Here is a 57,671-nt window from a genome sequence, read left to right as displayed (position 1 = left end):
ATCGACAAGCTGCCACTTACCTGCTTCCTGATTGGGATAACACAGCAGATAGGCAAACAGCTCCTCAGTCTTACGAGTGGGCCAACGCACCAAATCCCCCATGGAATTGCGAACCTCAAAACCGCCAAAACAGCGGATAGCTGTTCTCTGGGAGGATAGAACCATGTTCGTCGAAGCTGGCCTCCCAGATTCCTTCAGTAGACGATCCGTAATACGCTGGACACTGGCGGGCGTAATTGGCTTCAGAATGTAATCAAAAGCGAATACATTGAAAGCCTCCAAAGCATATTCCTTGTGGGCCGTAGTGAAAACAATTCGTGTGTGTTCGCAGCAATCAATCATTCTGCCCGCCAGCTCCAGCCCGGATAGTTTAGGCATCTCTACATCCAAAAAGGCAATATCCGGTTTAAGGGACGGCAGAGCCTCCAGAGCCTCTAACGGATTACTGAAAGCACCTACCACTTGGCAATCGGGGTTTCTTCCAACAACCACCTTCATTAGCTCCAGGATCGGTTTTTCATCCTCCACAACAACTACTGTGAACAATAATCTCTTCCTCCTTTACCCTTCCTTGTAATGCTCGAGCGGCAGGGCGATCATCACTTTGGTCCCATAGCCCAGTTTCGAGCTCACAGTTAAGACCGCACCGGGTATCGACTCCAGTCTGCGCCGGATATTAAAAATACCGATCCCCCCCGTTCCTTCCCGTGGCCGTTCACCACTGGAAATGCGGTACAGTACGTCGTCAGAGATACCAGAACCGTTATCCTCTATCGTTATGAGCAGACTATGTTCCTCTTCTGCAACCGTGAGAGTAACCACTCCTTGTCCGTCCTTGTCAAACAGTCCGTGACGAATAGCATTTTCTACGAGCGGCTGGATAATCAGGGAAGGGATTTGAAAGTTCTTCAAGCCTTCGTTCACATCACTAACAAATTCAAAACGGTCATCAAAACGGGCCAGATCAATCTCTACGTATGCATCGATCAACTCCAGCTCTCTGCCCAAAGGAACAAATATCTCTTTATGGTCCATATCCAGAATATAGCGCAGATACTGGCTAAGACTGGTCAGCAGGTAAGCCGCCTTCTCTCCATCCGTATAGCAGAAGGAGATTACGCTGCTCAGGGCATTGTAGAGGAAATGTGGCTTGATCTGAGCCTGATAAAAGGCCAGTTCATTCTGAATGGCCTGATGAATGGAGGTCTTCATGACCAGCAATGTCTGAATTCTGGCAATCAGAGTCTCCCCGTCAAACGGTTTGCTCAAATAATCATTGGCTCCTGCCGCAAAGCCCAGTGCAATATCCTGTGACCGGTCCTTGGCGGTAGCAAACAGTATTGGTAAATCCAGAATGGTATACTTTTCACGCAGCTTGCGGCATAGCTCGATTCCCGACATTTCCGGCATCATCACATCAAGAATGACAAGATCAATCCGGGGGTACCGGCTGACTTTGTCCAGCGCTTCCCTGCCCGACATTGCAGTCAGCACATTATACGGATGTCTCCGCAAAATAGTTAGAAGAGCGTGAATATTGGAGGCCTCATCGTCTACAATCAGAATTGTATATTCATATTGCTCTGTAATCTCCAGAGAACCGGACTTGCGTGGATTTCGAAACCGGGGCAGATCCGCTTCGTTACCAGCTGCAGACCTGCGTTCTTTGGCACTTGGAATGGTAAAGGCCATCCGGGTCCCCTTCCCCGCCTCGGTCCAGTCCAAGCGGATTTGTCCGCCCATTCCCTCTACCAGCTTGCGGCTGATATACAACCCGACCCCCATGCCCGAGTACCTGCCTTCAGGCCCGCTTGCGCCAAAGGGATCATCCCGTACGAGCAAGTCAGATTGTTTGTCCGGAGCTATACCTTCGCCCGTATCCTGAACAAACAAATGAACCATGTTATCCGAAATCGTCCCATTGACAGAGATCATTCCTCTATCCGTATGTTTGATTGCGTTATGTACAAGGTTATATAGAATTTGTCTAAAGCGGTTTTCATCCGCATGAACCCACAATTTCGGAGACACCTGATTCACAAGAGCCACATCTTTATCGGCCAGCTCGAATTGCAGCACATCCAGTACAATCTGTACTGCCGCCCGCACGTTCACAACCGAAAACTGCATTTGCAGATCCCCATGCTTGAGCCGTGTAACATCAATCAAATCCTGCATTAGCATGGACAGCTTCACTGCCGTATCTTTTACTAGCCACAGACTTTCGAGTTGTCCGGCTGACAGAGTGCCCTCCGAATTATCCAGAAGTGATGATGAAATATTCATAATTCCATGCAGCGGGGTTCTAAGCTCGTGAGAGGTATGAATGAGAAATTCATCTTTGATCTGATTGGATACCATAAGCTCATGAGTCAGGGCTTGGGTTTTCTCGAAGGTGCGGGAGAAGCGGATTGCCAGCAACGTATTCATCAGCATGACAAAACCCAAAGCAGCCAGCTTGCTGACAATATCAGACGCCAGAATATTTTCCGTTGACAGGAGATCCCCTACCAGATAGATCATCATTGACACAATTGCCAGTATAAACAGGATCAATTCTTTACTCTCATGTGTCCCCTTCTTGGAAATGATCCATAGAAAAACTAACCTCGCAATAATGTAAATATCCACAAGAACCAGATAGAGCAGATACTCCGGTTTAACTTCGTTGTAGATCCTATAGGGTAAGATGAGTATGGCTGCTGCATAAGCGGTAAAAGGGCCAATCAGCAGGATCTGCAGCTTTCTGGACATCAACCGGCTGTTGAGTGAAGAAAAAAGTAAAATGCCCAGCACAGGGACCATAAAAAAAATACTGAGATCCATGAGCTTGTAGGTCACATTAAACGACATATCTGGCAGCAGACGCTGGAAGAGTTTCTCGTCCTGAAGCATCTGACTCACTGAAAAACATAACAGGAATATTCCACAGTACAGATTGCTTCTGTCCCTGCGCTCAGGGAAGTACATGATTAGCTGGTGGGCACCGAACATAATAAAGATCAGAATGCAGGCCAAATCCGCACCAATGCCAAAGGCTCCTAACCAGAGGATTTCTTTCTGTGCTCCAAACTGAATGGGACGGATCACGCCTCCATTAATAAATTCGTAGTTGGCTACCTGAATAACAATATCAATCGTTTCATCACTGGAATGAAAAAATACTGTATACGGCGTATTACCCGGGTGACTTTGCTCTTTAGCCTCCACCGGAACACCACTCTCTCCTTCCAGCTTCCCGTTAATGTATAACTTGTGCGACATGCGGATATTGTTAATTTTGATCCCGTAGACCGAATCATCGTTCGGAACCAGCAGCTTCAGATGATAGGTGCCATACCCTTTTCGGTACATTCCCTCGTTCTTATGCTTCCCTTCCCACGCTCCAGGCACATTCAAATAAAGCTGTCCCTTTACCGTTTCTTGGTCCAGATCAGCCGGCGTTAGCAGCCTTCCTTCATAGAAATCCCATTCGCCGTTCAAATTCACCAAGCCTTGATCCGGAAGACGGGTTTCCCTTAAGTCCAGCACTCCATGCTTAGCAAGCGGCATCACCGCACTCTTGAGCGATTCCATATATAAAAACAGCAGCCCAAACGCGAGCAACGCCACCACTACAATCAAAAATTTGCCCCAACTCTTCATAAGTAACCCCATTCTGCACATACTCGACGAATATATCATACGATATCAATCTCTCAAGAAACTCACAAGCAATAATTATTCGATTTGTTTGCGATGTTGCTTGATTAGTTAGCATACAAAAAATCCAAAAGGATCAGATCCCTCTGGATTTATCATAAATCACATTTGTCACTCTATTGTCCTAAATCACATCATCGGTCCCGGAGCAGCCTGCTGGGCCAGCACGCCATCCTGCAAATGATACACCCGGTCGCACCATTCCAGCATACGCTCGTCATGGGTTACCATGACCGCGGCTTTGCCTTCGTTCTTCACCTCGTCTGCGATCATCCGCACCACCTCGCGGCCGCGGCTGAAATCGAGGCTGGCTGTCGGCTCATCCGCGAACAGAATCGCCGGCTTGTTCATCCAGGCTCTGGCAATCGCCACACGCTGCTTCTCGCCGCCGGAAAGCTTCTCCGGATAATGATTCCGGCGCTCCCAAATCTCCAGCCGCTTCAATAGATAGGCCGAACGCTCCTTAGCTTCCCTGGTACTGAGCTTCGCCAGTTTAGCCACATACAGCAGTTGTTCCTCTACTTTCAGATAGGGCAGCAGCTGTGCACTTTGGAACATAAAACCGACCTTTTGCAAACGCAGCTCGGTCAGCTCACTTTTATCCTTGTTCCTCAGCGATTCTCCATCAATGAAAATTTCGCCGCTGGTCGGAGTTAACAGCGCACCGGCTGCGGAGAGGAAAGTACTTTTGCCCGAGCCGGAAGGTCCCAGCACTGCTACAAATTCACCCTCGTTCACCGTAAGGTCAAGGTGATTCAGAACGGTCATGGCACCGTCACCGTCACCGTAGGTTTGCGTCACTTGCTTCATCATTAACTTGGCACTACTCATGCTCCAGTCCTCCCTATCGCTTCCAAAGCATCTACTCTTGCCACTCTGGCTACTGAGATCAGCGAGCCCAGCAGTGACATCCCGACGAACAGCACACAGGTCAAAAGGATCGTTTTGCCTTCGAGCTGGAACGGCATGGTATCGGGCAGACCCATATTCATGCCAAAGGTCAGCAGCAGACTGACCGCAAGGCTGGCTACCGAGAGAATCATTACCTGACCGACCACGCTCCAGGCCAAGTAGGACATCTTGGTGCCCATTGCCTTCAGAATGCCGAACTGGCTGGTCTTCTGGATCGTGATGACATAGAAGAAAACAGCAAGAACAAATGCAGCAATGACGAACAGGAACACGATCATCATCAGTAGTGAGTTTTGTTCGGCAGAGTAGCCGGGAATGCTGGCAATCGCCTGTTTTTGCGTAATGACTTCCACAGAGTCCAGCTTGTTCATGATCTCGGAAGCCTGACTGGAGGTTGCTTTGAGTGCCACGACATTATAAAGAAGGGACGGTGCCTTGCTGCTCTGACCGGCTCCCTGCCTCATGGCCTGCCAATCCAAATTATTGATATAGACAACAGGCGTATGGCTGTAGGAGCTGTTTTTCACAAAACCTGCCACCTTAAATTTCAACCCTGTTGCCTGATCCTTAATGGAACTCCCGATTGTTACCCCCGAATCCTCAAGCTTCGAATCTGCAAGGACACTGCCTTGAGTTTCATTGGTGATGCTGCTCCCTTGGGTCACTTTAGGCGCCAGCATGCCATTCATATCTATGGCAAAAAAGGTAATGTCCGCTTTGATATCTGCCTTATCTGCGGTAATTGTGCTCATCTGCACCGCCAGCGGTGTTGCATTTTTTTCCCCGGCAATCGAACGTGCGGCAGCAAGCTCGGTTTCGCTTAATTGGGAACGTCTGAAGGTATGGTCAGCGTCCTTTTGAACAACAAAATAGTTCGCAGGCATATTCTCCACAGCGGATATATTGGCATAAGCCAGCCCCCGCGCCAACCCGGTTACGAACAGGACCAGAAACGAAACCAGCAGCATAATGACCATAATGAGGCTGTAGCGTGCTTTGGAGTGCCTCATCTCCCTTATAGCCAAAAACATGTAACCACTCCTTCTAATCTGTATAACCACAGTTTAGAAGATGAAAATGAACGGAGTATGAATAGAAAATTACAGAAACGGCAGTGTTACCGTAAAAGTCGTCCCTTTCCCTGGTTGGCTCTCTGCCTCGATGGTTCCGCCGTGCACTTCGATGATTTTACGCACAATGGATAATCCAAGTCCGGTACTGTTGCTGTCACGGGTACGCGCACGGTCCACTTTATAGAAGCGGTCAAATATCATCGGAAGCTGATCCTCCGGGATGCCTTCGCCATTATCCGTAAAGCTTACGACACAGCTGTGATCAGAGACTTCCGCAGAAATCGAGATCGCCCCGCCGGCTTGGGTGTATTTTACCGCATTAGATAACAGATTCATCCATACCTGATAGAGTAGATTAGAATCGCCATGAAGAGTAATATCTGGCACATGAAGCCGTACGGCAAGCTCCTTCTCGGTCAGCCGCCACTCCATAATCTGCACAACCTGACGCAGCTGCGCCCGGAGATCTATGCTCTTCTTGTCCAACGCATTCCCGTCATAATCGAGCGATGACAAGGTAAGCAGCTGCTTGCTTAGCATCGACAGCCTACGGCTCTCCTCATCAATGATGGACAAGTACTCTATCCGCTGCTCATCCGGGAGTGTAGCATCCTTAAGAGCATGGGCGAACCCCTGGATTGAGGTTAGTGGCGATTCGATCTCATGCGAAACGTTGGCGACAAATTCCTGCCGTGACCGGTTCGTCCGCTCCAGTTCCCGGCTCATGACCATGAAGTGGGATGCCAGCTGGCCGATTTCATCGCGCCGTGCCGTATAGAGCTTGATATCGTATCTCCCTTTGGAGATTTTTTTCGTAGCTTCGGTCAACCGGGTGATCGGCCTAACCACATGAAAGACAGTAATCAGAACAAACCAGAGGCTGAACAGAATCGTAACCGCAATAAGCACGGCAAAAAAGATCCGAAGCTCGCCAAACTGCACTTCGGCATCCGGACGCATAAACAGCGCATAGGTCTGTCCGTGAATATGTATAGGAACGCCAATCGAATTACTGAGCTGATTATCAAAAAAGCCTGTTATGAACATTTGACTGGGAAAGTCAGCCACACCATGGTAGATGCCTCCGGCCAGCACTTTTTGCAGCTCGCCTTCCTTCAGATCATTTTTACGGAAAGGCAGACCATAAAACCGTTCATCGCCTTGATCGTTCGATAGATACATCTTGTATCCCAAGGAAGCTGTGCTTAGCAGATATTCCTCTACAGCATCCGGGTGATCTTCGATAAAGGACTGCAGGCCAATGGCCATTTTGGTCAGCTTGGCGTCATTCTGCGGTTTGATTTTGACCTGATAATAAGCGTTGGATATGAGAAATCCCAGCACGCTGCTGATCACAATCACCGAGCAGAACAATATACTCATTCTTACATACAGGGATTTCATAGATTCACCATTTCCACTTTGTAGCCGATGCCGCGGACCGTGCGGATGGTGAAGTCATTCTTGTATCCGCTGAACCGGTCGCGCAGGCGTTTGATATGCACATCTACCGTCCGCTCATCCCCCTCGTAATCCGCGCCCCATACCAGCTCAATCAGCTCGCTGCGCGAGAACAGCCGACCGGGATACTGCGCAAGCTGGGCCAGCAGCTCGAACTCCTTCACCGGCAGTAAAAGCACATCATTCCCGTCGCTGATCTCATAATTCTTGCGGTCAATCACCAGAGAGTTCAGGCGGATCTTGTCGCTTGCAGCCACGGAGTAGCGGCGGAACAGCGCTTTGATGCGGAACAGAAGCTCTTCCGGTTCAAACGGCTTCGTCACATAGTCATCTGTCCCATGAAAATACCCCTGCTCCTTGTCGCTGAGCTGCTGGCGCGCGGTAAGCAGAATAACCGGAATATCATAGGTCTCCCGGATGTACTCACACAGCTCAAGCCCGTCCATATAGGGCATCATCACATCAACCACTGCCAGATCTACTGTACTCTTTTTCATCAGTACCATCGCTTCGCGGCCGTCGGCAGCTTCCAGCACCTGATACCCTTCCCTCGTCAGTACATGCCGCAATAGGGTGCGGATATTCATATCATCGTCAGCCACTATTATTTTCTTCATCTCTATCACTCCCTGGGTATTCCCTTATGCTGTCATCATAGTAGCAACATTAAGGAGTTTAGACAACTTTGGCGGCGGGAGGGCTATATTTTACAGATCTCTCGAATTTAAAAATGGCATAATGCTCTCCTTTAGAGATGCGGCAGGCTGGCCCATGAGGTACTCCAGATCCTCAGAGGTAGATGTGGTGTCGATACTGCTTAGAAAATGGTAAATCCAGTGCTGTACAGACATATCCTCTGCATGAGTTACAGGCTTGCCGGCAAGCTCAGTTAGCACCTCTGCGAGATTGTCAAAAGACCAGGTCTGCGAAGCAGCCAGTTCATATATCCAATGCTCATGTCCGGTTCCGGTAAGAACATTTGCCGTTGCCCGTGCTAGGTCCCCTCGTGTTACAGCATTGAACCGCCAATCTCCGGGCCGGGTCCGCAGCACACCGGTGCGAATCGCTTCATTCAATCCGAGTACTCCTACGAAATCAATGTACAGCCCGTTACGTATAATGGTATATTCCATCCCCGACTCCAGTATCGCTTGTTCAGTAAGCGCATGAACATTGCCTGGATGTATATTACCTGCCTGCGGAAAAGCGAAGCTGGTGTAGAGAATATGCGCAACTCCGGCTGTCTTGGCCGCATCGATTACATTCTTGTGCCCTGTTAGTCTCACAGCATCATCCGTATGTGAGCTGGAGATCAACAACAGCTTGGACACTCCGGCCAAAGCATTCTGCAGTGTTTCCGGCCGATCGTAATCAAGGCACCGGACTTCCACCCCACGACCGGTTAATGGTGCGGCCGCATCCAAATTCCGGACCCCCGCAACGAAGTTACTGGCTGAGTGACGAGTTAGCAGGTTCTCTATAATCTGGCTGCCTAGTTGTCCTGTAGCTCCGGTAATCAGAATGGTCATTTTCATTCATCCTCCTCAAATGGGCCTAATGTATTTCGAAACAATAGTTAAGCTATTAACTATATAGGCGAAGCAGGGGACGTATGGACATCCCGAGAATGTACCGATTCAGCCTACAGCTTGCCACAAATTCTGTTTCACCGTTCATGCAGCTTAGTGTATTATTGACTACATGCTGTCATGGCCGGTTCAGTTTTTGCAGCAGCTTTGTTAGCTGGCGCAGTTCCTCTCCGTTCAGACGGCTCATCCTTCCAGCAACGGTCTCGCGGTTACCGGGAAGCTGTTCTGCTAATAGAATACGGCCGGCATCCGTAAGTGAAATTACTGACTTGCGTCCATCCTGGGCGTGCTCAGTCCTGGTGATGTAGCCATCCCGTTCCAGCGGGGTCAACAAAAGGCTGATATTGGCCTTGGTTACACCGATTTTCCCGGCAAGCACCGAAGGGAGCACCGTTCCGCCTTGCTTGGTAATCTCCACGAGTACCCGGATTCTTGCACCATTTAATCCCTTGGACTGCCAGTACTTCTCAGACACAGCCACCAGACCTGCTGTCGCCTCAACCAATGTAAAAAAAGCTTCATTCGGCAGCGGGAGGTTCAGCACATATTCCTGTAGATCATCTTGCTGAAGCTTCATCTGCTGTAGCTCATCTTGCGGTAAATTCCCCTCTTGCAGATCGTCCATACTTTCTGTTCAGCTCCATATTAGTTAATAGCTTAACTATTTCTGTTATAACATAACGGATACTGCTGTAAATGTCAAAACAAAATAAGCCCCCGTACCTCATAATACGAGGGGCAGGGGCTTATCTTTTATTATATCAGAACAGGATTTCCGTGAACCGGTTCTTCACTGTAGCGCTTGCTGCCCTCCAGTCTAACCTCAAGCTTGATCAGCTCGGAACGGCTGGCCAAACGGATGGGCGGTCCCCAGGTTCCGTAACCGGAGGAGACAATTACATGCATCTTATCTTTACGCAGATAGCCCCAGTCCAGTTCAAATAACCGTTTGGTAATCCAGTGGTTCGGAGCAATTTGCCCCCGGTGCGTATGTCCTGAAAGCAATACGTCCACTCCCGCTTTGGCGGCGATATCGAATCCGGTGGGCTGATGATCCATCATAATTACCGGCCGGGACAGATCAAGTCCTTCCAGCAAGGATTCTACGCTTTTGCGGCCACTGGCCTCCATAGACTCGGCGGTTTTATCTTTACGCCCCACAATATACAGGCCAGCAGTATCTACTACATCATCCTGCAGGACTTTGATCCCGATACTGTCCATCAGCTCTGTGTATTGTTTAATGGAACCTCCATAATACTCGTGATTGCCGAGTACAGCGTAAACCCCGTGGCGCGCTTTGAGCTTTCGGATCTCTTCACTCATCCCGTTGCGGATAAACGGCTCAATACTATCATCAAGGACATCCCCTGCGAGCAGAATCAGGTCCGGCTTCATCCGGTTAATCTCTGCTACCATGCGGCGCAGATGACGGTTACCGACAATGTTACCCAGATGGAGATCGGATGCGACCGCAATGGTCAGCGGTGCACTAGTTCCATTTGACTTGTCAATTGGAATCAGGTGATTTCGCACAACTGTACTCCATGCATTGCGAGAACCCCAGATGAGGAAGATAGCCAGCAGGAGCACTAGTGTAGTACCTGCCTCCGCAGTAAACGCTGCACGCTCAACCCCTATCAGACCAAGCACCCAGTAGAGCAAATCCGTAAGCGGGAGCACTATAATGGCAAATTCCATGCAGGCGAGATAATAGGAACCAATCACCTTGAACAGCCTGGCAGCAGGCTTTACCGCTTTAGGCCAAGGAACCATTCCAATCATATAAGCAAAAGCAATGAGCAGAAACAGCGGCCAAAATACCCCTGCGTGAATCCCCGGCAGCCATTTTTCCAGCAGAACCCATAGATGCAGTCCAATGTAGAAATTTACAAGACCCAGCACAAGCAGCATGACCAGACCCGAAGCAAGCATACGCAATATTTTCATCATTCCACTCCCTTGCCTTACAGTTTATCTGAATCTCTAATTCAAATGATAACACAAAGCATTCGAGTAGTATAAACTCTGCTCCGGCAATGAAAATAAAGGCCAAGTGGAAACGGCTTCGCCGTCCTTATAAGGGCGGCATCTGTTTCAGCGAGAAAGAGAAGGATAATTTATAGCGTGAAACATATAAATTCTTATCTTTCAAAAAAAAGAAAATGCCCTGCGGCATCTTCATCTTCAATATGTAATATATACACTATAATCTATATTGCTTGATTCCCTTTGCTGGCCATGCATTGACCAATCAGTTTATCGCATTTGTTAATGTGATTGAGCAGCCAGTCGGTTAATGTTCGATTCAGTTTAATGGTCGAAAGTACAGAAATACCCTTAGTCTTAATGCTCTCTTCAAGATCCAGCACAGTCTGGACAAACTCGGCATGGGTCTTGCGGTGCTCGGTCAATTCCGGGAAATCAATATCCTGCATTAATTTCTCTTCATCACCGAAATGCTCAAGCGTATAGTCCTTGAGAAATTTTAGGGTTTCTTCAATCTTCTCTTTGCCCTGCTGGTTCGTACAGGCATCAAAAAATTCATTCAGCTTCACAAGCAGCTGTCGGTGCTGGCAGTCAATCTTCTCCACTCCGATGTCATATGAATCTTTCCAGTTAATCATTGACTCACCCTACCCATTACCATATTTTACATAATGAAAAGCTTATTTTATTTTCTACTTTTCGGCATAAAAGTTCTGTTAATAACATCACACGACACAATGTAACAAATATCGAATAAATCCCAGGATCAGAAAAGAGATAAAATCGCCCTGCAGCATATACAGTACTTACATTCATGCCTACGAAGGAGTAAACTGGTAAAAGCATTGACAGATGCCAATGCTTAAGTTGAAAGAAGGGTTATTATGTTGGGTAAGTGGTCAGGAAAGAAACCGGATCGTCCTTTGTTTATCCGCAAAAGCTCAGGTATTGGCTGGGGTCTCAATCCCTATCATCCAGCCGCCTGGATCATATTGCTCGGTTTATTAATCATTATAGTATTCACTTTATTTACACATTGAAGGTTGTCTGGAAAGCGCCAAGCACACCGTGATTCGGAGAATGATCCAACACAGCAAATACGATCTGGTCAAACAGGCTTTGATAGCCTTCATCCATCAACACCTGTCTGAACCATTCCGCCACTTCACTCGGATTATTCCGGAAAACTCCGCAGCCAAAGGCTCCGAGCACGATAGTCTTATGCCCATTATTAGCGGCTACAGTCAGAATATAGCGGATGCGCTCCAGCATAACGGTTGGGATCATTCCAATCTCCTGAGCCTCCCGCTCACGGACGACTCCCGCGTTCACCGCAGGCGCAGTAATGAACGACACCAGATACGGTTCGTCCAGCAGCTGATCCTGACTGTCACGGATAACAGGTACCTGAGGTGAATGAATCATGTAGTGGGAGTACAGGCAGGTTTTACGTCCGCGGTTGTATCGATACATTTCATTTTGGGGGGCGATGGACGGATATAGTGCAGAAGCACGGGCTATACTTTCCTCTTGCGCCTGACTCCCTCCCAGGAAGCCGCCTCCCGGGTTCTTGGCTGAAGCAAAGTTCAGGCATACTGTCTGGTCATGGCCCTCTTTTACAACTAATCGATAGGCCGCAGCTAAAGTGGATTCACTGGTGACAGCCAGTTTCGCGGTCTGCCCGGCACCTTCCCTAAGGTGTTCCGCCATTGTCTCATTAAGCTGCGTCACCTCCTCCGGTGTATATAAACGGGTATTTGAGATGGTTGCTCTGACATCTTCAGCAATGTCAACAAGCCGGCCGGTTTGGTTAACGTATTTTCCTTTTTCTAATATATCCAGTGTTTCTTGCGCGATTGCTGCTCTTCTATTCCTCGGATTCAGGTTGTTCATCCTATGTGTTCACTCCTTATCCCGGAGTCGTACCGGGGTTTGTTTATTCCTGTAACAGGTCGTCACGAAGCTGCGTAAGCACTTCACCCAGCCAATTGGTGCCTCTCCAGGTTCTTCTGCTGTGGATGCGGTGGTCATTCTCGGCCAAGCCCACACCCCAAATACGGTCAGTCGGACTGGCTTCAACCAGCGTAGTTCCCTTTGTATTCAGCAAAAGCTTCAGCAGTTCTTCATTTTGCAGGAATTTCTCCCGATTTCCCTGGTAGACAATGTCTCTGCAGTGGGCATTCCATTCGCTGTCATTGAAACCGCTCACTTTACGTCCCAATTCCTTTTGTTCCCTGGGTGTTCTTGCGCGTAGTATCTGTCTGGCTGTTCCTTCATCCTTGAATAGCAGTGCCTTGCCGTACATCATGTATTGTTCTGCGCAGTTGAAGCCCATCTCATCTACTGTGAAATTGCAAGGATACCACTGTGAGAACGGCGAACCGCTGCGGTAAAAGTAAGTAAAAGTCTCCATTTGTAACTCTCCATTCTGTATTCACTTAAAATTTAATTTGCATCGCGGTCTACTCTGTACCGGTACAGCTTCGATGGCCGATGGCCGGCATCTTTGGTGAACTCCTCGGTTTCGGTCACACGATCGGCTATTTTACGGCGGAAGGCGGGCGCCAGCAGTTCTCTGCCAAGGATAATTTCATAGACCCGCTGAAGCTCGGATAGTGTAAACAAGGGCGGCATCAGATTGAAAATTATATCCGTGTAATCCACCTTGCCCCGAAGGCGTTCAATCGCATACTGGATCATCTTCAGATGATCGAAGGCAAGGCCATGATTCGCTGCAATCTCCCTCTGTACACGCCGGACATGTCCATGCACAGTTTCGGTTACGATAACCTCACCGGTTAAGACAATATCCCCTTTCTGCAAGGTGATACGAATCCGTTCTTCCTGTTCGTAGCCACCTGCTAGTTCTTTACGGCTAGTCTCCAATACATCATAAGTGACTTCAAACCAACCCGCGTCGTCAGCATCATCTCCGGCCTGCACATCTAGCGTAGTCCGGTCAACGAGTGCCATGTAGGAGCTGCTGATGACGCGCAAGCGCGGATCACGATTCACTTCCCCCCAGGTAAACAGCTGCTCCATATAGACATTATCGATATTAGTCTCACTGTACAGCTCCCGGCGGGCGGCATCATCAATGCTCTCCTTAACAGAGACGAACCCTCCTGGCAGTGCCCACTGGCCCAGGTACGGGTGTTCGCCGCGCTGAATCAGCAGCAGCTGAAGTGATTTAACGGAAAGCTTGCGGTAGTTATCCTGCTCCTGCTCCATTACGGTAAAGATCAGCATATCGACTGTTACGGACGGACGCTCATACATTCCGGCATCATAACCCTGTAAAAATTGTTCCTCGGTTAAGCCGTTGCGGTCAGTGACCGGTTCTTTGGGCATGCGGATACTCCTTTGGATTAGAATTGGGACTATGATATTGTTATTACCTTTGTGTTATTATCATAGTGTTATTATATATCCAATCCCATTGGTAAAGTCAAGCGTTTGTTTGAACAAAAATATTAATAGACACCATCCGGTATATCTGCAAGCTCTTCGGAACGAGATGATTATATTTAGGAACGGTTGATTTCTCCTTACCCGAGACATTAATTGAATTTAATATTATGGACAAGGCAGACTGTTCAACTTTTTGGCGCCCATTAAAGCTTATGAAGGCATTAACAGATATGTATTGCAACATAAAAAGGCGTAACCACCAACCTGGTTACGCCTCTTCGCTATTAGTGGTTCTGGATCTTCAGCTTATACTGGATTTATCGCAAATAAGGAATGAATATTCCCTTCGGGGTCGGCAAAGAAAGCCGTAGTATGACCCCAAGACTTGACTTGCGGCGCCATAATGTCTAAGGCCCCTTTCGCAATGAATTCATCGTACAACGTATATACTTCATCCGGCGAATCACATTGGAAATTAAGCTCAGCGGCTTGGCCGCTTCGTTGCTCACTGAAGGAGAAATGACCGTTGGTATTCTCCGCCATAAGAGGTTTGTAGCAAATAGCCAACCGGACGCCTGAGTTGCTGAATTCTACGTAATGAGCCTCTTCTACAACGATTTCAAATCCCAGGACTTCATGATAGAACCGTGCCAATCGGGCAACATCATCAGCGAGTAATGTAAGGCCTTCCAGGTATATTTTCTTCATTCTATAGCCCACCTCCAGTTTCAGTTAAGCATACTACAGATCGGTGTCTGATCATCGAACTTCTTGAAGTTCTAAGACACAAAAGAGCTGCAGCTACATGGGTTCTATATGTACCAGAACATTAGCGACCTGGTGAAGGTCCTTCAGCTGATCCTCAATTTCTTCTGTAATATCATGGCTCTGGACCACATTTAAGTTGGAGTCTACCAGCACAGTCGTATCCACCAGCACATTATTCCCATGGATTCTGGCCTTGATATCCTTAATCGATTCTACCCCTTCAATCTTTGCAACCGTCTGTTTCATCAGCTCAAGTTCGTTGGCATCAAAACCGTCGGTAAGATCATGCGTTGCCTTACGGAAGATATCCCAGGCTGTCTTGCAAATCAGTCCGCCTACAATTGTAGCGGTCAGCGGATCCAGCCAGGGCAGGCCGAATTGAGAGCCGATAATCCCGATAAAAGCACCAATACTCACAAGAGCATCCGACCGGTTATCCTGAGCAACGGCCTGCATGGCGTTGCTGTTCAGTCTGCGTGCAAGTCTGATGTTGTACATGTAAACAGCGAACATTACAACAGCGCAGCCTGCTGCCGTCCACGCGGCTACAAGATCCGGTGTCTCGAGTGCGGGCTGAATGAATTTGTTCACACCCTGATACAGAACTTGAAGTCCTACAGCGATCATTATGAAAGAAGCGACCAGTGCAGCCACGGTTTCCGCTCTGAAATGTCCGTAGCTGTGATTGGAGTCAGGCGGCCGCCTGGAAATCTTAAGCCCTGCCAGAATGGCCAGCGAAGCAATAATATCCGTGCTGTTGTTCAAACCATCGGCAAGAAGTGCCTGAGAGCTTGAAACTGTACCAATAAATAGCTTAATGGCTGACAGCAGGATATATGCAAAAAGACTCAGCCAGGCCCCTTTTTCACTTTGTTTGATGTCACTGTAGTTTTCCAAGCAAAGAACCTCCAAAGAATCGTATCGTTCTATACTACACGCTGACAACCGGGTGGGTCTAGAGAAACAGTGTTGCCGGGCCGCGCAAGTGTTCGCCCAGCCAAATAGAGTTGGATGACCGGAAGTGTTTTGCCGCATGCAACATTGTTTGCCCTTGTTCAACTTCAGAACGCAAGAATCTAACTTACTGTATTGGCAAAATCCACGATTCACTAGTTCTGCATAATTACTGTAACTTTTTTCTATTTTCCCAGTCTAAAGGTAGTAAGCTTTAGTTCCAATAGAAATGGAGTCTACTTCAAGTACAAAAGGAGCATTGATAAAATGAGCAGACTTAAGCTTAAAACTAAACAAATCACTTCAGTACTCGCTGGAATTAGTATGGCTTTGCCCCTGTATGCCGGAGTCCTCCTCCCTGCCGCTTCGGCTGAGAAGCCTGATGTCAGTATCGGAAATCCTTTTTACACTCAAGTCACAGCCCCAGTTCTTAAGCCGTTGTGGTCTTTCTCCACGGCCACCATTCCGAGCAGTCTCCCGGCCCAGTCCATTACTGCTCTCGCAGAGAACGGCAAGGTTTTTGCGCTCCAGAAGAACTATACATTAGCTGCGCTGAACGCAGCTACAGGCAAAAAGCTGTGGGAATACGGCAGTGCTCTGGCGCCGCTGTACACTTACAGCAAAGGAATGATTTATGGAGTAACGCAAACCGGAACGTTATACGCCGTAGCAGAGTCAGGACGGAAAGTATGGAATACTTCTTTGTCTTTTTCTAACGCAACGAGCATACATCCTCTGGGAGATACGATTTATGTGACTCAAGGCAGACAGCTTGCGGCAGTGGATGCTTCCACAGGGAAGCTCAAATGGAAAACCGCTGAGAATAACAATTATGAGGGCTACACGGACTTAACAGAAGTGGATGGAGTGCTGATCCGTCTCTATACCAGTGCTGGAGTCTTAACCTTCCCGTCGATCATAGCTTATGACTCTAAGACGGGTAAGAAGTTATGGGAGCAATATCGACAGAGCATGCCGCTGACCATCCGCGATGGTCTGGTGTATTCCATCAAATCACTGGAAATGCTCGATGAAGACCCGGTGAACCGTAAAGTTCTGGTATCTATTTTCAACCTGCAGACCGGTCAGCTCAAAGGTGAACGCAATTACCGCTGGACAGACAACAACACCCCTCCAGACGGGGGATTCCGGTCCGGAGGGGTGTATGGTTCAGCATTTCTGGATGGCAGCAACCTGTATGTTATGCAAGGGCAAAAGGTTGCCCAATATAACTTCTGGAACTATACAGAGAATGGGAAACCTCTCAAGCAATGGAACCAGCCGCTTTCCGACCATGTATTCCCGCTGTACAAGGTGATCCAGGATCGGCTGATGTACTACAATTACAGCGACAACAACCTGATTACTATGAAGCTCGCAAATGGACAAGTGATCAACACGAAACAGGGTGAGAATCCCCCGGTTCAAATGGATATCTTCGGCCGGACCATGTATACCGGACAATCCGATGGATTATTTCATGCTTACGATCTCATTAGCCAGAAGGCGCTCTTCACTGTCAAAACCGCTTCCCGTGAATTCCAGCCTTCACTCAAAACAGGGAATATTCTTATTGTCCGCAGCGGAGGGAAGATGCTGGGCATCAAGCTGCCTGCTGCGATTCAATAAACGTCCGGTTTCTTATTCAGCCGGTGCTGTGAAGGTGCGTCCTGCAAACTCAGCATCCAGCATGTAGAAGGCATTACTGTCGGTTTCAATCCGCTTCAGCTTGGCGATAATATTACTGAATAATGCCTCTTCTTCCACCTGCTCATCGATGAACCATTTCAGGAAATAGATAGTCGCATGTTCACGTTCATCAAGCGCCAAGTCCGCCAAATGGTAGAATCTAGAGGTGTTCTGCTGTTCATGGGCGAATGCATGCTCAAATGCGTCCAGCATGGATGTATACTCATTTTTCGGCTCGGGAAGGGCAGCCAATCTGGCCCGGAAGTCACGGTCATTCAGGAATTTGTAGATTTTCATTGCATGGAACCGTTCTTCTTCCGCCTGGATCAGGAAAAAATTAGCGAAGCCGTCGAGACTTTCACCGGAGCAATATGCAGCCATCGCAAGGTACACATGTGCAGAATAAAACTCAAAATTCATTTGTTCATTTAGCGCATTTACCAATTCTTCTTTCATGATCAAATTCACCTCATCCTTAAAATTTTGTGTGCAGTGTAGCTAAGCTTATGTAGCATACGTCTACTTCATCTTAACATTTGTACTTGTGATCCAGCAAACGGAAAGGGGGCTCAGTGACTAATGACCCGGTTAAAGGAACATAGTATCCCTGCTGTTCCAAGCTATTCAAGAATTACTTTGGCTATGGCGATTACATGCCTTCTCTTAAGTGGCTGCAGCGGAAAAACAGGTTCTTCTTCTGAAAATCCTCCTCCCCGGCAAACGCACACTGCTTCACTACAAGCTCAGTCCCCACCACCGGTGACTGCCGCTTCTCCAGTGCATGCCGGCTCTGAAGGAAGCGGCCCTGTAGATGTGATTGAGCAAGAGATTGCTTCCATGCCGCTGGAAGACAAAATCGGCCAAATGCTCCTCGTGGGGATTGACGGTACAGAAGTAAGCACGCAGACGCAAACCATGATCACTAACGATAAGGTTGGTGGCATCATCCTGTATGCGGATAATATTAAGAGTCTGAAGGGGCTGGTCAGCCTCACCAATGAACTGAAGCGCATCAATACCGGAAACCCCGTACCGCTGTTCGTTAGTGTCGATCAGGAAGGCGGCAAGGTTAGCCGCTTGCCGGACGAATATGCGAAGATTCCGGCGAATGGATCAGTCGGTGCAAGCGGTAGTGCGGAGGCAGCAGAAATGATGGGCAAGCTGCTGGCCAGAGAGGTGCAAACCGCAGGCTTCAATATGAATTTTGCTCCGGTGCTGGATATCAACAGCAATCCGGACAATCCGGTGATCGGGGACCGTTCCTTCGGAAACACCTCCGCAAAGGTTATCCAGCTTGGCATTGCAGAAATGAAGGGAATTGAGAGTGAGGGCATCATACCTGTTGTCAAGCACTTCCCCGGGCATGGGGATACGTCTGTTGATTCCCATCTGGAGCTTCCGGTAGTTAATAAGACGGAAGCCCAGCTGGCGAAGCTCGAATGGCGACCCTTCCACGCAGCGGTTAAGGAGCAGGCAGACGCAGCAATGGTTGCCCACATTCTGTATCCGAACCTGGACCCTGACCGGCCTGCTTCCCTGTCCAAAGTTATCATCAGTCAACTTTTACGGGGACAAATGGGCTTCAAGGGAGTGATCGTTACCGATGATTTGACTATGGGTGCAATTATGAAAAATTACACCCTGGCTGCCGCTGCTGTTAATACAGTACTCGCGGGCAGCGATATCCTATTGGTCGCCCACGAATACGGCAATGAGCAGATCGCTCGAAATGCTCTGCTGGCTGCTGTCAAGCAAGGCAAGATTTCCGAAGCCAGAATTGATGAGAGTGTCTATCGGATTCTGTCACTGAAAGATAAATATCAGTTAAAAGATACACCTGTTGGCGTTCCTGACCTCACCCAGCTCAATAAGGATATCAAAGCCTGGCGTAGCTCTTTTGCAAAGTAACCCTCAGAGATTCTCAAAACAGAGCAGCAGCCTGATATAGCGGAATCACCGCTTCATCAGGCTGCTGCTGTTTTGTATTCATGCTATTTACACGTTCACATTCCTATTGCAAAACTACAGTATCTCCAGGTTTCAGGCCGGATAGAACTTCAGTCTTCTCCGAAGTTTCCATTCCGATCTTGATCTCTTTCCGCTCATACTGACCCTTTCCTTTATCCAGCATCACAAAAGCCTGATTCCCTTCGTGAATAACAGCGATACTGGACACCACTGTGGTCTTGTCCTTACGCAAGGTCTCAATATCTCCGCTTAGGCTAAGGCCTCCAATCAAGTGCTCATCAGGCTGCAGAGAGATCACAACCTCGAACTGCGGCACCTGCCCTGCCGTGTTCTGGCCGGTTGTCGTTGTGGCGAATTTCGACACTTCTTTCACAACGCCTTTCAGGATCAAATCTTTCATCGCAGTCATCTTCACCTGAACCTTCATCCCCTGCTTGATGCGGAAGATATCCTGCTCTCCTACCAGCGCAATGAACTCCAGCTTACTAAGGTCCACAATTTTGCCGATGTACTGATTGTCTGTCACCATCTGCGGCCGTTCACCGGTCTCGCTGCTGCTGTCATAGAGGAAAATACCGGTAGCCGGAGCGTGGTACACTGCAGAATTCAGCTTGGCTCTTTTGTCGGTTAGCTCCTTCTCCTGAATGTCTGCATTCACCTGGTTCAGTTCATCATTCAGACGGGCAGTCTCCTGTGCGGCAAGTGCCTTCAGACGCTCCGCTTCCGTCCCTGCCGGAACGGCCGCATCCTCATCCTGCTGGCTGACAAAGGTATTCAGTTCCGCTTCCAGCTTCGCTTTATGAATGGTTGCTTCTGTCGTGGCAATTTCATTCTTCAAGGTGGACTGATCCAGCGTGAACAGGACATCCCCTTTTTTTACCTGTCCGCCATTTTCGACTTTCCAGGCAGTGACTTTGGAGGCAAACGGAGCATATACCAGCGTTTCCTCCTGATACTTGGATTTCCCCTTGACCTGAACCGAGCTTGTCATCGACTCTTGGGTTACCGGGAAGCTGATTACCTGTGGCGGTTCCATCACTACCTCAGGTTCTTTTTTTAATACTTTGCTGTACAGAATATAGCCTGCGGCGGCAATAATACCAAGGATGATAACCCACTTCAGCGTCCTTTTGAATATCCTCTTCATTGATTTGGCTTCCTTTCAAATGGAAATACAGTATTGTAAATGTTTATGGCTAATCCCGCTTGATAGCTGTAAGTGCATCGGTTCTGGAAGCACTGATGGCCGGATAGATACCTGATAATACACCGGTCATAATCGCAAATGAAAGCCCAATTGGAAGGGTCGTAAGCGGAATAAAGAAATTCAGGCCTTCTCCGGCAGTACCCACAAGTTTGTTCAATGCCATTACAATAAGATAAGAGAATAGTACACCGAGCAGACCACCGAGCAGTCCGAGCAGGGCAGCTTCTGTTATAAACATATTGCGGATTTGACCCATATTCGCACCGAGCACCTTCATAATCCCGATCTGACGCCTGCGCTGATGGGTGGACATGGTCATGGCTACAATGATGGAGATCGATGCAATAACCAGAATGAACACACCAATACCCAGAGCAGCCATTTTAATGGTATCGAATTGTTCTTTCAATTGTTCCTGCTGGTACAGGTTGTCGTTAGCCGACAAAGAAAGCTTCTGGATTAATGCTTCCAGCGGTTTGATGTTATCGACGCTGTCGACCTTTACTGTGACGGAATTGTAGCTGCCCTCTTCCAGACTTGGAACGGTCCCGTTAGCATCAGTGAAGCTAAGCTCATGCTGCAGCTGTGCAGCAGTCTCCAGTGACACGTACATCACCTTCTCATAAGTAGCACGATCATCGCTGGTACCGGGAGGATTGGCCAGAATACCGCCTACCTGCAGCGGGGAACTGAGTTTGGTGGGGCCTACGCCGTTTGGGGCGCTGGCGCTGTAATCCTGTGCCTGCAACTGAACCTGCTGGCGGTACATTTCCGAGGGAATCAGCATCAGATTATTATACTGGCTTGACACCTCTTGATTGAAAGGATCCGAATTCATACGGTCATAAATGTTCTGCCGGGTCTCTATATCAATCAAACCGAGTGTGGCACCATAGTTCAGAACCACCATTCCGGGAATATCTGATGCGCCGCCCTGCTTGAAGGACTTGTCGAATTTGTTCAGCATGCGCAGATCCGTTGCAATAACCTGAACATCAGCGATCTTATTGTCTACCGTAATCATCTGTCTGTACCCATTATCTTCAAAAGGAGCTGCAGCAACGACATGGTTCAGTCCTTGAATGATCTTAAGCTTTTGAAACGTAAGCTTACCCGGGTCCAGATTACTATTAACCCCGGACCCCGAACCGCCTCCAGCTCCCTTTCCGCCCGGAGATGGCAGTCCGCCGCCTGGAGATACGGTGATTTCATCCATTTTGAAATTGCGGTTCACTTCATTCGTCACATAGACCTGAGCGGACTGACCCACACTCAGCGCAACGATAATGGCAGCACAACCTATGGAAATCCCAGTCATACACAGCCCTGTTACCACTTTGCGCCGCTTGACCTGGTCCCAGGCCATACGGGAGATATCCCTGATTCTCACGGACTCTCCTCCTCTGTCGGTGCCGGCTGAACCTCTGTGTGCTGGCCGTTAATTAAATATCCATCCCGGAGTGAGAAGGTCCGCTGCATCTGCTCCGCCACTTCTTGTTCATGCGTTACCACAATAAATGTCGTTTTCATGGTCTGATTCAGCTTCAGCAGAATGCTGATAATTTCCTCCTCTGTTTTGGAATCCAGATTTCCGGTAGGCTCGTCGGCAAAAATAACGGAAGGCTCTGTAATCAGAGACCGGGCGATACTTACGCGCTGCTGCTGACCGCCTGACAGCTGTGAAGGAAACAGGTCCGCCTTGTCAGGTATCCCGACCTGCTCCAGCAGAGCCAGTGCCTTCTGCTTGCGGATAGAGGGCGACACCGACTGGAAGACCAGCGGCAACTCCACATTCTCACGTACAGTTAGGCTCGTAATCAATTCATAGGCTTGAAAAATAAATCCGATATGCTTGCGCCGGAATTCGGCGAGCTTGTTCTCACCCATCAGCACGATGTCATGATCGGCAATGAAAATATGGCCGTCGGTAGGCTTCATCAGGCCAGCCATCAAATTCAGCAGCGTAGATTTACCGGAACCGGAGCTGCCCAGGAGAGCAACCATTTCTCCCTGCTTCACAGCAAAGCTGATTTCATGAAGGACCTTGGTCCACTCGTTGCCGGTTTTAAAGGAATGTGTAATTTTTTCGACTCGCAACATGGAAGCCGCTCCTTCTTGTCCTGTGATAGATCGTTCCGTTATTTTTCGTCTTTAACAATGACGGGCAGCGGCTTGTAGATCAAGTAGTAGATCTGTTGTCCGAGCTCGATCCGTCCGCCCTGGAACTCATCGTATAGGGTGATTTTGTAGGAGCCGCCTCCAAGCTGTTTATACAGACTTCTGGTGATGGAAAGGGAGTACGTATTGTTGTCTCCTTCTGTCAGATCCGTGCCAAGCGCCAATGTTTTTTCCTGCGACAAGCCAAATGGGTCTGTAATCTTGACAACGAGCTTGTGATCCAGCGCATCCGTATCATATGAACGGTCCTGCGTGAGCTTATAATCAATCCCGATGCTGATGATGTCGCTGCCCTCCGTAATTTGACCTTCCGACCGGATTACCGAGAAGCTATAAGGGAAAATAGAGATTTGGCCAAGATTCTGTACGGGTACAGCCGTTACCGGATTCAGCTTGAGCGAAGCAACATTGACATAGCCAGTCGCTTCCTGTCCTGCTTCACTCAGTTTACTGCCTGTAATGCCGGTTCCGAGGTAGAGTGACATGTCACTAGTCTGCAAAGCCCCCGGAATTTTCGCCCAAAAGGTAACCATCTGCTTCCCACCAGGAGCGGCAAGACCGGCAGATTGGGAAGACTGTGCTTCATAGAATTGTCCATCCGCAGTCCGGTAATAGGCTTTCAGCCGGGCAAGCGAGCTTTGTCTTTTCTCTTCATTGCTCATAAGCAGCTCTGTGTATATGATTTTGGAGGTTCCTGAGGCGGTATAGATTGTGGTTCTGTTCTCCTGAACTTTTGAGTTCTTACCTTTTTCGGCAACTGTATAGCTTCCGCCGCGATCAATAGCCGCAACACTGTTCATTACACTGCTCGTGCTCAGTGCCAGGAAAGGCTTCTTTTCTTCGTTCTCTGTGGTGTACAAGCTGATATTTAACGCCGAGAACTCTTCAGCGTACGGAATTTTGGTCAGTACATCGATTTCAGCGGAGTTGCCCGGAGCGAGCTCAGCAGATTCTTTGTCCATGAGAAGCTCTGTGGACGAGGTCAAATCCAGGTTGTCCAACTTCAGCGCCGCCTTAAGCTCTGGCAGAGACAAGGTTATCGATTGCGTATTAGTCAGCTTCAGCCTGGCGATAACAATATCATCGTCCTTCCACGGATAGCGCTGAATGGATTGGATACTGTATGAGAATGTTCCGTACGGATTCGTGGTTCTGTACTCCTGTCCTTGCTGGATATTGGCACGGAGCGCATAAGGAATGGTGAAGTAGGCAACAGGAAAAGTCAGCTTGGTGACCGGATTGCCACCCCCGCTGCCTGCTGGTGTTCCGGACGTTCCTCCAGTGTCCGTTCCGGCCGTGGGTGCAGGAAGATCCTGCCCCACGGCTTCGATCATCTGCAACTGCAGTGTACCCTGTTCAACCTCCAGCGGTATTGCTGCTGTAAGCGGAATTACTTTGACCTCCAGCGGTCTAAGGGTTAGTCCGTTTAATGCTTTGGCATTGACCGGAAATGTTCTTCCTTTTGCCGATTTGACAGCAAGTTCGTAGGTGGGAAGGGTTACCGCTTTGTTCCCAGTATTCTTCAGTTCAAGCTGAAAAGACCATGACGCTGACGCTTTATCGGCATATACCGAGGCATTGCTGAGCTTGGTTTCGATGGTATTGCTGTTCACAATGATGGTCTTGATGGCTCCATTGCCCACTACCAGATTCGGGCTAGTCGCTGCCGGAAGTTTATACGATGCACCGGGCAGCTCGAGCTTGAGGGTCTCATCCTTCTGCGTGAATTGAAGCTTCATGTTGTCAGTTTTGAGGTAGGCGGGGATTTCCGTCAAGTAATAGATGCTCTTTTTTTCCTGAGGCTGAATCTTATAACCGTCCTGGGTGCTGTTAAGCGACAGTTCAAATGAGGTTCCGCTGGCTGAAACCAGATAGGCTGTATAGCCGGGGTCGCCAAGCACCTTGTTGCCTTTATTGATCAGGCTTAGCCCTACCTTAGCGTATACCTTACTGTTGAATTTGAAGATCTGAAGGGATTCTGCTGATGCTGTAACCGGAATATTATTCATCATCGTGCTCAAACTTTTCCCATTTTCTACAGTCGTGGAATAATTGGCCGGAATGGCGAAGTTGCCGGCCTGACGCAGATATCCCTTGGCCTTGGGATCCCAGACATACATAGCAATCCTCATTCCTTGAAGGGACTTGCTCTGGCCTACATTGACATAGTACGTCACCTGCAGGCTTTCATTGGCGCCTACTTTCTTCTTCAGCGCATCTGCTGTAACAGGCGTACCCGGAATCACCGAACCTCCGGGAGTCACAACCCTTGAGAAGTAACGCAGCAGATTGGCACCTGTTCCGCTGGCATTGGAATAATTCACGGTGTACGTCAGAATATTGCCGCCCGTTTGTGTCCATATGTTTACATTTTCAAGCGACGCTGTTACTCCAGACCCGATGACGACGGGATTGATCTTGGGCGTCACGGCAGCAGCCACAGTGGCTGAAGGTAGGGTGCTTGCTGAAGCCTGTACCGTTCCAGGTGCCAGGCCAGCCGCCAGCTGACCGATGACAAATGTGCCTGCCAGCACTGCCGCATATGTATTTTTATACAATCTCATTATTTTCCCCCCAGGTGTTTTACTAGAATCCATTATAGTAGCAGCTGAAGAGGGAAATGTATCCAAACTGTTACTCTTGCTGAACAAATGTAACTTATTTGTTATTTAAGGCCCGTTAGGAGCTAAAAGTTCTCCGGTATTGATTGGGCGGCATCCCCTCCACCTGTTTGAAGACCTTAATGAAGTAGCTCGACTGCCGAAAACCGGACTCCACGGCAATATGAGCAATGGAAAGAGAGGTGGAGGCCAGCAGGAGCTTGGCTCTTGCCAGACGGCATTCGGTTAAATAGCGGTTTGGGGTCTTACCCATAATGCTACGAAACAGCCGGAGGAAGTGATAGCTGCTGTAGCCGGCAAGTTTGGCCATCGTCTCCAGCGTCCACGGGCGCTCACATTCCCGGTGGATCATATCTGCGGTACGGCGGATCGAATGCCTGATTTCCAGCGGAACCGATCCATGAAGAGGCTCAGAATTCTGCAGCAGCGTAATCAATATTTCATAGAGTAAAGCTGAGAAGCGGGGTTCACGGGAGGTCTCGAAGGATTCACTAAGCCGGTACATCTCTTCAAAGACCGGTATGAGCCCGGCATCGGGATCAAACGTAAAAAAATAGCCGCGCGACTGGTCCACCTCCTCCAGCAAAGGCAGAGAGATGCTCGTGCCGAAATGGATCCAGCGAACCTCCCATGGGTGATTAGGATCTGCGCCATACTGCTGGTAAGCCCCCTTTGGGAAAAGAAAGCCTCTGCCACGTCCCATAGGAATGCGTTCACCTTCCTGGAAGACGTATCCTTCGCCAGCAAAAACCAGATGCAGATTATAGCTATTCAGCAGGCCCTCACTTCTGCGTTCCGCATGCTGTGAAAAATCCGAATAATGTCCGATAAATTCCGGATAGCAGACATAATGCATATAGGCCGGTGCGGGTAAAACCCATTGTTTGTTCATAGGGGGTCCTTTCTATAAAAGCATGCACGCAATATAGTCATATAATCGCAATATTGTGTTATATGATAATAAGTATACCTGATAATACAATAGATTTATAACGATTCTATAGCATATTTTTACACTTGGAGGTTGAAAATGAATACTATATCCACTACTGAATCCTTTGAGCTTGGCGTGTGTTACTATCCTGAGCACTGGCCGGAGGAACTCTGGGCCGATGATTACCGGCGAATGGTTGAAACCGGATTCACGATTGTACGGATGGCTGAATTTGCCTGGACCCTCTTCGAGCCTGAGGAAGGTGTCTTCCAGTTCGATCTGTTCGACAGAGCTATCAACCTGGCTCATAGCTACGGTCTTAAGGTGATTCTGGGAACACCCACGGCCACTCCTCCCGCTTGGCTCACCGAGCGTTACCCTGAAGTGTTGAATGTTACCTATGACGGTGTGACGCTACAGCACGGCATGCGCCGTCACTATAATTACAGCAGTCCGAAGTACCGGGAACTCTGCGCCAGAATCACCAGGCAGCTTGCGCAGCATTATGGCAATCACGCAGGTGTGGTTGGCTGGCAAATTGACAATGAACTGAATTGTGAAATCAATGTGTTCTATTCGGAGAGCGATCACCGGGCCTTCCGGGAGTGGGTACAAGCCAAATATGAAACACTGGAGAAGCTGAATGAAGCTTGGGGAACAGTCTTCTGGAATCAGACCTATAATAGCTGGTCACAGATCTTTCTGCCACGTCCCACTCCGTCACCCATGCAGCCTAATCCGCATCAGGCGCTGGATGAGAAAAGGTTTATTTCCGACAACACCATATCTTTTGCTAAGATCCAGGCTGATATTATCCGGGAACTGGCCCCTTCCCAATGGGTAACCACCAATGGATTGTTCGGACATCTCGACAGCCATGAGCTGAATGACCAGCTCCTTGATTTCTTCAGCTATGACTCCTATCCCCAGTTCTCAAGCATAAGTACCGATCCGCAAGAAGCAGATCCGCTGCTGGACCGGAGCTGGAGTCTCTCGTTAACAGCAGTTCGTTCGATTAGCCCTAATTTCTGTATCATGGAGCAGCAATCCGGCCCGGGCGGCTGGGTTAACCGCATGGATATGCCTTCACCTAAGCCAGGTCAGATGAGGCTCTGGACATATCAGTCCATTGCGCATGGGGCGGACAAGCTGCTCTACTTCCGCTGGCGGACGGCAACGATGGGCAATGAAATTTACTGGCATGGCATTAATGACTATCATAACCAGCCGAACCGCAGGGTCAGGGAAGCTGAACAGATTGGCCGGGAACTGGCTGTAGCAGGCAAACATATTGTGTGTACCCGCTCTAAGGCGGACATCGCCATTCTGCGTGACTACGACAATGAGTGGGATGGGGAATACGATGTCTGGCACGGACCCTTTATGTGGCAGAGTAACAAGGAATGGTTCAAGGCACTGCAGAAGCGTCAAATCCCGAACGACATCCTATATATGCGCAGCAAAACCACTCTTGAAGATCTGATTCCATATCAGGTTCTAGTCTATCCGCATCCGGCCATTATGAGCGATGCGACAGCAGAGCTACTAGATCAATATGTGCAGCAAGGCGGAACGCTGATTTTCGGCTGCCGGACCGGCTATAAAGATACCCGCGGACAATGCTATATGCGGCCTTTTCCCGGTGCTGCGAGGGACCTGTGCGGCATCAGCGTGGAGGAATTCACTATGGTCAAAGGCACCCGTCTTCCAACCTCCATCCGCTGGGGCAGTAATCCTGAGGCGCTTACCGGTGCTGATGCATTCAATGATATTCTTCATGTCGAAGAGGACACTGTCGAGGTTATGGGGACTTATGCAACCGATTATTATGCCGGCAAACCGGCAGTCACCCGAAATAAACGCGGCAAAGGCGAGGTATGGTACTACGGAGCTGTATTTAATGCAGATGCAGCACTTAAAATCATCGACAGAGTTAACCTCCACTCCCCTGTAGCAGAGTGGCTGGAGCTTCCTTCAGAAGTAGAGCTGCAAATCCGCAAAAATGAAAATAACAGCTATACGTTCCTGCTGAACTTCAGTGAAGAACCTGCGACTCTCCACCTCAAAGAGGAAAGAACCGATCTGCTGACCGGTGCGACTCTCTCCGGATCGTACACACTCGAAGGTTTTGGGGTATTGGTACTCTACTGAAGATGTATTTTACTTACAAAGGGCTCTTCCTCCAGATTAATTCTGTGTGGGAGAGCCCTCTTTTTTGATATGGTAGGACTATATAAATGTATCATTACCTTGTTTATTCCAAAAGGAGAACAATTTATGAATAATGATACTCTATCACTGATGCTTCTGCGACTACTATTCGGATAAGCTCTTCAGATATGCATCTGCTTCTTCATAAGTCGGATAGTGCACAGCAAACTTCCCGAAAAGTCTGTTCATCTGCATCTTCCATACCGGAGAGTTCGCAACATACACCCAACCGCCCACTCCATGGGCAACTGCTATATCACCAGTAGGTGCGAGCATAGCTGCCACCTCGGGGGTAAGGATCGATTTAGACTCGGTTACATCGGTGACTCCAGTAAAGCCAGGTTTCAGTTTCTTCATAGCTGCTTCAAAATCAGATATATAAGCAGGCACATCCGTTTCAGTCAGACCAAATGCTTTTACAACCACTTGATTTTTGGCTACATTTACTTCCATTGTGTAAGGCATAATGATTCCCCCAGTATAAATTCTACTCTATTGATCACTATCTCGATTCAGAAGAGTAAGTATATGAATTATCGGTTTTTGAAAATCATTATTTTAGGGAATAAGGGAATTTATCCCTTGGATATTCTGCATATTCACTTAACTTTCACCTATAAGCTCCAGATCCTTTTGACAAAGCTCCCAATATTCCCGATCGCTTCCTGCCCTTCCGGGAGCAACGCGGACATCATTTGAAACACGCTCCACAGGTTCTCCCAAATTTCAAGTGTGGCTTCACCTCCCTCAGCACGTACACGCTCTGCGAGCCGTTCGGCATCACTCAGCAGCACTTCCTGATCTCCGGCCTGTATCAATAACGGGGGCAGTCCATCCAGCCGGAGCCTTAGCGGCGAGAGCAGAGCAGGCATAATACCATTATAGCCGCCCAGGTAATCCCTCAGGATTCTCTGATTTCCCTCCCGGCTTCCCGTAGGGTCCAGTTCAGCCCTGGTGTCATAGGACTCGCCGTCCAGATGGACGAGATCGCTGTGCGGGGATAGAAGAAATGCGGCTGCTGGCAGTTTATCCCCTGCGTCCCTCAGTGTGATCAGCGTCATTAGTACAAGAGAGGCGCCTACAGAGTCGCCGCCCAGTATGATGTCTTCCGGCAATAAGCCTGTTCGCAGCAGCCAGCGGTAAGCAGCAAGACAATCTTCATTGGCAGCAGGATATACATACTCGGGTGCAAGACGATATTCTAGGGTAAACACCCTCACACCGCTGGAAACAGCGATTCTTGCTGCCAGATCACGGTAGATCTCACAATTTCCGGAGATAAAACCTCCACCATGAACATAGAGTATGGTCTTCCCGTCACCCTTTTCGGAGGGGTCCCCTGCAACATTCAGCCATTCTCCTGCCACCCCGTCCATATCAACCCTTTCGGCGGATACTTCAGGAAGCAGTGGCAATCGTTTGGCAGATTCCGTCATCTCCAGACGAATTTGTGCTGCTGTTTTCCCTGCGGTCTGATTATTTTGCTGCAAATGTTGTCTGATCGCTTGAAGCATTTCCTTTGAGCTCGGCATCTTTCATTCCTCCCGGTATTGGCTTGACACCTGTATTCTAAACCCTGTACTACGGTACAGAGTCAAGGCAGGATCAACACCATAACGCATTTGGAACCTCGCCAAAGTTTATTATTTATCCATCCTGAGAATGTGTAATGTCTCCTTCACCCCGGGATGCCGTTCTGCAGATTCAAGGTTTATTTTCAGATCCTTTAGAAGCTGTCTGGTAGTCTCGCGTTTCGCTATTTCCAGATCAACAGCTATCATTTTACGCTCTATGGCCAGAATGAAATCAGAAATGCCTATACTTCCGTTCTCCGACTTAACCAATGCTTTTTTGATTTCACGAAGGGTGAATCCACATTTCTTGGCGTTCTGTATAAAAGCGATCCGGGTGAGTGCTTCCTCTGTATACATACGGTAACCCGAGGTCGTCCGCAGCGGCTGGGGAAGCAAGCCATGCTTCTCATAGTACCGCACCGTTTCGATATTGACTTTGGCTTCCTTTGCAAGTTCTCCTCGTAAATAGGTAACCATGTACTTTTCCTCCTCCCGCTGAACCTAAAACGGCTATAATTTCAGCTTTTCCTTCAACTGTCCGATTTCAGCTTCCGAAGGCTCAGTTCCACCGTACCTAGCCTGATTATAGAACCGGAGAAGCTGAGCAGACGCGGCGTCTGAGGCATTCTCTTGAGCCTTCCCCTGGAGTTTCCTGCTCTTATTCCATTCTGCTACATCCACTGCAGTCTCTTGAGGGGTAAGGTAGCTCCTCTGCAAGTATCCTTGGGCACGTTTGTTCTTCAACCAATGGCGGTACAGCCAGCGGGTCTGCTCACGTCCCCCGTTCATTCCTTCCCAGCGGTCCCGTCTGGAAGCAGAGGTTGTACGATTCCGCCAGTACTCTCTTACGCCTTGAATCGTCTTCTCCCATGTGAAAATACTTTTCTCCTCATCCTGATAAGCGGTATTGTTCTGCGGTGATTCTCTGCGGAGCAAGGATAACAGAGAGTCGATGATTCTCCGCCATACTCCACCTGAATTGCGATACAACCAACGAAGGCCATAATACATGATTACGATTAACGCCGCAGCTCCGATTGCATAAAACGCAACATTCAGGATCATCGCCAGCAGCCCCGGCTCATGGGTTTCAGCCGGTGGCATCTCAGGCATCACCTGCGGTGGAGCTATCTGCTGCGGCTCTGGCTTACTTGAATCAGAGAACAGACGGCTCACCCAGCCGAAGAAGGCCTGCGCGGCATGCCAGAAGAACAGTCCCAATGCCCGGCCTGCCCCAGCCGCAAGCAAAGCCGCCACCGCGATGAACAACAGCACAAACAGACGGTTATGCCGCCGAATTCCTCCCGGAAGCGGAGAACCGTCTCCCGTGAATGAGCTGTAATGCAAGTGGCTGGTGTTGGAGTCCAGAAGGGCCAGAATTAGACAGAGACTGCCGCTCCAGGTCAATACAGCAACACTAGGCTGAAGCAGCGGAATTCTGGCGAATGCGATAGTGGCTACAAAATATACCGCAATCCCGGCAATATATATTCTGAGCCTACTGCTGCGGCTCCCGGCAGTTATACCCAGATATGCAGATATTACAGCACCTGCATACAATGGAATTTCTCTTAATGAAAATGCACCAGCCAGAATTCCTGCCAGCACCCCCAGGAGAAGTGCCGCCAGGAGCTGTTTCCACTTCCGGTTGCAGCTATGCCTTAGCTTCGCCCCAAGCATGGATATTAATGGCAGGGTATAAATCCAGGGCAGCGCAGAAGCCCCGGACTGCAAGTACTTCTGTAGCGCGATCCATACAGGGAGGAATAACAGCCATTCCACTATACAATTCAACAAGAGCCGATACGTCGATTTCATATTTTCCGAAGTTTGTACCATCATGCGCTATTCCTCCCTGAGGCTGGAATTTCCAGCCACTCTACGCCGTTCCCGGACAGCCGCAGTTGTTCGGCTGCCTGCTGAAGTTCCGGGCCGAGGTGACAGGAAATAATCAGGTAATCCGTATCGGTGTTTCCTTTCTCCGCTTCTTGCTCCAGCAATCTGCTCATGGGCATAGTCCGGTCCAACTGGAGTCTTGCAAGCAATCCTAGAATGTCATCCAGCCGACCCATGGGATTAGCATCTACCGGATCATTCGCACCCTCGCCGTCCAGCCTACCGTTACTGAGAAAACCCGTTTCAATGCCATGCCCAACCGCGTAATCCGCTACTGTAGCAGCATAACGTACGCCGAGCTCAATCCGTTCCACATCGGTCACGGTTCTCCACATGGAATCACTGATCTCCATGTTCAGGCAAATGACAAGTCTGGAATCAGCTGTAAAGTCTTTCTTATGAACCTGCATCCGGCCGGTACGGGCCGTAGCCTTCCAGTTCAATGATCCTAGCGAATCCCCAGGACTGTATTCACGTGTGCCAGCCGTCAGGAACGGGTCGTGTACGATCCAACGCTTGACGGGCAGCTCGCCCAGCCAGCTGTGTATCGGAAGAGGCAGCTCGTACATGTCTACGATCATGGGATATACCATCAGCTCCAGCTGTAAGGGAAAGGTTTGGGTACTGCGGCTAAGTCCGAATAAATCACCGGTGGTCATGGTTGCTGTATCCAGCCGGAACAGTCCGCGCTTCATACAGCGGACTTTGTGTGTACGTTTGATATGGCGGTAAGCCCGGAGGTAGAACAGGCTCAAATGATTCTGATAGATTTCGCCACTGCTGATGCCCAGATTCTCCTGACGTCCAAATTCGAGCCCTTGCGCGATACTGGACTCCAGACGAAGCCAGGGCAACGGCAGTAGCTTGCCATTGCTGATCTCTTCCACCATCTCCACTGATTCCCCCTCAAACACCGCTTGCGAAGAGAAATAGCGGGTATAGTTCACCTTCTTCAGAGCGTTCCGCTGGTACAGTGTTGAGATGAACAGCATCAGCAGAAACGTGCTGATAATAAACCAGGGCAGTGTCATGATCTAGTCCACCCTTCCACCCCTGGCGGGCATTACCGGCTCAGCCGGAACCTCAACCTCACGCAGTACCTGCTGCACAAGCTCTGCTGCCTGCCCTTCACGTGAACCAGGTCCACGCTGCATAAGCAGGCGGTGGGCAAGCACAGGAACCGCTACTGCCTTGATATCATCAGGCAATACATGATCCCTTTCCCGCAGAAGTGCATAGCCCTGGGCAGCACGAAGCAGTCCGAAGCCTGCACGGGGGCTTGCGCCTAGCTTGACTGCAGGAGCTTTGCGCGTCGCCTCGACAATGCTAATCATATAGCCCAGAAGGTCATCACTGACAGTAACGGCTGCGGTAAGCCGCTGCAGTTCTTGAATATCTCGTCCGGTTGCCACTGCAGCTGTATCTTGCAAAGGATTATTCCCGCGGAATCTTTGAAGAATATGGACCCCCTCATCAAAGGTTGGATACCCTGTGGTGATCCTCATCAGGAAGCGGTCCAGCTGTGCTTCCGGCAGTGGAAAAGTCCCCTGGCTGTCCACGGGATTCTGTGTAGCAATAACAAGAAAAGGCGCTTCCAGTTCATGTGTCAGGCCGTCAATCGTAATCTGGCGTTCCTCCATGCATTCCAGCAGGCTGGATTGGGTACGGGGAGTCGCGCGGTTGATCTCATCCGCCAGGAGAATACTGGCAAATACCGGACCGGGCCGGAACTGGAACTCGCCTGTTTTCTGATTATAGTAGTTGATCCCACTAAGATCCGAAGGCAGCAGGTCCGGTGTAAACTGAATGCGTTTGAAAGAACAGTCCAGTGAGCGTGCCAATGTTTTGGCAAGCATTGTTTTCCCTGTGCCGGGTACATCCTCCAGAAGGACATGCCCATTCGCCAGCAGGGCGGTCAACAGCAGATCCACCCCTTCCTCTTTACCGACAATAACTTTACTAAGATTGACTCTTATTGCTTGTATTAGTGCGTTTGCTTCCTGAAGCATCATGAAGAATAACACCATCCGTTCCATATTTAGGTATGTACTAAAGCTTAATCATACCAGAAAGCGCATCCAATTTATAATAGATAAGTCGCAGCCGTCATTTAAGAGCTTGACCGGTTTTGGAGCGGATGAATGCGGCAATGAAGTAATATACGGGAATGCACTCAATAAACAACCAGAAGCCGATAATTACATCCGAATTGAAATTACTATAGTACATTACAATATTACGCGAATACAGATAAGCAATTATCGTGGAGCAAACCGTCAATAACGGGATCATCAGCCTTTTCCCTTTCTGCTTGCTCAAGTGCAAAGCGCATTTACAGGCAATATAGATTAGAAAGGCTGCATGAATAAACATCGAGGCTGACCAGATGCCGATAAGAAGAGGGTCCAGATTGCCAAGTATATTATGGTGTGAAGAACTGCGGATCATCTCCAAAAACGGATATTGCAATTCTTTGCCCAGATGCGGACCGAAGTTGAGCATAGTCATTATCCAGCCTGTTAATACAATCAGGAGGATAGAGATACTGGAAACCGCCAGTATTTTCAACATTTTGCTTCCCATGCGAAGCTCCGGTGCCAGGAAGAGAAAAACAATCCATTCCGCAAACCACGATGTTACCGAAATAGAGTCCTTAAGTGCAATGCCGGGATCATGGTAATGCAGAAATGCAGGAAGCATCGAAAAATCCGCATACGGCATAAACATATATACGGAAAGCAGAGATGCCATAAAAAAAATCAGGAAAATCCCATCCGCCATATAAATGATAGTAGTTATTCCTAACGTCGCCGTATACATGATAACCAGTCCAATGATGATTTGTATGAAGATGGGAGGAGTTCCCCGTGTATAGTTGGATCCAAAAAAGAGGACAAAATTCTCTATATCAAACGAAGCATAATAAACACACCAGCAGAGCAGTAAGAATACCATCAGCCGGTGCAGCCATGTCCCCATAATCTCTTTGCCAAAGTCAATCCAACTCTGGTCCGGCTTTAGCCTGCCAACTTGTATGGTAAAGAACAAAATGCACAAACTTAAAAAACTGCCTCCCATCAGAGCGATCCATCCTTGGTAGCCGGAAGTTTCCACGAGAATTGGAATCAGGAAAATTGTGGTCTGGGAACTGAAATAGATCATACTAAATCTGAACAACTGCCATTTTGTGGTGTGCATTTGACTCCCGTACCTCCCACCCTTATTTTACTGAACCCAAATCCTGGATATTAAATGCAGCCGTCACCTTTATCTTTGCTTCATGCTTATAGTAATCCTCCCAGCGCCCTTTAAGTTTCTTCCATTCCGCTGGATAATTCCATTCCACACGCATACCCAACTGCAGAATATCCGTTCCTGCCTCCTGTGTAGCTAAAAGTGAATGGGAAACATCCTTGACCACCGCTGCTTGAAGTTTTTCTATAACAACAGAGCTGAGTTCGACCGCCTTCCTTCCCATGGAATCTTGGAAATTAGTGATGCTTACCTTTCCCTTCAGCTTGACATAGAAAACCGGTCCATCGTCCGTGAGTACCGACCGAATTGAAGATGTATTGCTTAAAAACAGTGCTGTGGCTTTACCCGAGCCTTCTTCATCCCAAGTAATCGTGTATTCAGGCAAATTCAAATGACCCGAGAGATGTCCGGCAGCCCAAGCGAGCGCCCTGCTCTCACGAAAATGCAATGTACGGCGAAGCCTCGCTTGCTGAAACAGAGCAGCCCCCTGGATACCGGCCCAATGAACAGGCTTGCCTGCATCTGAGAGGTCACTCTTCTGACCAATTGATAAATAATTCATGGCATAGCCCATTTTTGATGACTCCGCCAGCAAGCAATCTCTCACCGTTGTTGCAAATAGAAGATTCTCCTCCGAAAAATTCATCAGCACCTGATCCGGTAGCTGTTCAAATATTGCCGAGAGTTGGGTGACCTCCTTTGCTTTGCCCGGAGTCGTCATCACATAAGTCCCCAGAGGGAACTCCGGCTGCCGTTTGAACCACTCCAGCGCTTCATCTATTCCCTGACGGGCATATTCCTCTCCCAGGACAATCACCTTGATATGGGAGATGTCCAGCCTCCGGGACAAGTCTTTTTGAATTAAAATGACCGCATCCGTAATGTTTGAGGCTGTCTTGGATATCATGGAATAGGATTTGCCATCCCTGCCCCCCGCTTGTGAGCTGGAGAGCAGACGGTTGGGCAGTGGTGAGCTGATCGACACTTCAACCGTTCCCGGTTCTTTACCGGCATCGATATAAATACCAAAGATGAAGGTGAGTTCATCCAGCTCTATTTTGGACCCGCAGCCGGCCAGATTCAGAAGCAGCAGAACGCTCAGAACCAGCTTCAAGAGCTTCATTTTGATTTCTGCCTCTTTTCATTTTTGGTGTTCGTGAATGAAGTGCTTCTTTTCATCATAAAAGGAGAAGGTACACGAAGCAGGGTGTCCTTCCAATCCTGGAATATCAGAGGAGCGACCGGCTGCAGATAAGGAGTCCCGAAGGATCTGAGATTCGCTAAATGTCCATAGATGACAAATGCCGCAACTATAACACCAAGCAGTCCCATCGTTCCGCCGAGAATCAGCAGGACAAAGCGGAGCAGCCGAAACGTCAGACCCAGTTCAAGATGAGGGATAACATAAGAAGCGATGCCTGTAATAGACACTACGATTACCATGGGAGCAGAAACAATCCCCGCCTGTACAGCTGCCTGACCGATTACGATCCCGCCAATGATGGATACGGTTTGCCCAACGGGCTTGGGGATCCGGGTCCCGGCCTCTCGAAGCGCCTCGAACGTTAATTCCATAATCAAGGCTTCCGTCAAGGCGGAAAAAGGAATATTTTCTCTCGCAGCAGCAATGGTTATTAAAAGGTCGGAGGGAATGATCTGGCTGTGAAAAGTAGTGATGGCCACATATAAAGCCGGGAGCAGCATAGATACGATGGAGAAAAAGAAACGGACTAATCGAATCCAGCTTCCTGCATAAAAGCTCTGATAGTAGTCTTCCGAGGATTGCAGCATAGAAAAAAAGGTTACCGGTGCCAGCAAAGCCGAAGGTGTCCCGTCCTGCATCATCCCTACCCGTCCTTCCATGAGGGATGCGGCTACCGAATCCGGACGCTCCGTATACTGAAATATAGGAAAGGGTGAGTACTGGCCCTTCTTCATTTGCTCCGCGATTCCGCTAATCCCCAATACACCGTCCACCGTGATGTCTCCCAGCTTTTTTTTGAACTCTTCTACAATTTCCGGCTTGCACAGCCCTTCAATATAGACCAGGTATACGTCGGTTTTGGTATACCTGCCGATGGAGAAATGGATAGTCTTCAAATCTGAATGCTTGATCTTATGCCTCAGCAGGGACAGGTTCGTCTGCACATCTTCGATAAAAGCCTCCTGAGGCCCTATAACCACCAGCTCATTCTGCGATTCGGAGACCGTTCTTTTCTGATAATGAGTGATCTCAAAATAATATACATAGGGAAGACCTTCGATCGAAAGCACGGCATTGCCGCTGACAATGAGCTCAACCGCCCGGTTCACCTGATATGCCTTAATATAAGGAATAGCAAAAGCTGATCCGTGATCCAGCCGTTCCAGAAACCCCGGCCAATCCGGTTCTGAATTCGCTTCTGCTTTGAGCGGTGTGGAGACAAATTCCTGCAGGCTTAGAGTATCGACAATAGAAGGAATGTAGATCAGCATACAGGCATGGCCGTACACATGAATAGACTGATATACTGCATCGCTGCAATCTGTAAGCTGCTCCTGTATAGCCTCCAATATTCTTTGCTCTGTCACCGCACTCACCTCCTAAAGTGATCCTGGGGAATCCAAGTTAGTTTGCCAATGATTCGGATAGTTATGCGCCCCGCGGATGAGTCCGAAGATGCCAAAAACGTAAAACAGCGATTCTCCAATGGATTGGGGAATCGCTGCTCTGTAGTTCTATTTAGGGGAATTCAGCTGAATCCCATTACCGGATGCGGAATGTACGGTTCTTCCAGCCGCTTCACCTCAGACTCGGTCAGCCGGATTGAGACCGCCGCAGCCGCATCCTCCAGATGCGTCATCTTTGTCGCTCCTACAATGGGTGCTGTCACCGGCTTCTTTTGCAACACCCAGGCCAGTGCAACCCGGGCCCGCGGAATCCCGCGTTCTTCAGCGATTTCTTTGACTCTTAGCGCGACGGCACGGTCCGCCTCTTCAGTCTTGGCGTATAGGTGCTTACCGAATTCATCGGATGCCGACCGGGGGCTGGTATCTTCCCAATCCCGGGTCAGGCGTCCCCTGGCCAGCGGGCTCCAGGGAATCACACCGATCCCTTCAGCTTCACAGAGCGGCAGCATTTCACGTTCCTCTTCCCGGTACAACAGATTCACATAATTCTGCATAGATACGAACCGGGTCCAGCCATGGCGTTCAGCAACATGCAGCGCCTTCAGAAATTGCCAGGAATACATGGAGGATGCCCCGATGTAACGCGCCTTACCGGCTTTAACCACATCATGCAGAGCCTCCATGGTTTCCTCAATTGGCGTGGCGGGGTCCCAGCGGTGAATCTGATACAGATCCACATAATCTGTCCCCAGCCGCTTTAGGCTAAGGTCAATTTCACTCATAATCGCTTTACGGGATAGTCCGCCACCGTTTGGACCCGGACGCATGGTTCCGTGTACTTTGGTTGCCAGCACAATCTCATCACGTGCAGTGAAATCTTTCAGCGCCCTGCCCACAATCTCCTCACTCGTTCCGTCGGAATACACATTGGCCGTGTCAAAGAAGTTAATGCCCAGATCCAGCGCCTTTTGGATAAAAGGCCGGCTCTCTTCCTCATTCAGCGTCCATGAGTGATTTCCCCGTTCCGGAATCCCGTAGCTCATGCAGCCCAGGCAAATCCTTGATACCTCAAGTCCGGTAGAACCAAGCTTTACATATTCCATAGATGCAGCCGCCTCCCAAATAGAAAAGATAATAATTACCAATCTATTCAAGTATACCGCTTTTACTATTGATTGGTGGCACCAATATCGGTGCCGCTTGTTTTGTCACTAGAGGTTCCGGCAAAGCTTAAGTTATTGGTAAATACATGAGTACCCGAATCAAAGGCAAAGTTGCTCTCCCCATTATTCATATTTTTGCAGCATCAAACCTAATCTCCACTGTAAGTAAATATTTGTAATTGTATAGTTGTTTTAAAGGATTATTATTACAAATATGTGATTTTCATAACATTTCATTAGATTTCCTATTTTTCATCCGGGTTTCGTGTGGCTAAACGGGGAAAAGACCCGCAAAAACAAAAAAAGTTTTTTTTGGGTCTTTTCTTATAATCCTAATATTCTTATCTCAGCTTTGGACAAATGGCTTCAGCTTCTGCAAAAGATTCTGCAGTTGCTCTGAGCACCGTCCATACATCTTCTTTGCCTGTTCATTTTGGGTAGACAGGCTGAACAGCTCAAGATCCGCTTCACATTTCTTTAGTAGTGCGTAGAGCTGCGGTTTTTCCTGCGTCTGTGGAACCTCAACATTGTCTGTGTACAAGTCCACGGTGAGCTCTCCATACGAATCGACCTGTCCCAGAAACACATTTTCCGCTGTCAGGTTCAGCTTTTCGAGCTCCCCTTGCAGCCACCCTCGCGTTAACCCCAGGGTATCCAGCGGCTCATCCATGATCTTGCCATCCATAATAACGGCTTGGGTCTCTTGCTCCGGTGCAACTTTCACACCCAAATGCTTAGGAGTTAACGGCTGGTTTTCGCGTGTAAGCAGAACATTGATCGCCCCGTCTGATTCCATAATAGCAAATTCCACATCGGCAACCTTGAATACATCCTTTTTTCTTAGCTCCTCCAATAATTCGTCGGTTGTCAGACGTTCTTTTTTCATATTGTCCTCAAGTATTTTTCCGTCCTTAATCAGCACGGTCGACTTGAAATCAATAAAGTCTCTAGCCTTTTTGCTCTTCACTTGCAGGAACTCAATCCCCAGTGAAAAAGCAACCCAAACAATTAGAGCTATGATCCCCAAATGCCAGGTCTTGTCGGTATCCAAGGAAATATAGGCAGCAATACTCCCTACGGTAATGCCCGTAATATATTCAAAGAACGAGAGCTGTGAAACCTGTCTTTTACCAAGCAGCTTCGTCAAAAAGAAAAGCACAACCACAGCAAAAACAGTACGCCATATAACCTCAAGCCATTCCGGCATTTTTGTAGCCTCCCCGTTAACCTATATTCTTGTCGTTGATCTTCATTATTTGTCATAAGGTGCGGGAATAACCATGAAATATTTTCTGGTCCTAAGAACAGGAATACAATATCAGAGCACAGCAGATACTATGTCGCGGTAATACGCACAACCATTCGAAGGAGGGAATAGAAATGACAGTAGCCTCACAAGTGAAAACCTGTGTATCTTCCTTGAAGAGTGCCCAGGCCAGCCTGGAGCAGTTTGCCATGGAAACTCAGAATAAGGAAGCCAAGACCTTGTTCACCAATGCAGCTCAGCAAACCCAGCAGATCGTAAATCAGGTAGAATCCCGGGTGACTGAGCTGGAGAACGAGGAACCGCAATATAAAGGTTTTTAGGTTAATTCTACAGAGCTTTGCAAAAGGGGAATCCCAAAAGCCATGAAATGGCTGCTTGGGATTCCCTTTAGTTTTGGTAAAATGGAAGTACCCTCAAATACTAGCATTTCTATGATCCGCAGAGTCACATGCCTCTAACCTAAAAGTTGCTCAACGTTCTCATCCAAACCACTGCCGCTGTTCAACAGCTCGTGATAGAGGCCTTTATGAAGAATAAGTTGTTCATGAGTGCCCTGCTCGGCAATCCGGCCATCCTGAATATACAGTATCCTATCGGCATGGCGGATGGTGCTGAGTCTATGGGCAATGACAAAGCTGGTTCTGCCGGAGATTAGCTGTCTGATTGCCTTCTGGATCTGAATTTCCGCCAGAGTGTCTACACTACTGGTCGCTTCATCCAGAATCAGCAGCGCACGATCGGCAAGGATCGCCCGGGCAATGGTAATCAGCTGCATCTGTCCCTGGCTGAGATTACCGCCCTCTGCAGACAGCTCCGTTTCATACCCTTGCGGAAGTCTGGAAATGAAAGGATGGGCATACGCCTGCACCGCTGCCAGCTCCACCTCTTCGTCTGTAGCCTCCAGCCGGCCATAGCGGATATTATCACGTATTGAACCGGAGAACAGATGAGCATCCTGCAACACCAAACTGAGCTGTTTCCTCAGACTGTTCTTGTTCACTGTGCGGATATCCGTATCATCGATGAGGATTTGGCCGGAATTAATATCAAAGAAACGGCCCAGCACATTAACAATCGTTGTTTTTCCTGCCCCAGTCGGTCCTACCAAAGCTATCGTGTCACCTGGGTTCGCTGTAAAGCTAATATGCTTCAGGATTTCTTTGCCGGTGTCATATTGAAATCCGACTTCTCTGAATTCCACCTTGCCGTTGATTGGCCGCAGCGATGGCAGAGATTCCTCCCCTTCGTATTCAGAAGGTACATCCATTACTTCGAATACCCGCTCTGCTCCGGCTACTCCTGCCTGTATCATATTATATTGATTCGCAACTTCGTTCAGAGGATCACTGAACTGTCTGGAATAACCCAGAAAGCTGACAATTACTCCTACTGTCGTAAGATCCCGCAGAGCCAACCAGCCACCTGCCACCGCTATCAGCAAATACGTAATGTGACTGAACATATTCATAAAAGGTCCCATCATTCCGGAGAAGATCTGTGCACGGATTCCGGATTTTTTCAACCTGCTGTTGGTTTCACTGAACTGTTCAGCGATCCGCTGCTCCTGGTTGAACAGGCTTACCACCCGGTGTCCGGATACAGTCTCTTCAATAAATCCGTTAAGCTTGCCCAGTTCCTGCTGCTGTGCTTTAAACTGGGCGCCGGTCCGCCGTGCCACTGTCTTAGCGAACAATGTGATCAGCGGAGCTGTAATCAAGGCGATAAGTGTAAGCCATCCGTTCAACAGCAGCATCATTGTCAAGGACCCGCCAAGCATGATGATGCTGGAGATAATCTGTACCAGGCTCTGATTCAGAGAGTTTGCGATATTGTCTATATCATTGGTGGTGCGGCTCATGAGCTCCCCATGGCTTTTGCCGGCAAAAAAAGGAATCGGCAACCGCTGCAAATGCCGGAAAAGGTCCCTGCGCAGGCTCCACACTGTGCGCTGAGAAATATCAGCAAGAATATAGCTTTGCAGCCAGCTGACTAGACTTCCAAGCAGATAAATGCCCAGCAGAAGCAGACAGAGCTGCAGAAGCCCCGCATAACGGCCGGGAATTATATATCGGTCAAGTGCAGCACCGGTCAGATAAGGACCAAAAAGTGTTAGCCCTGAAGCAGCAACCGTCAGCAGCAGAACGGCGATGAGCCGAAGCGGCTGTTTGGTCAGGTAGCGAGATAATTTCCCGAGTGTAGTAGTAGTCTTCATGTCACGCTCCTTGCTGGGATGCGGCAATATCCTTGTAAAGACGGCTTGAAGCCAGAAGTGTATCATGATTCCCCCGCGCCGTAATCCGCCCATCCTCCAATACGAGAATAAGATCGGCATGCTGTATGGAAGCGATCCTCTGGGCTATAATCAGGCAGGTACTGTTCTTCATTACGAGCTTCAGCGAGGATCGGATCCGGTAATCCGTCTGCAGATCCACTGCGCTGGTGCAGTCATCCAGTATGATGATACCGGGCTTCAGCAGCAAAGTACGGGCAATGGAAATCCGCTGCTTCTGTCCACCTGACAGATTCACACCCCGTTGCCCTAGAACGGTATCGTAACCCTGTGGCAGCCTGCTGATGAAATCATGAGCCTCCGCCAAACGTGCAGCCTCAATGACCTCTTCCATGGTTGCCCTTGGTTTGCCATACCTGATGTTATCCAGAATAGACCCGCTGAACAGCAGCGCCTGCTGGAGCACCATCCCCACCACCTGGTGCAGTTTTTCTGTGTCCAGCTTGTTAATATCCATGTGGTCAATCGTAATGCGGCCTTCGGTCACTGGGTAGAATCCAGGAATTAGACTCACCATTGTTGATTTGCCTGCACCATTTACACCGATTATGCCTATCGTCTGCCCAGGCTCTGCGATGAAGTCAATATCCCGCAACACCGCATGGTGCAGATTGCTGTCATAGCTGAAGCTGACATGCTCAAAAGCCAATCTGCCATTAATAGTGTCAATCACCTGTGGCTGTGAATGGCTAATTGTAATTTCTCTATCCCCACTACTATCCGAGGGAGTATCAAGCACTTCATAAATACGGGCAGCCGAAGCCTTGGCACGGGAGATCGTCATCAGCTGGCTGCCCATACCCAGTGTAGCGAAGAGCAGCTTGGTAATATAGGTCAGGAACGCAGCCAGATCCCCGACGGATAACAATCCCTTCTCCGAGAGAATACCGCCATACCATAAAGCGGCAACCACGCTGAAGTTAAGAATCATCGCCATAAGTGGTGTATTCAATGCCATTAGCCTTGCTGCCTTCAGGCTAGCCTGAAGAAAATGTGAATTCCTGCTCCCGAACCGCTGCTCTTCATAGTCACTGCGCACAAAAGCTTTGACGACCCGGATTCCAGACAGGTTCTCCTGCATCGCCAGATTCACCCGGTCCAGCTTTTCCTGAACATTACCATACAACGGAATAGACATCCGGGTAAAAGCCACCAAAAGCAGGAGCACCACAGGTATCATCACCAGCAAAATTACAGTGAGTCTCGGGCTGATCAACAGTGCCATAATCAAACTGCCGGCGAACTGAAATATCTGCCTGGGGAACATGCGCAGCGACATCATCACCATATTCTGCAGCTGTACTATATCTCCGGTCAGTCTGGTTACGATGGAGCCCGATTCAAAACGTTCCAGGCTACGGATCGAGAAGGATTGGACTTTTTCAAAGAGTTCCTGCCGCAAATCCCCGCCAAAATTCTGTGAGGCAATGGTGGAGAAAATCGTGCTGTATACACCGCCTATTAAACCAACAGCCGCAGCGGCCAGCATCAGTGTGCCGGTATGCGTGATATGACCCAAATTGCCTGCAGTTACGCCATCATTCACAATACTTGCCATCAACCGTGGCTGCAGCAGGTCCATGGTCACTTCAAGCAGCATAAACAGTGGTGCAAGCAGGGCTGCGAACCTGTAAGGCCTGAGAAGTCTGATAAGTTTATACACTGACTGTCACCTCAATCACTGGGGCTTGACCGCATCTACAATCAAAGATACGAACCCTAGCTTTCCATCGTGATTCCGGTGGTCAAAGCGCTTGGATCTGTAAATGAAGCCATCGGTTTCATCCCAATCGTTATACTGAAACACGCCGGTTTCATCACAATATTCCAATAGACGGACATGATATCCGGCAGCCTCAAACATCGCTTTTAAAGTATTATGATTATGTACAATTTTATGGGAGGCAGCGGGATGGCTAAGCGGTCCCGGTCCCCCGATTTGGACGATCTTCTGATAAGCCTCATCCTGAAAATACCCATCGGGAACTGCACAGCGGATATACCCGCCTGGTGTTAAATATGGATAGCAGATTTGTGCCGCCCGAATGCCCTCCCCGTAATCAAGATGCTCCCAGACATGTTCTGCCAGAACGGCTTGAATGGAGTCTGGAGTGAAGCTTTTTGCCCAATCCTCCGGCCTCAGCAGGTTCAAATTCGCTTCCTCCGTATGAAGCCAGCCTTTGTTATGCGTACTGCCGCCACTACCGATCACGACTCTTATATTCTTTGACATGGAAATCCCTCCCCCTATTTATTGTATCTATTTTATATTTATCTGGAATGGAATGAAATCAACAAAACATAGATTTATATGACTATATTTCGATAGTAAAAAACGCTTTGGCGAGGAAGAGCATCCTGTCCAAAGCGCATTTATACATCCAACGGTTTCTGTATTCGTTTATTATTGTCACCCTATTTATGCTGGAGGTGTTCTTCGTCACTGAACAAAAAGCCGGCTAGCTCCACCTTTCTCCCCGTCCGCGCACTCTCCAGCGCACCGAACACCATCGCCATACTGTTGCGGTTATCCCGGCAATCGGTTTCTGCAGGACGGTGTTCTGCCAGAGCCTGGAACATTTCCTCGAGACATCCGTGATGGAAGGTATCCTTCATCTCTACAGCTACTCCTTCAACCCGTTCATAGGCACGAATGAATTTACCGTCCGCAGCACCGTCTGCTACCTTTTCGGCATAGGGCATCCCTTCGCCATCCCAGACCGCAGTTCCCAGGTCTCCCTGTATCCGCCATGAGGCTTCCCAGGAAGTTGGAGCGCCTTCTGCACACCAAGAACCTTGATAGCAGAAGACAGAACCATCCGACATTTCAAAAATGCATACTGCTGAGGCATTTCCTGCATACCAGGACCCAGCCGGGTTGAACTCCTGACAATATACACTTACTGGATCAGCACCACTGATGAACCGGGCCTGGTCAAAGGTGTGGATCGCCATATCAAGCAGCAGCGGGCTCTCCATCACATCCCGGAAGCCGCCAAAATGCGGTGCCAGGAAAAAGCTCGCTCCGATATAACCGATCCGGCCAATATTCCCGTCTTCTATCAGCTGGCGCAGAGAACGTATACGCAGATCATACCGCCGGTTCTGCATGACGGCATGACTCCGGCCGGTGCGTTCCGCTAAAGAAACAATGGCGTTGCATTGTTGCATGGTTTCAGCCAGCGGTTTTTCGCTGAATACATCGCATTGACGTGTGAGTGCCGCGCTGCCAACCCCATAATGGCTGGTCGGTATGGTCACGTCAAACACCAGATTAGCCCCAGTATCTTCAATCGCCTGTCCAATATCCGTAAATACAGGACAGTCCAAACCATATTTGTCCGCCATCGCCGCCGCAGCTTCGAGCCGGATATCCACCAGTGCAACAATTCGGACATCTGTGCGCTTCAGTGCATAACTGATCCACTCATTGGCCATTCCTCCGCAGCCGGCAAGGGCTACACGATATGTTGCTGTCATAGAAGCTTCCCCGCTTTCTGCATTAGGCCGGATTTGGGATGAAGCTACCCCCGCGGCAATGCTTCAAATATTGGAGTGCATGCACCTGACCGGTCATTTCCAGCTCATCGCGATACACAGGATCATGCCACCCCTCGATGTCAATGGTGCCCTTGTAACCGGCCTGTCGCAGAATGGTGATAACATCCGTCCAATTCGTATCTCCGAAACCAGGAGTCCGGTGCCATACATAAGGCTTGGGACCATGAATTCCATATTCTTTGATGATATCCCAGGCAATCGTTGCATCCTTGCCATGCACGTGAAAGATTTTGTCAGTCCATTTACGCAGCTGCGGAATCGGATCAATAAGCGCGACCATCTGATGGCACGGCTCCCATTCCAGACCTAGATTATCTGCGGGAACGGCGTTGAACATTTTTTCCCAGGCTGTTGGGTTGTGGGCGATGTTCCAGTCTCCCGTCTGCCAGTTTCCGTCCATGGAGCAATTCTCAAAAGCAATTCGGAGCCCTTTGGCAGCAGCCCGCTTCGAGAGTTCACCGAACACTTCTGTGAATTTCGGAATCGATGCATCAATCGGCAGCCCGGTCAGTCTGCCTGTGAATCCGGAGACCATATCCGTACCGAATAAATGGGCATGGTCAATCAGACGTTCCCAGCTCGCCAGGGTGTCGGCATTGTCGCCGGTTCCCGTCAGCGGATTCCCGAAGATGCCCACCGAGGAAATCATAAAATGATGTTCAGCGGCCAGTTCACGCACCCGTGCTGCTGTCTCCACCAGATCCGTTTCTCCTGTAGTCTGCCAGAATGTCAGGCTGAAGGATTCAAAGCCATGCTTAACGATTTGGGGAATCACACGGACTGCATCCGTTGCCCCGACAAGTGTTCCGATTCTAATGTCTTCATGCATCTTGTATACCACTCCAATATTGGTTTATAGTAAGTTCAGCAACCCAAGTATATAGCGCATCTGTAGCGAAATCTCTTCTTATCTTGTGCGATAATAGCTGAATATTGTGGGAGTTGACGTGGCTGTGACCTACCCGAAGGAATTGAAGGAATATCCCCAGCTTGAAGAAAAGATCTATCCGTTCCGCGTGTTTTTCAATCAATGCCGGGATGCCAAAGCGGAGCAGAACATTCTTTTTTTACATTGGCATGAGCATTTCGAGATTATTGTGATGCAGCAAGGCAGAGCGATCTTCCATATTGACAGTAAGCCTTATGAAGCCGGACCGGGTGATGTGATCCTTGTGCCTTCCGGCGGTCTTCATGTCGGCTACAGTTTGAGCAGAGGGGATATTGAGTACGTGTCCATAGTGTTCCATAGTTCATTATTCAAAGACCGGAATCAGGATTCGCAGCATGAGTTATTTGTGGCCCCCTACTTGAATAATTTGTATCATTTTCCCGTCAAGCCTGTAGAACAGAACCCGGTGTGCGGCACCTATTACCCCTTGCTGGCCTCCGTTATTCAAGAGGTTCAGGAGAAGGGACCTGCTTTTCAATTAGTTGTCAAAAACCAGCTGCATCTGTTCTTCACCCTGCTCTCACGGACTTTTCCGCCCCGGCAGATGTTAGGCAGGTATCACAGTGAACGCCAATCCATTAACCAGGAACGCTTCAAACCGCTGCTGGAATATCTGGAACTGCATTATGATGAGAAAATATCGATTGAGTATGCCGCCAGATTCGTGAATCTCAATCCGTATCATTTCTGCAAAACCTTCAAAAAACTGACCGGACGAACCTTTGTCGAATACGTAAACCTCTGCCGGGTGAATGAGGCCGAACGGCTCCTGCTGGAAACGGACTTCACGGTTACGGAAATCTCCGGCAAAGTCGGCTGTGACAATCCCAATTACTTCACGAAACTCTACAAGCAGTACAAGGGGCTTACCCCCTCAGCCGCGAGAAAATAGGGATTGCTGAGCTCACAGCTGTTTGGTTTTCACGAATCAGGCAGCAGAAAAAAGCACCGTTCATGTTCAGAGAACGGTGCCGTACAAAGGCTATCGAAATTAATCAAGGGTATAGGGTTCAAGACCCTGAGGCAGGGGTGCCGGACGAACACAGGTGCTCTCCATTTCATAGAACTGCTGCGAATCGGAGGAGTCGTGAAAAGCCCACATGGCTTCCAGCACATGGTACGCCAATTCTCCACTGGCCCGGTGCGGGCGTCCGCTGCGGATAGCATAAGCCATATCCGCCGGACCGATTCCTCGGGTATTCTGGTCATAGCCCGTCAGGAGCGGCTGCTCGCGCCATTCATTTTCACCCGTCTTACGGTATCTGACAATGCCGCCGAATGTGTTCGGATCCGGGACCTGAAGGGTTCCCTCCGTGCCGTAGATTTCAATCGGCGGTAATTCGCTGCCGCCAAACACATCAAAGCTGGTAATTAGTGTAGCAATCGCGCCGCTGCTGAATTGCAGCGTTCCGGCGACATGCGTCGGGATATCGACCGGAATCTTTTGTCCTGCCTTCTTCTCGCTTGTGATGGTACGTTCCTCCAGTGCCTTCCCGGTCATTCCGGCTACTGTGCGGATAGGCCCCAGGAGCTGCACGAGTGCGGTTAAATAATACGGCCCCATATCGAACATAGGGCCACCACCCGCAGCATAATAGAATTCCGGGTCGGGATGCCAATGCTCATGCCCCCTGCCTAACATGAACGCTGTCGCCGCAACTGGACGGCCAATCACTCCATCCTCAATCAGCTTAAGCGCCGTCTGAATTCCGGCACCGAGGAAGGTTTCGGGAGCGCTGCCAACCAGGAGCCCTTTAGCTTTTGCCACCTCCAGCACCTTACGTCCTTCCTCTCTGGTAACCGTGAGCGGCTTCTCGGCATAGACATGCTTACCGGCCTCCAGTGCACGCAAGGTAATTGCAGCGTGAGCAGCAGGGATAGTTAAATTAATTACGATTTCAATCTCAGGGTCTTCCAGAAGCTGCTCCACAGTATAGACGAGTGGAATTCCATATTTGGCCGCCTGCTCTGCTGCTCTGTCCGGGTCCATATCCGCACAAGCAGCAAGCTCCAGAATCTCGAACTTCTGACAATTCTCCATATAGATGCCGCTGATCTTGCCGCAGCCGATAATGCCAACCTTTACTTTATCCATGTCTTAATCGCTCCCACACTAGAATTGGCTGTCCGCCATGCCACTGTATCCGGCACCTGCCGTTTGCTCCAGATTTACCGCTGCTTCAGCCTTGCCCTCTGCCGCCCACAGGAGTCCCCGGCGCATCAATTCTTTTACCGGGAGAAGCTCTACAATATCAGCATGGTGGCCAAGCGAATTGTAATAGACCCGTCCGTGTCCCCAGCGCTTGGTCCATACTACAGGCATATCTACCGCTTTGTTCGTTGCGTGTGGCCCTTGCACAACCGGAAATCTTGTTGTCGCCAGCACCTCCACCGCCGGATCAATATGCAGGTAATACTGCTCGGAAGTAACTTCGAAATCCTTAATACCTGCTGTCAGCGGGCTGGAGCCTTGGCTGATTTCAACGGTATACTGGACACCGTCATTGCCCGGATGGGCAACCCATTGCCCGCCTGTCATGAACTGCCAGTCTACATTGGTCCGGAAAGAGTCGCACATGCCGCCATGGCATCCCGCAAGCCCGGTCCCGTTCTGAACAGCAGCCGATACATTATTAACCAGCTCCTGCGTAATTTCTCCCATGGTCCAGACCGGTACGATGAGATCCAGTCCCAGTAGCTTCTCTTTATCAGCGAATGCTTCCAGCGTATTGGATACCTCGATCTCGAACTGTGCTTCACGCAAAATCTCCGCAAATATTCCGGCGACCTGCTCCGGCTCATGTCCATCCCAGCCGCCCCATACGATTAATGCTTTCTTCATCATTGTCACTCCTTCTCCAACATCATAGTCACAGAATCATTACATCTCGGATAACTCTACCCAGCGCCGTTCCTGCACCGAACGTTCCACAGCTTCCAGCACCGCCTGGCATTTCACCCCATCGTGAAAATTCGGCATGGGCTGACGGCCTTCAGCTGCTGCGGATGACAACTCCAGGATTTCATGAATGAAGGTATGCTCAAAACCTATTGTATGACCCGGCGGCCACCAGGCCTCAGCATAATCATGAGCCAGATCGGTGGCGAGAACACGCCGAAAACCTTGCACATCCTCATCGTCGGAGGTCAGATATACTTCCAGCTCGTTCATCCGTTCGAAATCAAACTTCACACTCCCGAGACTCCCGTTAATTTCAAAAGAATTGGTCGAACGGTGACCCGCAGCAAAACGTGTGGCCTCAAAGCTGCCCATGGCACCGTTTGCAAAACGCGCCAGAAACAGTGTGGCGTCATCTACGGTTACAGGGCCTCTTGGGCCGCCGGCACTTGCTTTTGCACTAAGACCCGTCATTTCTGCTGCCAAAGGTCGTTCTTTGATGAAGGTCTCGCTCATCCCGATAACCTCTTTCAGGTCACCTACCAAATAATGAGCAAGATCGATCAGATGAGCGCCGAGATCGCCATGTGAACCGGAACCGGCAATCTCCTTCTGTAGCCTCCATACCAGCGGAAACTCGGGGTCCAGAATCCAGTCCTGCAGAAACCAGGCACGGAAATGATAGATTTGGCCCAGCCGTCCGCTCTCTACCAGCCGTTTGGCCAGCCGCACCGCCGGCGAGAACCGGTAGTTGAAACCCACCATATGCATAACCCCTGCATCCTCTGCCGCCTTCAGCATTTCACGGGAATCCGCAAGAGTCAAGGCCAGAGGCTTCTCGCAAAAAACATGCTTGCCTGCTTTCACGGCAGCCAGCGCAATCTCTTTATGAGCATCACTAGGGGCGTTAATATCGATCCAATCGATATCGTCACGGCCTACCAGTTCTCTCCAATCTGTAACAGTCTCCTTCCAGCCCAGCTGGTCAGCGGCTTCCTTCAGTGCGTCAGCATTCCGTCCGCATAACACAGACATCTCCGGCTTCAGCGCCTTCGGGAAGAACATGGGAAGACTGCGGTAAGCATTGCTGTGAGCCTTGCCCATGAACTTGTATCCAATCATTCCAATGCGAAGCTGTTTCATTGAATCCCTCCTGTTCTTAATGATGAAGCACGAACCACAAGCTTGGCAGGAAGCTTCACGCGGATGATCTCATTCCCGGAATTCCCTCCCCCATTCTCCAGAAGCTCCAGGACCTTGGCCGCAGCGATTTCCCCCAGCTGATAAAAGGGGACCCGAACACTGCTGAGTGCCGGAGTTGTAAGCTCTGCGGCATCCGAATCGTCATAACCGACAATCGCAGGCATCCGGTCCGCGTTGACCCCCAGCTCACGCAGACCTTGCTGAAGTCCAATGGCCATCCGGTCATTGGCTACCACCACCGCCTCGATATGCTTCAGTTGAGGCAATATGGCCTGCGCGGCTGCCATTCCACTTCTGCGGCTGAAATTCCCCTCGAACATAAGCGAAGCGTCTGCAGAAATCCCCTCTTCCTGAAGCGCTTGCATATACCCCTCCAGCCGGTCGCGGCTGTTGGAATACGCCTGCGGACCATTCAGGAACGCTATACGGGTAAAACCTTGGCTAAGCAGATGCTTCACTGCCAGCTGACAGCCTTCGACATGGTCAGCATCCACCTCGTGGAACGATTCTCCTTCAAAATGCTGGTTAATCAGGCAGTAGGGATGCCCCTCCTTCTTCAGCTGCCGCAGTGCTTCTAGCTCTCCGGTCTCCTCTTTGGCACCTAGTACTATACATGCATCTACCTTGCGCATCCGGAAGAGCCCGCAATAATCCAGCGGCTCATCGGCATCCCGGAAGATCATCAGCAGATCATAGCCCTCTTCTCTTGCCCGGCTTCCAATCCCGCTTAGAATTTCGGAGAAATAGTACGCGGAGAACAACCGGGCTTTGGGCAGATAAGGCATGACGACACCCAGATTTCCGCTTCGCCTCCGGGCAAAGCTGCGGGCAAGCGAGCTTGGGGTGTAACCAAGCTCCCGTGCGGCGGCAATCACACGTTCCTTGGTTTTATCTTTGAGCGGACCGACATTGTTCAGTACGCGGGAGACCGTCGCTTCTGAAACCCCGGCAAGCTCGGCAACCTCTTTGCGGCTTGCGATAGCACTCATCCTTTCCTCTGCCCTCGTCTAATGTACACGCGTACATTTTCTCATGAACAACGGTTGGCGTCAATCACCAAAACCGTAATTCAATCAGATTTCATACACTCAGTTAACACAATCCCAATATCTTATTCTAACCAGGACTGGACATGCTTCAAAAACCGCTTGGTCGCCGGAGAAGCATATTTCATTGAATGAACTGCGATGCCTAGCGAACGGAAGCTTCGCTCTTCAAGCTCCAGCATGGCTACATTATGGTTTTGGCGCTGGATAACCAGTTCCGGCAGAATACTGATGCCAAGCCCGTTTTCTACCATGGCAATTATGGCATAATCATCTCCGGCTGAGAATTTGATATTTGGCTTAATAGCCGCCTTTTCGAGAACCCGTCTGACATCGTAATCTGAACCCGCCTTAGGGATGATGAAATCCTCATGTGCGATCTGCGCAAGCGGCATATACGGCGCCCGGCTTAGGGGATGCTCCTTGGAGAGAACAGCCAGCATACGGTCCTGCTTGAGCGGAATAACCTCGAATTTCTCCCGGGTAGGGAGCGACAAAAAACCGCAATCGACCACTCCGGCTTCAATCCACTGCTCAATTTCCAGGTAGCCGCCTTCCATCAGCTTAAACTCGATATAGGGGTACTCCTTACGGAACTGCTTGATCATTCCCGGAAGCCAATGTACAGAAACGCTGGTGAAGGTACCGATGGTAATCGTTCCAGTTTCCAGTCCGTGGATGTCGGCAACCTGCTGCTTCAGCTGCTCGTTCCACTTCATCATTTCACGGATCGGCTGAATCACCTGTTCGCCGTTGACCGTTAGTTTGACTCCTGAACGGTTCCTGACCAGCAGGGTGAAGCCAAATTCCGTCTCCAGACTGGAGATCGTATGACTGATGCCTGATTGGGTGAAGCCCATCACCTCTGCGGCCCGGGTCAGACTGCCCAGCTCCACGACTTTGAGGAACACTTCATACTTGCTGATGCTCAAATGCCTGCCACCTCCAGATTTGCATTAGTAACTCTCATGTATTCTATGATAAACATTCAGTTAACTTATGTATTTCACCATATTATACTATAGTGGTTCGCCACTTGAAATGATGAAGGATGATGACAGAATGAAGCCGCTCAAGGCTGAGCTAATGCTCTTTATAGTAACCATGTTTTGGGGCTCCTCCTATATGTTTATGAAGCTGGGGTTAGGGTCTCTCGGGGAATTCAATCTGATTGCATTGCGCTTCGGACTTGCCTTTATTCTGGCAGCCATCCTATTTCACAAACGCCTTAGAGCGGTAGATGTAAGAACACTGAAGTATGGAGCATTGCTCGGATTCTTACTGCTGGGTGTATTCACCTGCATTACCTTTGGCCTGAAGACCACAACCACCTCGAATGCCGGATTTCTTGTGGCGTTAACTGTTATTTTTGTGCCGATGATCGATGTGCTCGTATTCAGAAAAAAAGTCGCCCCCCCTCAAGTCATCGGAGCGGTTCTGGCTATTGTCGGGATCGGGCTGCTCACTTTGAATTCCTCCCTGCACATGCAGCCGGGTGATCTGTTATGCATTCTGTCTGCTGTATTCTATGCCGTACAGATTCTGGTAACATCCAAGGCGGTTAAAGCTTGTGACAGTCTATCTATCGGCATTCTTCAACTTGGTTTCGCAGGAGGCTTTGCACTGGTTTTGTCGTTCCTATTTGAGACACCGGCCTTGCCTTCGTCACTGCCCGGGTGGATTGCAATCCTGGCACTTGGCATCTTCTGCAGCGCCTGCGGTTTTATCCTGCAACCAGTGGCGCAAAAATACACAACACCTACCCGTACCGGATTGATCTTCTCAATGGAGCCAGTTTTCGCTGCCCTGTTCGGTTATTGGTTTGCCGGTGAGCAGCTGTCGATGCAGGGTTACACCGGTGCGGCTCTGGTGCTTCTGGGAATCGTAGCCTCCGAGCTCCTCAGCAAAGCACACTTTGCTCCTGTCACCTACAAGCTGCATAAGAAACGGCGGGTCAATTTATAGAACAATCTAAATTAACAGCAAAAAGCCGCTCAGCGATAAGCTGCAGCGGCTTTTGATACTACCCACTAACGAATTTCAATCCTATCCGTTTAGTGTCCCATCATCATCGCTGGATCAGCAGCAGCTTCGGCATCCGGTGAGGCCGGAGTCGCAGCTACCTTTGGTTTGCGGAGAACCAAGCTGATCACAACACCTGCCACAGCGATGCAGGCGGAGAAGAAGAACACATCATTGAATCCGAGAACCATGGCGGAAAGAGGGTTAGCACCTGCGGCCATTTTCCCCATATGAACTGAAATTTGACTGGTCAGGTAACCGGTCATACCGGCAACGGCAAAGGATACCACGACCTGCTGGGCAGCGGCGGTAAGCGGCGTTACCCGGTTCACCCATTCACGCGGTGCCGAGTTCAGCACATGTGTGTTGACCGGCATCATCGAAAGACCCATGCCAAGCCCCATCATCGCCAGGGTAGACATAATAAACGGCAGCCCGGTATCCACTGTCACACCCGACAGCATGAAGAGTGCGGTTGAAATAATACTCAGACCGACAAATACAAGGGGACGCGCACCAATTTTGTCAAAAAGACGTCCGCCCAGCGGCATTCCGATTCCTGAAGCAAGTGCCTGCGGCAGCAGGATCAAACCGGTTTCCAGTGGAGTATAATTCCGGATCTGCTGCAGATACAATGGCACGAACAACATGGAGCCGAATAATGCAGCCTGTGTCACCCAGCTGAGAATAATCCCCCGTGTAAAGTCAGATGACCGGAATACACGCAGCTCAAGCAATGGATGCTTATGAAGCAATTCTACGATGACAAACAGTACGAGCGCTACTCCACCCACGGTCAAACCTAGAATAGCACCGGTTGAGGACCAGCTTTCGCCGCCGCCCTGGTTCACACCATAAGCCAGCATGGAGAAGGCTATTGGAGCCAGAATAATTCCAAGAATGTCGAGATGGGCTCTGCCCTTCTTTTCTGTCTTGGGCAAATATTTAATGCCAAGAATAATTCCCACGATACCAATCGGCAAGTTGATCAGGAAGATCCAGTGCCAGCTCACGTATTCCACCAGCCAGCCGGACAATATTGGACCAAGTGCAGGAGCCAGCAGCATCGGAATGCCCAGGAGCCCCATAATCGAGCCCCTTCGTTCAGGCGGAGCCAGTCTGAAGACCATCGCCATTCCAATCGGGGCGACCATCCCGCCACCTAAGCCTTGAATGACCCGGAAGAGCACCAACTGCTCTGAAGTCTGTGCGATGGAGCACAGCATGGAGCCCAGTACGAACATGGCGACCGTTGATACAAATACTTGCTTCGACCCAAAACGGTCCGTCATATATCCGGCAAGCGGAATTACAGCCGCCAAGGCAAGTGTATATCCCGTAATTGCCCATTGTACGGTTTTGAGGTCTGTATTGAAATATTCTACCAGCTTAGGCACCGCTACATTGACTACTGTACCATCGAGGATAACCATGATCATCCCTACGATAATGGCCATCAATGGCGGCAGTATAGCTTTCAGAGAGAAGGGCTGCTCAGCAGATGCACCTTTCGCATTGGTTGGGTTTGACATTCTTTTCTCCACTCATTTCTCTATTTGGATAGGTTTAATGAAAATAACGGTCGAATAACGCATCGATCTGCTCTTCAATCGGCGGAGGATTGAAAACCGGCATGAAATCCGTTTTGTCCTCAGGCATGCTGGATAGCATAATCACTGGAACAACTACCGCACCGTATATCTGAAGCTGCATCATCATCAGCTTATTTTTGTCCTCTTCACCCGTGATTTCCTGAATAGCCTGCAGGATCTTTTCCAGGCGCATCATTTTGCAGTAACGGGAGTATTCATCCAGTGAACTCATAATGTGGTGTCTCTGATCCAGCATTTGTCTGGCCATCCCCGGATAGCGTTTGAGTTCATCAATGTATCGGGTGAAAAATAACTTCAGACGCTCCTTCGGAGGTAACGAATCATCCTCCAGTACTTTAAAGGCGCCATCAAAAGAAGCAAGAAGCATTCTTACCGCATCCGACAGCAATTTATCCTTGGAGCCGTAGTGATAATTGACAAGTGCCAGATTAGTCTCTGCCTTGGCAGCTATATTACGCATGGTGGCACAACTGAACCCTTCTCCCCGAATCAAATCCACAGTTGCCTGAAGAATCGCCTGTTTCGTATCCTTGTCTGAAGGTTCTGCAATGTTGTTGTTTCTAGTCATAGCGTTGGCTGTATCCTCCTTCCCGACTTTTTGTCCAATCACCGTTTTAAACACTGTTTAACAAGATCTAAATTTACTCCCTAAACGCCCTTCTGTCAATAGTTTATTAAATAAAAAGAAGGCGATTCTCCTTTGACTTAGGAACAGATCGCCTTCTTTTTCATATTCGATTTACTTAACTGGAAGTGTTGCAGCCTCATTCGCAGCGAGTGGCGCCAAAGTCAGCCCGGTAATCTTTCCTTTTACGTCCATTGTTAATGTTAATATGGCTTCAGACTTCGAGAAGAGGAGTACGCTCTGGATTGTCATCACCCCATCAACCCGGCGGCTATCCGTTGTTTTTATTCCAAAATAATTGCCGGACGCAACCGCTTCCCAGCTTTGCTGAATTACCGGCAAGAATGCCTGTTGTGCAGCCGTACTGCTCAGGTAACGTTCCTGAAGCTCCTGATATTTGCCTGCTGCTAATAATCCGGTTACCGCCCCTGCAGCCACCTCAGGTGCATAAATTTCGGCTTGCCCGGAACTGTCGTCATAAGCGGCGATAAGCCCGATAGCATTAAAAAATGACAATGGGACATAGATCCGTTTCTGTCTGACTTCAATCCGTTCTTGAAATGGGACCTTGTCTTTGCCGTTAAGTATAACCTCATCTCCGCTTAACTTGAAATCAACGGTTTCTTTAACTCGAGTCAACTGGACTTGTCCGGTGCTGCCTTTATACGTAGTTTGATATTTGAGAACTTCAGCTGTTTCGCGGAGTGGTATCATAATAGCCGATCCGCTCTTGTATGCATTTGACTCCCCCAGTTGTAATAACTGTCCGTTCAGAATGACCTTAATTGGATCTGCGGCTTGTGCGCGCTGGGGCACGAATAACCCTAACCCGCCTGCAAATAACAGAATACTGAGGGTTACGGCTGCGATTTTGGTCTTCACATCGATTCCACCTCTCCTGTATTAGATTGATTACGTTTGCAAGCTGCAAGAATAGACCTTACATTAAACATTACCCAAAAGGTTTGTTTTTATAACCCTTCCGGATTCAGTGGAAGTATAAAACATAATTATTGTACACTTCATTATAA

51 protein-coding genes and 1 pseudogene (1 of these 52 running past the window's edge) are annotated in these 57,671 nt (G+C 49.2%); 7 read left to right on the top strand and 45 right to left on the bottom strand.

Annotated features, from left to right (window positions below; translation table 11 throughout):
* The 13 genes from A3849_RS29310 to A3849_RS29250 all read right to left on the bottom strand — a co-directional run.
* Positions 1-546: the 5' portion of a response regulator gene (locus A3849_RS29310; protein WP_074114601.1), read on the bottom strand. 585 nt of this gene lie to the left of the window's left edge; 546 of the gene's 1,131 nt are visible here — the first part of the coding sequence; its start codon is at positions 544-546; the stop codon falls past the left edge of the window.
* 15 nt (positions 547-561) lie between these two features.
* A complete protein-coding gene (locus tag A3849_RS29305; RefSeq protein WP_256701076.1) occupies positions 562-3,645 on the bottom strand; it encodes a hybrid sensor histidine kinase/response regulator in 3,084 nt (1,027 codons plus the stop codon).
* A 186-nt stretch (positions 3,646-3,831) separates the two neighbouring features.
* On the bottom strand, positions 3,832-4,533 hold the full coding sequence (locus A3849_RS29300) for an ABC transporter ATP-binding protein (RefSeq protein WP_074114599.1): 702 nt from the start codon (positions 4,531-4,533) through the stop codon (positions 3,832-3,834).
* Positions 4,530-5,645 carry an ABC transporter permease gene (locus A3849_RS29295; protein ID WP_074114598.1) on the bottom strand — a complete coding sequence of 372 codons (1,116 nt, stop codon included), beginning with the start codon at positions 5,643-5,645 and terminating at the stop codon, positions 4,530-4,532. Before A3849_RS29295 ends, A3849_RS29300 begins: the two co-directional genes overlap by 4 nt.
* Positions 5,646-5,714: 69 nt before the next feature.
* Entirely contained in the window at positions 5,715-7,091 is a 1,377-nt protein-coding gene (locus tag A3849_RS29290; protein WP_074114597.1) for a sensor histidine kinase, read from the bottom strand.
* On the bottom strand, positions 7,088-7,765 hold the full coding sequence (locus A3849_RS29285; RefSeq protein WP_074114596.1) for a response regulator transcription factor: 678 nt from the start codon (positions 7,763-7,765) through the stop codon (positions 7,088-7,090). The genes A3849_RS29290 and A3849_RS29285 overlap by 4 nt, the downstream gene beginning before the upstream one ends.
* 90 nt (positions 7,766-7,855) lie before the next feature.
* A complete protein-coding gene (locus A3849_RS29280) occupies positions 7,856-8,683 on the bottom strand; it encodes an SDR family oxidoreductase (RefSeq protein ID WP_306010723.1) in 828 nt (275 codons plus the stop codon).
* A gap of 172 nt (positions 8,684-8,855) precedes the next feature.
* Positions 8,856-9,362, bottom strand: coding sequence for a MarR family winged helix-turn-helix transcriptional regulator (locus tag A3849_RS29275; protein ID WP_083613719.1), 507 nt, complete (start codon positions 9,360-9,362; stop codon positions 8,856-8,858).
* A gap of 131 nt (positions 9,363-9,493) precedes the next feature.
* Positions 9,494-10,687, bottom strand: coding sequence for a metallophosphoesterase (locus A3849_RS29270; protein WP_074114594.1), 1,194 nt, complete (start codon positions 10,685-10,687; stop codon positions 9,494-9,496).
* Positions 10,688-10,950: 263 nt separating this feature from the next.
* On the bottom strand, positions 10,951-11,364 hold the full coding sequence (locus A3849_RS29265) for a bacteriohemerythrin (RefSeq protein WP_083613718.1): 414 nt from the start codon (positions 11,362-11,364) through the stop codon (positions 10,951-10,953).
* Between the two features lie 391 nt (positions 11,365-11,755).
* Positions 11,756-12,619 carry a TIGR02452 family protein gene (locus A3849_RS29260; protein ID WP_074114593.1) on the bottom strand — a complete coding sequence of 288 codons (864 nt, stop codon included), beginning with the start codon at positions 12,617-12,619 and terminating at the stop codon, positions 11,756-11,758.
* Positions 12,620-12,662: 43 nt separating this feature from the next.
* The gene (locus A3849_RS29255; protein ID WP_074114592.1) at positions 12,663-13,139 is read right to left on the bottom strand and encodes a riboflavin biosynthesis intermediates N-glycosidase; all 477 of its coding nucleotides are present in this window, start codon (positions 13,137-13,139) and stop codon (positions 12,663-12,665) included.
* A 32-nt stretch (positions 13,140-13,171) separates the two neighbouring features.
* Positions 13,172-14,077, bottom strand: coding sequence for an NUDIX hydrolase (locus A3849_RS29250; protein ID WP_074114591.1), 906 nt, complete (start codon positions 14,075-14,077; stop codon positions 13,172-13,174).
* 179 nt (positions 14,078-14,256) lie between these two features.
* On the opposite strand from A3849_RS29250, the pseudogene A3849_RS33795 reads away from it, so the two are divergent.
* A pseudogene (locus A3849_RS33795) lies at positions 14,257-14,337 on the top strand (iron chaperone); the annotation flags it as partial.
* Positions 14,338-14,443: 106 nt separating this feature from the next.
* Here the strand turns inward: A3849_RS33795 and A3849_RS29245 are convergent.
* Together A3849_RS29245 and A3849_RS29240 are read right to left on the bottom strand one after the other, a co-directional pair.
* On the bottom strand, positions 14,444-14,845 hold the full coding sequence (locus A3849_RS29245; protein WP_074114590.1) for a VOC family protein: 402 nt from the start codon (positions 14,843-14,845) through the stop codon (positions 14,444-14,446).
* Between the two features lie 93 nt (positions 14,846-14,938).
* Positions 14,939-15,802, bottom strand: coding sequence for a cation diffusion facilitator family transporter (locus A3849_RS29240; protein ID WP_074114589.1), 864 nt, complete (start codon positions 15,800-15,802; stop codon positions 14,939-14,941).
* A gap of 324 nt (positions 15,803-16,126) precedes the next feature.
* On the opposite strand from A3849_RS29240, the gene A3849_RS29235 reads away from it, so the two are divergent.
* Complete coding sequence (locus A3849_RS29235; RefSeq protein WP_074114588.1) at positions 16,127-17,488, top strand: outer membrane protein assembly factor BamB family protein; 1,362 nt, start codon at positions 16,127-16,129, stop codon at positions 17,486-17,488.
* Between the two features lie 12 nt (positions 17,489-17,500).
* Here the strand turns inward: A3849_RS29235 and A3849_RS29230 are convergent, their stop codons facing one another.
* The gene (locus tag A3849_RS29230) at positions 17,501-18,004 is read right to left on the bottom strand and encodes a ferritin (protein ID WP_074083494.1); all 504 of its coding nucleotides are present in this window, start codon (positions 18,002-18,004) and stop codon (positions 17,501-17,503) included.
* A gap of 123 nt (positions 18,005-18,127) precedes the next feature.
* On the opposite strand from A3849_RS29230, the gene nagZ reads away from it, so the two are divergent.
* Positions 18,128-19,456: a beta-N-acetylhexosaminidase gene (gene nagZ / locus A3849_RS29225; RefSeq protein WP_074114587.1), complete on the top strand. Its 1,329-nt coding sequence runs from the start codon at positions 18,128-18,130 to the stop codon at positions 19,454-19,456.
* Between the two features lie 103 nt (positions 19,457-19,559).
* On the opposite strand, the gene A3849_RS29220 is transcribed toward nagZ, so the two are convergent.
* The 5 genes from A3849_RS29220 to A3849_RS29200 all read right to left on the bottom strand — a co-directional run bounded on the left by A3849_RS29220 (position 19,560) and on the right by A3849_RS29200 (position 26,414).
* Positions 19,560-20,663 carry an efflux RND transporter periplasmic adaptor subunit gene (locus tag A3849_RS29220; protein WP_074114586.1) on the bottom strand — a complete coding sequence of 368 codons (1,104 nt, stop codon included), beginning with the start codon at positions 20,661-20,663 and terminating at the stop codon, positions 19,560-19,562.
* Between the two features lie 49 nt (positions 20,664-20,712).
* The gene (locus tag A3849_RS29215; RefSeq protein WP_178382847.1) at positions 20,713-22,113 is read right to left on the bottom strand and encodes an ABC transporter permease; all 1,401 of its coding nucleotides are present in this window, start codon (positions 22,111-22,113) and stop codon (positions 20,713-20,715) included.
* Positions 22,110-22,823, bottom strand: coding sequence for an ABC transporter ATP-binding protein (locus A3849_RS29210; RefSeq protein WP_074114585.1), 714 nt, complete (start codon positions 22,821-22,823; stop codon positions 22,110-22,112). The genes A3849_RS29215 and A3849_RS29210 overlap by 4 nt, the downstream gene beginning before the upstream one ends.
* A 38-nt stretch (positions 22,824-22,861) precedes the next feature.
* Entirely contained in the window at positions 22,862-25,465 is a 2,604-nt protein-coding gene (locus tag A3849_RS29205) for a hypothetical protein (RefSeq protein WP_074114584.1), read from the bottom strand.
* A 115-nt stretch (positions 25,466-25,580) separates the two neighbouring features.
* Positions 25,581-26,414 (bottom strand): helix-turn-helix transcriptional regulator, encoded by an 834-nt coding sequence (locus A3849_RS29200; RefSeq protein WP_074114583.1) that lies wholly within the window; start codon positions 26,412-26,414, stop codon positions 25,581-25,583.
* 138 nt (positions 26,415-26,552) lie between these two features.
* Between A3849_RS29200 and A3849_RS29195 the strand changes: the two genes are divergently transcribed.
* Positions 26,553-28,607, top strand: coding sequence for a beta-galactosidase (locus A3849_RS29195; RefSeq protein ID WP_074114582.1), 2,055 nt, complete (start codon positions 26,553-26,555; stop codon positions 28,605-28,607).
* Positions 28,608-28,772: 165 nt separating this feature from the next.
* Here the strand turns inward: A3849_RS29195 and A3849_RS29190 are convergent, their stop codons facing one another.
* The 11 genes from A3849_RS29190 to A3849_RS29140 all read right to left on the bottom strand — a co-directional run bounded on the left by A3849_RS29190 (position 28,773) and on the right by A3849_RS29140 (position 40,372).
* A complete protein-coding gene (locus A3849_RS29190; RefSeq protein ID WP_074114581.1) occupies positions 28,773-29,132 on the bottom strand; it encodes a hypothetical protein in 360 nt (119 codons plus the stop codon).
* A gap of 149 nt (positions 29,133-29,281) precedes the next feature.
* Positions 29,282-30,199: an alpha/beta hydrolase gene (locus tag A3849_RS29185; protein WP_074114580.1), complete on the bottom strand. Its 918-nt coding sequence runs from the start codon at positions 30,197-30,199 to the stop codon at positions 29,282-29,284.
* A 111-nt stretch (positions 30,200-30,310) separates the two neighbouring features.
* The gene (locus tag A3849_RS29180; RefSeq protein WP_074114579.1) at positions 30,311-30,718 is read right to left on the bottom strand and encodes a MerR family transcriptional regulator; all 408 of its coding nucleotides are present in this window, start codon (positions 30,716-30,718) and stop codon (positions 30,311-30,313) included.
* Between the two features lie 33 nt (positions 30,719-30,751).
* On the bottom strand, positions 30,752-32,083 hold the full coding sequence (locus A3849_RS29175; RefSeq protein WP_074114578.1) for a DUF4129 domain-containing protein: 1,332 nt from the start codon (positions 32,081-32,083) through the stop codon (positions 30,752-30,754).
* Positions 32,080-33,168: a DUF58 domain-containing protein gene (locus A3849_RS29170; protein ID WP_074114577.1), complete on the bottom strand. Its 1,089-nt coding sequence runs from the start codon at positions 33,166-33,168 to the stop codon at positions 32,080-32,082. The genes A3849_RS29175 and A3849_RS29170 overlap by 4 nt, the downstream gene beginning before the upstream one ends.
* 3 nt (positions 33,169-33,171) lie before the next feature.
* The gene (locus A3849_RS29165; protein ID WP_074114576.1) at positions 33,172-34,149 is read right to left on the bottom strand and encodes an AAA family ATPase; all 978 of its coding nucleotides are present in this window, start codon (positions 34,147-34,149) and stop codon (positions 33,172-33,174) included.
* Positions 34,150-34,243: 94 nt separating this feature from the next.
* Positions 34,244-35,335, bottom strand: coding sequence for a GerAB/ArcD/ProY family transporter (locus tag A3849_RS29160; RefSeq protein WP_074114575.1), 1,092 nt, complete (start codon positions 35,333-35,335; stop codon positions 34,244-34,246).
* Between the two features lie 22 nt (positions 35,336-35,357).
* A complete protein-coding gene (locus A3849_RS29155) occupies positions 35,358-36,515 on the bottom strand; it encodes a Ger(x)C family spore germination protein (RefSeq protein ID WP_074114574.1) in 1,158 nt (385 codons plus the stop codon).
* Complete coding sequence (locus tag A3849_RS29150) at positions 36,512-37,972, bottom strand: spore germination protein (RefSeq protein ID WP_074114573.1); 1,461 nt, start codon at positions 37,970-37,972, stop codon at positions 36,512-36,514. The genes A3849_RS29155 and A3849_RS29150 overlap by 4 nt, the downstream gene beginning before the upstream one ends.
* Positions 37,973-38,124: 152 nt before the next feature.
* A complete protein-coding gene (locus A3849_RS29145; RefSeq protein WP_074114572.1) occupies positions 38,125-39,105 on the bottom strand; it encodes an aldo/keto reductase in 981 nt (326 codons plus the stop codon).
* A 406-nt stretch (positions 39,106-39,511) separates the two neighbouring features.
* A complete protein-coding gene (locus A3849_RS29140) occupies positions 39,512-40,372 on the bottom strand; it encodes a DUF421 domain-containing protein (protein WP_074114571.1) in 861 nt (286 codons plus the stop codon).
* 173 nt (positions 40,373-40,545) lie between these two features.
* On the opposite strand from A3849_RS29140, the gene A3849_RS29135 reads away from it, so the two are divergent.
* On the top strand, positions 40,546-40,752 hold the full coding sequence (locus A3849_RS29135) for a DUF1657 domain-containing protein (RefSeq protein ID WP_074083512.1): 207 nt from the start codon (positions 40,546-40,548) through the stop codon (positions 40,750-40,752).
* A gap of 134 nt (positions 40,753-40,886) precedes the next feature.
* Here A3849_RS29135 and A3849_RS29130 read toward each other — a convergent pair whose 3' ends face one another.
* The 5 genes from A3849_RS29130 to A3849_RS29110 form a co-directional block, all read right to left on the bottom strand.
* Complete coding sequence (locus A3849_RS29130) at positions 40,887-42,644, bottom strand: ABC transporter ATP-binding protein (protein ID WP_074114570.1); 1,758 nt, start codon at positions 42,642-42,644, stop codon at positions 40,887-40,889.
* Between the two features lies 1 nt (position 42,645).
* Positions 42,646-44,385: an ABC transporter ATP-binding protein gene (locus tag A3849_RS29125; protein ID WP_074114569.1), complete on the bottom strand. Its 1,740-nt coding sequence runs from the start codon at positions 44,383-44,385 to the stop codon at positions 42,646-42,648.
* A gap of 15 nt (positions 44,386-44,400) precedes the next feature.
* Positions 44,401-44,955, bottom strand: coding sequence for a class I SAM-dependent methyltransferase (locus tag A3849_RS29120; protein ID WP_074114568.1), 555 nt, complete (start codon positions 44,953-44,955; stop codon positions 44,401-44,403).
* A gap of 182 nt (positions 44,956-45,137) precedes the next feature.
* Positions 45,138-46,202 carry a Gfo/Idh/MocA family protein gene (locus A3849_RS29115; protein ID WP_074114567.1) on the bottom strand — a complete coding sequence of 355 codons (1,065 nt, stop codon included), beginning with the start codon at positions 46,200-46,202 and terminating at the stop codon, positions 45,138-45,140.
* Between the two features lie 22 nt (positions 46,203-46,224).
* Positions 46,225-47,112: a sugar phosphate isomerase/epimerase family protein gene (locus A3849_RS29110; protein ID WP_074114566.1), complete on the bottom strand. Its 888-nt coding sequence runs from the start codon at positions 47,110-47,112 to the stop codon at positions 46,225-46,227.
* A gap of 124 nt (positions 47,113-47,236) precedes the next feature.
* Here A3849_RS29110 and A3849_RS29105 point away from each other — a divergent pair, with 124 nt between their 5' ends.
* The gene (locus A3849_RS29105; protein ID WP_074114565.1) at positions 47,237-48,124 is read left to right on the top strand and encodes a helix-turn-helix domain-containing protein; all 888 of its coding nucleotides are present in this window, start codon (positions 47,237-47,239) and stop codon (positions 48,122-48,124) included.
* Between the two features lie 99 nt (positions 48,125-48,223).
* On the opposite strand, the gene A3849_RS29100 is transcribed toward A3849_RS29105, so the two are convergent.
* The 5 genes from A3849_RS29100 to A3849_RS29080 form a co-directional block, all read right to left on the bottom strand.
* A complete protein-coding gene (locus tag A3849_RS29100) occupies positions 48,224-49,327 on the bottom strand; it encodes a Gfo/Idh/MocA family protein (RefSeq protein ID WP_074114564.1) in 1,104 nt (367 codons plus the stop codon).
* An 18-nt stretch (positions 49,328-49,345) separates the two neighbouring features.
* Positions 49,346-50,074, bottom strand: coding sequence for a ThuA domain-containing protein (locus A3849_RS29095; RefSeq protein ID WP_074114563.1), 729 nt, complete (start codon positions 50,072-50,074; stop codon positions 49,346-49,348).
* Between the two features lie 39 nt (positions 50,075-50,113).
* The gene (locus A3849_RS29090; RefSeq protein WP_074114562.1) at positions 50,114-51,274 is read right to left on the bottom strand and encodes a Gfo/Idh/MocA family protein; all 1,161 of its coding nucleotides are present in this window, start codon (positions 51,272-51,274) and stop codon (positions 50,114-50,116) included.
* Complete coding sequence (locus tag A3849_RS29085) at positions 51,271-52,323, bottom strand: LacI family DNA-binding transcriptional regulator (RefSeq protein ID WP_074114561.1); 1,053 nt, start codon at positions 52,321-52,323, stop codon at positions 51,271-51,273. The genes A3849_RS29090 and A3849_RS29085 overlap by 4 nt, the downstream gene beginning before the upstream one ends.
* A gap of 122 nt (positions 52,324-52,445) precedes the next feature.
* On the bottom strand, positions 52,446-53,312 hold the full coding sequence (locus tag A3849_RS29080; RefSeq protein ID WP_074114560.1) for a LysR family transcriptional regulator: 867 nt from the start codon (positions 53,310-53,312) through the stop codon (positions 52,446-52,448).
* A 130-nt stretch (positions 53,313-53,442) separates the two neighbouring features.
* Between A3849_RS29080 and A3849_RS29075 the strand changes: the two genes are divergently transcribed.
* Complete coding sequence (locus tag A3849_RS29075; RefSeq protein WP_074114559.1) at positions 53,443-54,345, top strand: DMT family transporter; 903 nt, start codon at positions 53,443-53,445, stop codon at positions 54,343-54,345.
* An 89-nt stretch (positions 54,346-54,434) separates the two neighbouring features.
* Here A3849_RS29075 and A3849_RS29070 read toward each other — a convergent pair whose 3' ends face one another.
* The 3 genes from A3849_RS29070 to A3849_RS29060 all read right to left on the bottom strand — a co-directional run bounded on the left by A3849_RS29070 (position 54,435) and on the right by A3849_RS29060 (position 57,522).
* Complete coding sequence (locus tag A3849_RS29070; RefSeq protein ID WP_074114558.1) at positions 54,435-55,934, bottom strand: DHA2 family efflux MFS transporter permease subunit; 1,500 nt, start codon at positions 55,932-55,934, stop codon at positions 54,435-54,437.
* Between the two features lie 34 nt (positions 55,935-55,968).
* Positions 55,969-56,583: a TetR/AcrR family transcriptional regulator gene (locus tag A3849_RS29065; protein WP_074114679.1), complete on the bottom strand. Its 615-nt coding sequence runs from the start codon at positions 56,581-56,583 to the stop codon at positions 55,969-55,971.
* 171 nt (positions 56,584-56,754) lie between these two features.
* Positions 56,755-57,522, bottom strand: coding sequence for a stalk domain-containing protein (locus tag A3849_RS29060; RefSeq protein ID WP_074114557.1), 768 nt, complete (start codon positions 57,520-57,522; stop codon positions 56,755-56,757).
* Between the last annotated feature and the right edge of the window lie 149 nt (positions 57,523-57,671).

It is taken from the genome of Paenibacillus sp. P46E (assembly GCF_001909095.1).
Classification (GTDB): Bacteria; Bacillota; Bacilli; order Paenibacillales; family Paenibacillaceae; genus Paenibacillus_AQ; species Paenibacillus_AQ helianthi.
Note: the sequence above shows the minus strand (reverse complement) of the source record. Positions and strands in the feature narration are given on the sequence as shown.

Bases quoted from the DNA above. Each gene is read 5' to 3' on its own strand.
- A3849_RS29265 (WP_083613718.1), bottom strand. From the start codon at position 11,364: ATGATTAACTGGAAAGATTCATATGACATCGGAGTGGAGAAGATTGAC.
- A3849_RS29195 (WP_074114582.1), top strand. From the start codon at position 26,553: ATGAATACTATATCCACTACTGAATCCTTTGAGCTTGGCGTGTGTTAC.
- A3849_RS29180 (WP_074114579.1), bottom strand. From the start codon at position 30,718: ATGGTTACCTATTTACGAGGAGAACTTGCAAAGGAAGCCAAAGTCAAT.
- A3849_RS29205 (WP_074114584.1), bottom strand. From the start codon at position 25,465: ATGAGATTGTATAAAAATACATATGCGGCAGTGCTGGCAGGCACATTT.
- A3849_RS29175 (WP_074114578.1), bottom strand. From the start codon at position 32,083: ATGATGGTACAAACTTCGGAAAATATGAAATCGACGTATCGGCTCTTG.
- A3849_RS29165 (WP_074114576.1), bottom strand. From the start codon at position 34,149: ATGATGCTTCAGGAAGCAAACGCACTAATACAAGCAATAAGAGTCAAT.
- A3849_RS29260 (WP_074114593.1), bottom strand. From the start codon at position 12,619: ATGAACAACCTGAATCCGAGGAATAGAAGAGCAGCAATCGCGCAAGAA.
- A3849_RS29110 (WP_074114566.1), bottom strand. From the start codon at position 47,112: ATGCATGAAGACATTAGAATCGGAACACTTGTCGGGGCAACGGATGCA.
- A3849_RS29250 (WP_074114591.1), bottom strand. From the start codon at position 14,077: ATGCCCAAAGAACCGGTCACTGACCGCAACGGCTTAACCGAGGAACAA.
- A3849_RS29255 (WP_074114592.1), bottom strand. From the start codon at position 13,139: ATGGAGACTTTTACTTACTTTTACCGCAGCGGTTCGCCGTTCTCACAG.
- A3849_RS29140 (WP_074114571.1), bottom strand. From the start codon at position 40,372: ATGCCGGAATGGCTTGAGGTTATATGGCGTACTGTTTTTGCTGTGGTT.
- A3849_RS29270 (WP_074114594.1), bottom strand. From the start codon at position 10,687: ATGAAAATATTGCGTATGCTTGCTTCGGGTCTGGTCATGCTGCTTGTG.
- A3849_RS29220 (WP_074114586.1), bottom strand. From the start codon at position 20,663: ATGAAGAGGATATTCAAAAGGACGCTGAAGTGGGTTATCATCCTTGGT.
- A3849_RS29245 (WP_074114590.1), bottom strand. From the start codon at position 14,845: ATGAAGAAAATATACCTGGAAGGCCTTACATTACTCGCTGATGATGTT.
- A3849_RS29275 (WP_083613719.1), bottom strand. From the start codon at position 9,362: ATGGACGATCTGCAAGAGGGGAATTTACCGCAAGATGAGCTACAGCAG.
- A3849_RS29085 (WP_074114561.1), bottom strand. From the start codon at position 52,323: ATGAGTGCTATCGCAAGCCGCAAAGAGGTTGCCGAGCTTGCCGGGGTT.
- A3849_RS29185 (WP_074114580.1), bottom strand. From the start codon at position 30,199: ATGCCGAGCTCAAAGGAAATGCTTCAAGCGATCAGACAACATTTGCAG.
- A3849_RS29285 (WP_074114596.1), bottom strand. From the start codon at position 7,765: ATGAAGAAAATAATAGTGGCTGACGATGATATGAATATCCGCACCCTA.
- A3849_RS29170 (WP_074114577.1), bottom strand. From the start codon at position 33,168: ATGACACTGCCCTGGTTTATTATCAGCACGTTTCTGCTGATGCTGTTC.
- A3849_RS29295 (WP_074114598.1), bottom strand. From the start codon at position 5,645: ATGTTTTTGGCTATAAGGGAGATGAGGCACTCCAAAGCACGCTACAGC.
- A3849_RS29100 (WP_074114564.1), bottom strand. From the start codon at position 49,327: ATGGATAAAGTAAAGGTTGGCATTATCGGCTGCGGCAAGATCAGCGGC.
- A3849_RS29210 (WP_074114585.1), bottom strand. From the start codon at position 22,823: ATGTTGCGAGTCGAAAAAATTACACATTCCTTTAAAACCGGCAACGAG.
- A3849_RS29120 (WP_074114568.1), bottom strand. From the start codon at position 44,955: ATGTCAAAGAATATAAGAGTCGTGATCGGTAGTGGCGGCAGTACGCAT.
- A3849_RS29280 (WP_306010723.1), bottom strand. From the start codon at position 8,683: ATGAAAATGACCATTCTGATTACCGGAGCTACAGGACAACTAGGCAGC.
- A3849_RS29090 (WP_074114562.1), bottom strand. From the start codon at position 51,274: ATGAAACAGCTTCGCATTGGAATGATTGGATACAAGTTCATGGGCAAG.
- A3849_RS29190 (WP_074114581.1), bottom strand. From the start codon at position 29,132: ATGCCTTACACAATGGAAGTAAATGTAGCCAAAAATCAAGTGGTTGTA.
- A3849_RS29115 (WP_074114567.1), bottom strand. From the start codon at position 46,202: ATGACAGCAACATATCGTGTAGCCCTTGCCGGCTGCGGAGGAATGGCC.
- A3849_RS29135 (WP_074083512.1), top strand. From the start codon at position 40,546: ATGACAGTAGCCTCACAAGTGAAAACCTGTGTATCTTCCTTGAAGAGT.
- A3849_RS29075 (WP_074114559.1), top strand. From the start codon at position 53,443: ATGAAGCCGCTCAAGGCTGAGCTAATGCTCTTTATAGTAACCATGTTT.
- A3849_RS29155 (WP_074114574.1), bottom strand. From the start codon at position 36,515: ATGAAGCTCTTGAAGCTGGTTCTGAGCGTTCTGCTGCTTCTGAATCTG.
- A3849_RS29145 (WP_074114572.1), bottom strand. From the start codon at position 39,105: ATGGAATATGTAAAGCTTGGTTCTACCGGACTTGAGGTATCAAGGATT.
- A3849_RS29200 (WP_074114583.1), bottom strand. From the start codon at position 26,414: ATGAACAAACAATGGGTTTTACCCGCACCGGCCTATATGCATTATGTC.
- A3849_RS29300 (WP_074114599.1), bottom strand. From the start codon at position 4,533: ATGAGTAGTGCCAAGTTAATGATGAAGCAAGTGACGCAAACCTACGGT.
- A3849_RS29305 (WP_256701076.1), bottom strand. From the start codon at position 3,645: ATGAAGAGTTGGGGCAAATTTTTGATTGTAGTGGTGGCGTTGCTCGCG.
- A3849_RS29230 (WP_074083494.1), bottom strand. From the start codon at position 18,004: ATGAAAGAAGAATTGGTAAATGCGCTAAATGAACAAATGAATTTTGAG.
- A3849_RS29095 (WP_074114563.1), bottom strand. From the start codon at position 50,074: ATGAAGAAAGCATTAATCGTATGGGGCGGCTGGGATGGACATGAGCCG.
- A3849_RS29235 (WP_074114588.1), top strand. From the start codon at position 16,127: ATGAGCAGACTTAAGCTTAAAACTAAACAAATCACTTCAGTACTCGCT.
- A3849_RS29130 (WP_074114570.1), bottom strand. From the start codon at position 42,644: ATGAAGACTACTACTACACTCGGGAAATTATCTCGCTACCTGACCAAA.
- A3849_RS29065 (WP_074114679.1), bottom strand. From the start codon at position 56,583: ATGACTAGAAACAACAACATTGCAGAACCTTCAGACAAGGATACGAAA.
- A3849_RS29290 (WP_074114597.1), bottom strand. From the start codon at position 7,091: ATGAAATCCCTGTATGTAAGAATGAGTATATTGTTCTGCTCGGTGATT.
- A3849_RS29070 (WP_074114558.1), bottom strand. From the start codon at position 55,934: ATGTCAAACCCAACCAATGCGAAAGGTGCATCTGCTGAGCAGCCCTTC.
- A3849_RS29160 (WP_074114575.1), bottom strand. From the start codon at position 35,335: ATGCACACCACAAAATGGCAGTTGTTCAGATTTAGTATGATCTATTTC.
- nagZ (WP_074114587.1), top strand. From the start codon at position 18,128: ATGACCCGGTTAAAGGAACATAGTATCCCTGCTGTTCCAAGCTATTCA.